At 57.6% G+C, this 57,671-nt stretch carries 52 protein-coding genes (2 of these 52 cut by a window edge); 23 read left to right on the top strand and 29 right to left on the bottom strand.

Annotated elements, in window-relative coordinates; translation table 11 throughout:
- Positions 1-8: the final stretch of a transcription elongation factor GreB gene (gene greB, locus VLA07_RS08615; protein WP_016770885.1), read on the top strand. 490 nt of this gene lie to the left of the window's left edge; 8 of the gene's 498 nt are visible here — the last part of the coding sequence; its start codon lies beyond the left edge, outside the window; the stop codon is at positions 6-8.
- A gap of 5 nt (positions 9-13) precedes the next feature.
- Here greB and VLA07_RS08610 read toward each other — a convergent pair whose 3' ends face one another.
- From VLA07_RS08610 to VLA07_RS08600, 3 genes are all read right to left on the bottom strand, one after another.
- Positions 14-322 (bottom strand): hypothetical protein, encoded by a 309-nt coding sequence (locus tag VLA07_RS08610; protein ID WP_016985510.1) that lies wholly within the window; start codon positions 320-322, stop codon positions 14-16.
- A 248-nt stretch (positions 323-570) separates the two neighbouring features.
- A complete protein-coding gene (locus tag VLA07_RS08605; protein ID WP_007964771.1) occupies positions 571-1,005 on the bottom strand; it encodes a DoxX family protein in 435 nt (144 codons plus the stop codon).
- Positions 1,006-1,113: 108 nt separating this feature from the next.
- Positions 1,114-2,535 (bottom strand): transglycosylase SLT domain-containing protein, encoded by a 1,422-nt coding sequence (locus VLA07_RS08600; protein ID WP_096794951.1) that lies wholly within the window; start codon positions 2,533-2,535, stop codon positions 1,114-1,116.
- A gap of 235 nt (positions 2,536-2,770) precedes the next feature.
- On the opposite strand from VLA07_RS08600, the gene VLA07_RS08595 reads away from it, so the two are divergent.
- The 3 genes from VLA07_RS08595 to VLA07_RS08585 all read left to right on the top strand — a co-directional run bounded on the left by VLA07_RS08595 (position 2,771) and on the right by VLA07_RS08585 (position 5,852).
- Entirely contained in the window at positions 2,771-3,577 is an 807-nt protein-coding gene (locus tag VLA07_RS08595; RefSeq protein WP_333989032.1) for a TatD family hydrolase, read from the top strand.
- A 214-nt stretch (positions 3,578-3,791) separates the two neighbouring features.
- Complete coding sequence (locus VLA07_RS08590; RefSeq protein ID WP_333989031.1) at positions 3,792-5,273, top strand: methyl-accepting chemotaxis protein; 1,482 nt, start codon at positions 3,792-3,794, stop codon at positions 5,271-5,273.
- A gap of 213 nt (positions 5,274-5,486) precedes the next feature.
- Positions 5,487-5,852, top strand: a complete 366-nt coding sequence (locus VLA07_RS08585; RefSeq protein WP_027612458.1) for an Mpo1-like protein — start codon at positions 5,487-5,489, stop codon at positions 5,850-5,852.
- Positions 5,853-5,857: 5 nt separating this feature from the next.
- Here VLA07_RS08585 and VLA07_RS08580 read toward each other — a convergent pair whose 3' ends face one another.
- From VLA07_RS08580 to VLA07_RS08570, 3 genes are all read right to left on the bottom strand, one after another.
- Positions 5,858-6,652, bottom strand: a complete 795-nt coding sequence (locus tag VLA07_RS08580) for an acyl-CoA thioesterase (RefSeq protein WP_333989030.1) — start codon at positions 6,650-6,652, stop codon at positions 5,858-5,860.
- Between the two features lie 226 nt (positions 6,653-6,878).
- Complete coding sequence (locus VLA07_RS08575) at positions 6,879-7,646, bottom strand: CHAD domain-containing protein (RefSeq protein WP_333989029.1); 768 nt, start codon at positions 7,644-7,646, stop codon at positions 6,879-6,881.
- A 79-nt stretch (positions 7,647-7,725) separates the two neighbouring features.
- A complete protein-coding gene (locus VLA07_RS08570) occupies positions 7,726-8,004 on the bottom strand; it encodes a hypothetical protein (protein WP_007963692.1) in 279 nt (92 codons plus the stop codon).
- Between the two features lie 216 nt (positions 8,005-8,220).
- On the opposite strand from VLA07_RS08570, the gene VLA07_RS08565 reads away from it, so the two are divergent.
- Positions 8,221-9,258 carry a patatin-like phospholipase family protein gene (locus VLA07_RS08565; protein WP_333989028.1) on the top strand — a complete coding sequence of 346 codons (1,038 nt, stop codon included), beginning with the start codon at positions 8,221-8,223 and terminating at the stop codon, positions 9,256-9,258.
- A gap of 135 nt (positions 9,259-9,393) precedes the next feature.
- On the opposite strand, the gene VLA07_RS08560 is transcribed toward VLA07_RS08565, so the two are convergent.
- From VLA07_RS08560 to kdpF, 6 genes are all read right to left on the bottom strand, one after another.
- Positions 9,394-10,092 (bottom strand): response regulator, encoded by a 699-nt coding sequence (locus tag VLA07_RS08560; protein ID WP_097088324.1) that lies wholly within the window; start codon positions 10,090-10,092, stop codon positions 9,394-9,396.
- Positions 10,093-10,140: 48 nt separating this feature from the next.
- On the bottom strand, positions 10,141-12,792 hold the full coding sequence (locus VLA07_RS08555; protein WP_333989027.1) for a sensor histidine kinase KdpD: 2,652 nt from the start codon (positions 12,790-12,792) through the stop codon (positions 10,141-10,143).
- 130 nt (positions 12,793-12,922) lie between these two features.
- Positions 12,923-13,468, bottom strand: a complete 546-nt coding sequence (gene kdpC, locus VLA07_RS08550; RefSeq protein WP_097088328.1) for a potassium-transporting ATPase subunit KdpC — start codon at positions 13,466-13,468, stop codon at positions 12,923-12,925.
- Between the two features lie 131 nt (positions 13,469-13,599).
- Positions 13,600-15,663: a potassium-transporting ATPase subunit KdpB gene (kdpB, locus tag VLA07_RS08545; RefSeq protein WP_333989026.1), complete on the bottom strand. Its 2,064-nt coding sequence runs from the start codon at positions 15,661-15,663 to the stop codon at positions 13,600-13,602.
- Positions 15,664-15,673: 10 nt separating this feature from the next.
- Positions 15,674-17,368: a potassium-transporting ATPase subunit KdpA gene (gene kdpA / locus VLA07_RS08540; protein ID WP_333989025.1), complete on the bottom strand. Its 1,695-nt coding sequence runs from the start codon at positions 17,366-17,368 to the stop codon at positions 15,674-15,676.
- A gap of 8 nt (positions 17,369-17,376) precedes the next feature.
- Positions 17,377-17,466 (bottom strand): K(+)-transporting ATPase subunit F, encoded by a 90-nt coding sequence (gene kdpF, locus VLA07_RS08535; protein ID WP_007963673.1) that lies wholly within the window; start codon positions 17,464-17,466, stop codon positions 17,377-17,379.
- A 408-nt stretch (positions 17,467-17,874) separates the two neighbouring features.
- Here kdpF and eat point away from each other — a divergent pair, with 408 nt between their 5' ends.
- The 3 genes from eat (at position 17,875) to VLA07_RS08520 (ending at position 20,251) form a co-directional block, all read left to right on the top strand.
- Positions 17,875-19,239 (top strand): ethanolamine permease, encoded by a 1,365-nt coding sequence (eat, locus tag VLA07_RS08530; protein WP_333989024.1) that lies wholly within the window; start codon positions 17,875-17,877, stop codon positions 19,237-19,239.
- A gap of 127 nt (positions 19,240-19,366) precedes the next feature.
- Complete coding sequence (locus VLA07_RS08525) at positions 19,367-19,534, top strand: DUF2897 family protein (RefSeq protein ID WP_003226857.1); 168 nt, start codon at positions 19,367-19,369, stop codon at positions 19,532-19,534.
- Positions 19,535-19,693: 159 nt separating this feature from the next.
- Positions 19,694-20,251 (top strand): TetR/AcrR family transcriptional regulator, encoded by a 558-nt coding sequence (locus VLA07_RS08520; protein ID WP_333989023.1) that lies wholly within the window; start codon positions 19,694-19,696, stop codon positions 20,249-20,251.
- Here the strand turns inward: VLA07_RS08520 and fabF are convergent.
- From fabF to VLA07_RS08490, 6 genes are all read right to left on the bottom strand, one after another.
- A complete protein-coding gene (fabF, locus tag VLA07_RS08515) occupies positions 20,248-21,522 on the bottom strand; it encodes a beta-ketoacyl-ACP synthase II (RefSeq protein WP_247268206.1) in 1,275 nt (424 codons plus the stop codon). The genes VLA07_RS08520 and fabF overlap by 4 nt on opposite strands.
- Positions 21,523-21,539: 17 nt before the next feature.
- On the bottom strand, positions 21,540-22,337 hold the full coding sequence (locus tag VLA07_RS08510) for an SDR family NAD(P)-dependent oxidoreductase (RefSeq protein ID WP_333989022.1): 798 nt from the start codon (positions 22,335-22,337) through the stop codon (positions 21,540-21,542).
- A 212-nt stretch (positions 22,338-22,549) separates the two neighbouring features.
- Positions 22,550-22,885, bottom strand: coding sequence for a ComEA family DNA-binding protein (locus VLA07_RS08505; protein ID WP_247268204.1), 336 nt, complete (start codon positions 22,883-22,885; stop codon positions 22,550-22,552).
- A 110-nt stretch (positions 22,886-22,995) separates the two neighbouring features.
- The gene (locus VLA07_RS08500) at positions 22,996-24,858 is read right to left on the bottom strand and encodes a polysaccharide biosynthesis protein (RefSeq protein ID WP_431061453.1); all 1,863 of its coding nucleotides are present in this window, start codon (positions 24,856-24,858) and stop codon (positions 22,996-22,998) included.
- A gap of 260 nt (positions 24,859-25,118) precedes the next feature.
- Positions 25,119-26,129: an MraY family glycosyltransferase gene (locus VLA07_RS08495; protein ID WP_333989021.1), complete on the bottom strand. Its 1,011-nt coding sequence runs from the start codon at positions 26,127-26,129 to the stop codon at positions 25,119-25,121.
- The gene (locus VLA07_RS08490; protein WP_333989020.1) at positions 26,126-27,097 is read right to left on the bottom strand and encodes a UDP-glucose 4-epimerase family protein; all 972 of its coding nucleotides are present in this window, start codon (positions 27,095-27,097) and stop codon (positions 26,126-26,128) included. The genes VLA07_RS08495 and VLA07_RS08490 overlap by 4 nt, the downstream gene beginning before the upstream one ends.
- 19 nt (positions 27,098-27,116) lie before the next feature.
- On the opposite strand from VLA07_RS08490, the gene VLA07_RS08485 reads away from it, so the two are divergent.
- The 7 genes from VLA07_RS08485 to VLA07_RS08455 all read left to right on the top strand — a co-directional run bounded on the left by VLA07_RS08485 (position 27,117) and on the right by VLA07_RS08455 (position 35,564).
- The gene (locus VLA07_RS08485; protein WP_333989019.1) at positions 27,117-27,293 is read left to right on the top strand and encodes a hypothetical protein; all 177 of its coding nucleotides are present in this window, start codon (positions 27,117-27,119) and stop codon (positions 27,291-27,293) included.
- A gap of 346 nt (positions 27,294-27,639) precedes the next feature.
- Positions 27,640-28,737, top strand: a complete 1,098-nt coding sequence (locus VLA07_RS08480; RefSeq protein WP_333989018.1) for a DegT/DnrJ/EryC1/StrS family aminotransferase — start codon at positions 27,640-27,642, stop codon at positions 28,735-28,737.
- Positions 28,734-29,678 (top strand): glycosyltransferase family 2 protein, encoded by a 945-nt coding sequence (locus tag VLA07_RS08475; RefSeq protein WP_247268200.1) that lies wholly within the window; start codon positions 28,734-28,736, stop codon positions 29,676-29,678. Before VLA07_RS08480 ends, VLA07_RS08475 begins: the two co-directional genes overlap by 4 nt.
- Positions 29,671-30,627, top strand: a complete 957-nt coding sequence (locus VLA07_RS08470; RefSeq protein WP_274621169.1) for a WxcM-like domain-containing protein — start codon at positions 29,671-29,673, stop codon at positions 30,625-30,627. Before VLA07_RS08475 ends, VLA07_RS08470 begins: the two co-directional genes overlap by 8 nt.
- Complete coding sequence (locus VLA07_RS08465) at positions 30,624-31,025, top strand: GtrA family protein (protein WP_247268199.1); 402 nt, start codon at positions 30,624-30,626, stop codon at positions 31,023-31,025. The genes VLA07_RS08470 and VLA07_RS08465 overlap by 4 nt, the downstream gene beginning before the upstream one ends.
- Positions 31,026-31,044: 19 nt before the next feature.
- The gene (locus VLA07_RS08460) at positions 31,045-33,228 is read left to right on the top strand and encodes a hypothetical protein (RefSeq protein WP_333989017.1); all 2,184 of its coding nucleotides are present in this window, start codon (positions 31,045-31,047) and stop codon (positions 33,226-33,228) included.
- Between the two features lie 131 nt (positions 33,229-33,359).
- Complete coding sequence (locus VLA07_RS08455) at positions 33,360-35,564, top strand: hypothetical protein (RefSeq protein ID WP_333989016.1); 2,205 nt, start codon at positions 33,360-33,362, stop codon at positions 35,562-35,564.
- A 102-nt stretch (positions 35,565-35,666) separates the two neighbouring features.
- Here VLA07_RS08455 and VLA07_RS08450 read toward each other — a convergent pair whose 3' ends face one another.
- From VLA07_RS08450 to gmd, 5 genes are all read right to left on the bottom strand, one after another.
- Positions 35,667-37,697, bottom strand: coding sequence for an acyltransferase family protein (locus VLA07_RS08450; RefSeq protein ID WP_333989015.1), 2,031 nt, complete (start codon positions 37,695-37,697; stop codon positions 35,667-35,669).
- Positions 37,698-37,833: 136 nt separating this feature from the next.
- Positions 37,834-38,952, bottom strand: coding sequence for a glycosyltransferase family 4 protein (locus VLA07_RS08445; protein WP_274621168.1), 1,119 nt, complete (start codon positions 38,950-38,952; stop codon positions 37,834-37,836).
- Positions 38,949-40,094, bottom strand: a complete 1,146-nt coding sequence (locus tag VLA07_RS08440; RefSeq protein ID WP_247268195.1) for a glycosyltransferase family 4 protein — start codon at positions 40,092-40,094, stop codon at positions 38,949-38,951. Before VLA07_RS08440 ends, VLA07_RS08445 begins: the two co-directional genes overlap by 4 nt.
- Entirely contained in the window at positions 40,095-40,991 is an 897-nt protein-coding gene (locus VLA07_RS08435) for a GDP-mannose 4,6-dehydratase (protein WP_247268194.1), read from the bottom strand.
- The gene (gene gmd / locus VLA07_RS08430) at positions 40,991-42,022 is read right to left on the bottom strand and encodes a GDP-mannose 4,6-dehydratase (protein ID WP_330206508.1); all 1,032 of its coding nucleotides are present in this window, start codon (positions 42,020-42,022) and stop codon (positions 40,991-40,993) included. The genes VLA07_RS08435 and gmd overlap by 1 nt, the downstream gene beginning before the upstream one ends.
- A 364-nt stretch (positions 42,023-42,386) precedes the next feature.
- Between gmd and VLA07_RS08425 the strand changes: the two genes are divergently transcribed.
- Genes VLA07_RS08425 through VLA07_RS08390 form a run of 8 tightly spaced genes read left to right on the top strand, consistent with a single transcriptional unit; the run spans position 42,387 to position 50,479 of the window.
- Complete coding sequence (locus tag VLA07_RS08425) at positions 42,387-43,211, top strand: ABC transporter permease (protein WP_333989014.1); 825 nt, start codon at positions 42,387-42,389, stop codon at positions 43,209-43,211.
- 12 nt (positions 43,212-43,223) lie between these two features.
- Positions 43,224-43,967 (top strand): ABC transporter ATP-binding protein, encoded by a 744-nt coding sequence (locus VLA07_RS08420; RefSeq protein WP_085730537.1) that lies wholly within the window; start codon positions 43,224-43,226, stop codon positions 43,965-43,967.
- 5 nt (positions 43,968-43,972) lie between these two features.
- Positions 43,973-45,373 (top strand): FkbM family methyltransferase, encoded by a 1,401-nt coding sequence (locus tag VLA07_RS08415; protein ID WP_247268191.1) that lies wholly within the window; start codon positions 43,973-43,975, stop codon positions 45,371-45,373.
- Entirely contained in the window at positions 45,370-45,999 is a 630-nt protein-coding gene (locus tag VLA07_RS08410) for an acetyltransferase (protein WP_247268190.1), read from the top strand. Before VLA07_RS08415 ends, VLA07_RS08410 begins: the two co-directional genes overlap by 4 nt.
- A gap of 10 nt (positions 46,000-46,009) precedes the next feature.
- Entirely contained in the window at positions 46,010-47,113 is a 1,104-nt protein-coding gene (locus tag VLA07_RS08405) for a DegT/DnrJ/EryC1/StrS family aminotransferase (RefSeq protein ID WP_333989013.1), read from the top strand.
- Positions 47,113-48,150 carry a glycosyltransferase family 4 protein gene (locus VLA07_RS08400; RefSeq protein WP_333989012.1) on the top strand — a complete coding sequence of 346 codons (1,038 nt, stop codon included), beginning with the start codon at positions 47,113-47,115 and terminating at the stop codon, positions 48,148-48,150. Before VLA07_RS08405 ends, VLA07_RS08400 begins: the two co-directional genes overlap by 1 nt.
- A complete protein-coding gene (locus VLA07_RS08395; protein WP_247268187.1) occupies positions 48,147-49,184 on the top strand; it encodes a glycosyltransferase family 4 protein in 1,038 nt (345 codons plus the stop codon). Before VLA07_RS08400 ends, VLA07_RS08395 begins: the two co-directional genes overlap by 4 nt.
- A complete protein-coding gene (locus tag VLA07_RS08390) occupies positions 49,181-50,479 on the top strand; it encodes a glycosyltransferase (protein WP_247268186.1) in 1,299 nt (432 codons plus the stop codon). The genes VLA07_RS08395 and VLA07_RS08390 overlap by 4 nt, the downstream gene beginning before the upstream one ends.
- 58 nt (positions 50,480-50,537) lie before the next feature.
- Here the strand turns inward: VLA07_RS08390 and VLA07_RS08385 are convergent, their stop codons facing one another.
- The 6 genes from VLA07_RS08385 to rfbD form a co-directional block, all read right to left on the bottom strand.
- Complete coding sequence (locus VLA07_RS08385) at positions 50,538-51,923, bottom strand: glycosyltransferase family 4 protein (protein ID WP_333989011.1); 1,386 nt, start codon at positions 51,921-51,923, stop codon at positions 50,538-50,540.
- Positions 51,920-53,143 carry a hypothetical protein gene (locus VLA07_RS08380; RefSeq protein ID WP_333989010.1) on the bottom strand — a complete coding sequence of 408 codons (1,224 nt, stop codon included), beginning with the start codon at positions 53,141-53,143 and terminating at the stop codon, positions 51,920-51,922. The genes VLA07_RS08385 and VLA07_RS08380 overlap by 4 nt, the downstream gene beginning before the upstream one ends.
- A gap of 102 nt (positions 53,144-53,245) precedes the next feature.
- Complete coding sequence (locus VLA07_RS08375; protein WP_330206518.1) at positions 53,246-54,610, bottom strand: phosphomannomutase; 1,365 nt, start codon at positions 54,608-54,610, stop codon at positions 53,246-53,248.
- Between the two features lie 145 nt (positions 54,611-54,755).
- Positions 54,756-56,198: a mannose-1-phosphate guanylyltransferase/mannose-6-phosphate isomerase gene (locus tag VLA07_RS08370; protein WP_333989009.1), complete on the bottom strand. Its 1,443-nt coding sequence runs from the start codon at positions 56,196-56,198 to the stop codon at positions 54,756-54,758.
- Between the two features lie 319 nt (positions 56,199-56,517).
- A complete protein-coding gene (rfbA, locus tag VLA07_RS08365) occupies positions 56,518-57,408 on the bottom strand; it encodes a glucose-1-phosphate thymidylyltransferase RfbA (protein ID WP_247268181.1) in 891 nt (296 codons plus the stop codon).
- Positions 57,405-57,671: the final stretch of a dTDP-4-dehydrorhamnose reductase gene (rfbD, locus tag VLA07_RS08360; RefSeq protein WP_247268180.1), read on the bottom strand. 627 nt of this gene lie beyond the right edge of the window; the window shows 267 of its 894 coding nt (coding positions 628-894); its start codon lies off the right edge, out of view; the stop codon is at positions 57,405-57,407. The genes rfbA and rfbD overlap by 4 nt, the downstream gene beginning before the upstream one ends.

Genomic DNA, 57,671 nt, shown 5'->3' with positions numbered 1-57,671 from the left:
ATCCCTGAGCGTTTCAGCGGCGGGTGATCAAACCCTGCCGCGCAACACGCACCAATTGCTTGATCATTTCCGGGGCGTCTTCAGCGCTCGGCGCCTGAATCACCGCCAGGTCAAAACTGTCACTGGCAAACCGCGCCAGCGACTCGCCATCTTCAACGAACTGGATCAGGAACGCGGCAGGACCGCCGCTGCGACGTGGCCAGCCATCGAGATAACGCAACAGCGTTGGCTGATGTTTGCCGCCAAGCAGGATTTTCGGGTTGCGCTGGGTGATATGTGCCGTGATCGGCGCGGGACGTGCTGGAGGGCGTAGTGCATTCATCGTGTCGTGTCTCTGCCTCAAAAGTCTGCATGGCAGGTGAGAGGCAACACCGAACCAGCGCTTTAGCGGTATTTCGAAGCCCTGTTCCGGCTTCTGACGGCAACTGTCTGAGTCACCTGGCGCCCCGCAAGTAGCTGTTTAAATCGGCGCATGAGCAACATCCTAGATAACGTGACCGATGAGTGTCAAGAATCGGCCGCAACAAAAAAGGCCCGCACAATGCGGGCCTTTTGCTTGAGCCAGAGCGCTCAACCGGCGATGGCGCGATCCACCGACAGCTTGCCGGCGCCTTCGATCATCACCGCGAGGCTGCCACCGAGCAGCGCCAGGGCGAATTCGTAACCGTTGTTGGCCATGAACAGACCGTTGCTGATGTGTACGGTGAAGATCGCCACCAGCGACAGGAAGGTCAGACCCAGCGCCGCCGGGCGCACCAGCAGGCCGATGATCAGCGCCAGACCGGCGAAGAACTCGGTACCGCCGGCCAGCGTGGCCATCAGGTAACCCGGGTGCAGACCGATGCTGTCCATGTATTGCGCGGTGCCCGCCAGACCGTAACCACCGAACAGACCAAACAGTTTTTGCGACCCGTGGGCGGCGAAGATCACGCCGACCGCGATACGCAGAATGGTCAGGCCGTAACCGGCGCGAGTGAACAGAACCTTGTTGATCAGAGAGCTCATGGGGCATTCCTTGTTTTGCGAGAAGTGTGTTGGGATTGGCCGCTATATTAATCAGTTAAATTCATGTTAAAAGCGCAATTATTCCGCCATAACAATCAAATTATTAGATCATTTCCGTGAAGCGACTTTCTGTCCCCGGGGCTCCAGCGACTCCCGCTCCCGGTCGAACGCCAAGTAATACTTGTTCACGCTATTAACATAGCTGACGGGGCCCATGCCCACCTGCTCCATGGCGATGCGCTCGACCTGAAAGAACCACTGGTTCGGATTCAGCCCGCGCCGCCGTGCCTCGGCGCGCATGCCTTGCACCCGCTCCGGGCCGATGTTGTAGGCCGCCAAGGTGAAGGCCATGCGCTCGCGCTCATTGAGTTTCGGACTGTTGAAAAACTTGCGACGGATCATCGCCAGGTACTTGGCCCCGGCCTGCACATTCGCATCGAGATTCTGGATGTTGCTCACACCGACTCGCTGCGCCGCGGACGGGGTAATCTGCATCAACCCGGTCGGACCACTGCCGCTGCGGGCGCTGGGTTGCAGGGCTGACTCCTTGAAGGCCAGCGCCGCCAGATTCAGCCAGTCCATGCTTTGCGCGTCGGCGTGTTTTTGCAGGGTCGGGCGCAGTTTCTCCAGACGCTGGCGGTCAGCCTTGGCCAACGGATAATGCACTTGATAGAGCCGTCGATAGATCCGCAGAAACTCTGCATCCTCGTTCGCCGGCTTCCTGTAGCCGACCAGGAAACGATCGATGCTCGCCCGCAGCATCGAGGCATCACGGCGCACGAACCAGTATTCCTCACCCGGCTCGCTGATCATCAATTGTCGGTCGAAACGCAGCTTGGGCAGGATCTTGCCCCAACGCTCGGCGATCGGTTGCTCGACGACGGTCAGGTGGAAAATCCCGCCCTGCACCATCTCCAGCACGTCTTCAACGGCCAGCGTCGGATCGACCCATTCGATCTTGATCGGCGCCAGTTTGTGCAACGCCAGTTTCTGATTGAGCTGGCTGACCGCCTCCCCCGCCGCGCTGCCGGTGGGCAAGGCCAGGGTTTTGCCGGAAAGCTGCTCGACCTTGGTGTAACGGCGCTCGCCCTTGATGCCGACGAGCACCAGCGGCACGTTGCTGGCGATCGGCTCGCTGCTGGCCACCGCGTGGCCGGGTTGCAGATCAAGCAGCTCGCCGGGCGCGACCAGATCTCCTTCACCACGCTGCAACGCGCCGAGCAGCTGATCCTTGGCTTTGGGAATGATCTTGAGGGTAATTTCCTGACCATCGCGGGCGTGGCCATTGAGGTATTGCTCGAAGGCGCGCAGGCGATGGTATTCGACGCCGATGGCCTGGCCCTGGACTTCACCGGAACTGTTGCGGCTCTGGTTGACCAGCACGCGCAACACGCGACTGCTGCGAATTTCCGCCAGGTCACGAACCTTGGCGGCCGGTACGGCTTGCTGTGGCCCGGGCAAGCGCGCAACCGCCGTTATCGGCAGCAGCAGCGACGCACACAACAGGAGCAAAACCGAGGGACGATGCATCCACTCTCCGGAAAGAATACGGGGCGACTTCACCGCTGAACGGTCGAAATCACCGACGAAAACAGAGCGCCTGGAGCGCTGGCAAAGTGCGAGAGACTGGCACAGTGATGGCTTTGCTGCCAACCCGGGCTACGTCACGGCATCAAAAGACAGCTATAACTCGTTGTAGTTCTTGGCTTTTCTTATAAATCTACAGCTCTGGTATGCTTTCCGGCCTTCGGCCCGAGGTAGAACCATGCAACTCATCGATATCGGCGTCAACCTGACCAACCCCAGTTTCGCCGAAAAACATCAGGCCGTGCTCGACCGCGCCTACGCTGCCGGGGTCTGCCAACTGGTGCTGACCGGCACCAGCGTCGAGGGTAGCGAACAGGCGCTGGAGCTCTGCCGGCAACTGGATCAAAGCGGCCAGCGGCTGTTTGCCACCGCTGGCATTCACCCACATTCGGCCAGTGACTGGAACGCTGACAGCGCGCGCCGTTTGCGCAGTCTGCTGCAAGAGCCAAACGTGGTCGCCGTGGGTGAATGCGGACTGGATTTCAACCGTGATTTCTCGCCGCGCCCGCAACAGGAAAAAGTCCTCGAAGAACATCTGGCGCTGGCGGTAGAACTGCAATTGCCGGTGTTCCTGCATGAGCGGGATGCCAGTCAGCGTCTGCTGGAAATCCTCAGGGACTTCCGCGATCAACTGCCCGCCGCCGTGGTGCACTGCTTTACCGGCGAGCAAAAAGCCCTGTTCAGTTACCTCGATCTGGACCTGCACATCGGCATCACCGGCTGGATCTGCGACGAGCGCCGGGGCACGCACCTGCATCCGCTGGTCAAGGAGATCAAGCGCGGACGACTGATGCTCGAAAGCGACGCGCCGTACCTGCTACCTCGCACCTTGCGCCCAAAGCCGAAGAACGGCCGCAATGAACCGGCGTATCTGACCGAAGTGCTGCGCGAAGTGGCGTTGCATCGGGGCGAGTCCGAGGAAGATCTGGCTGCGCACACGACGGCGTGTGCCCGCGCGTTCTTCAACCTCCCCGCCCTGCCCTGACAAGCCAGAATCCCCCTGTGGGAGCGGGCTTGCTCGCGAAAGCAGTGTGTCAGGCAGAAATGAGCTGAATGACACACCGCATTCGCGAGCAAGCCCGCTCCCACAAAGGGGCTCAGCGTAGAACCTGTTGACCTGTATCAAGATCTTCAGATCTGCATAGCGGCACAATGCTGGCACCTTGCCGAAACTGTTTCCGCTATCAGAGAAGACCTCCATGGGTGCCTGGCTTAGCAATATCTCGCTGAAATACAAATTCTGGGCGGTCAATGCGGTCGCTTTCGTCACCACCCTGCTGCTGGTGCTGTATGCCGTGCAGCTTGAGCAGCAGGCACGCAGCCACGCCTCACAGGCTTCCGCTCAGGCCCAGGCACAATTGCTCAAGGCCTGGCCGGCTGGGCAGGCGCTGCCCAAGGCCGATCAGGTACTGACCTTCAAACGCGGGGAAGCGCCGCGCCTCAACGATCAACCCGTGCTGGAGATCAGCGATAGCAACGGCTGGAACGAGATCAATCATCTGCCGCTGTTCGGCAACAACCCGCTGCTGGGCGCCGAAGTGTTCAATCGTGCCGACGGCCAGCAAGTCGCGGTCATCGCCTATGGCCCGAGCCTGGCGCAAGTGTTCAGTGATCGTTTTGCCAACTACGCGGTGGCGGTGTTCATCCTGATGCTGGCCATGCTCGGCGCTTCGCAACTGCTGATCCGTTGCCTGCTCAGTCAGCTCAACACCTTGAAAGACGTGATGCTGCATGTAGAGAAGAGCGGTGATCTCTCGGCCCGCGTGCCGCTGGCCTGCAAGGACGAAGTCGGGCAAATGGCCAATGCGTTCAACGCGATGCAGGCCGGTTATCAGCGCGTGGTCACCACGGTCGCCAACACCGCGCGGCAACTCGACGTCGGCGCTGCGCGTCTGGCGGCGAGCATGAACGAAGTGCGCCACGGCATGCTCGGTCAACAGAGCGAGACCGATCAGGCCGCCACCGCAATCAATGAAATGACCGCCACGGTTTATCACATCGCCCAGCACGCCGGCGCCACCCGCGATCTGTCGCAGACCGCCGATGGTCTCGCGGGCAGCGGCCAGCAAGTGGTCAGCCGCGTGCAGCAGTCGATTGCCGGACTCTCCAGCGGTGTGCAGCAGACCGCCGAGATGATTCAGCGCCTGGCCGAGGATAGCCAGAAGATCAACGGTGTGGTCAGCGTGATTCACAGCATCGCCGAACAGACCAACCTGCTCGCCCTCAACGCCGCCATCGAAGCAGCCCGCGCCGGTGAGATGGGCCGTGGCTTTGCCGTGGTCGCCGACGAGGTGCGCAACCTCGCCAAGCGCGTGCAGACCTCCACCGATGAAATCACCACCATGGTCTCGGCACTGCAGGCCGGCACCCGCGATGCGGTGGACTTCATGCAGGAGAGTTCGTACAAGGCCGACGACTGCGTGCAGCAGGCGCAGGAGGCCGGCGAAGCACTGGCGGAAATCACTGGCGCCGTGGCGCAGATGCGCGAGAGCAACACGCAGATTGCGGTGGCGGCGGAGCAACAAAGCCAAGTGGCGGAAGAGATGAATCGGGCGGTGGTGAGCATTCGTGATGTGACCGAAAACACCGTGCAACAGACCGTGGATTCGGCGACCACCAGTAATGAACTGGCGACGTTGGCCGGGGAATTGAGCAAGGCCATCGGTCAACTCAAACTTTAAGGGACTCATCGCGAGCAGGCTCACTCCTACAGGGGATTTGTGTGCGCAGCAGATCCTTTGTAGGAGTGAGCCTGCTCGCGATGGCGTCAATTGCAACACCATCGAATCCAGCCATTGCACCTATCACCGCCATAGCCAACCTTGATTCGCCGCCCCACCCGCCCCGGCCTATTCTTCAAGCATGTGTTCAACATGGATCGAGGAGTAGTCAACATGGGCAAACGTCACCCCAATCTTCCAGCGTGGCAATGGCGCGCGTACCCGAACAATCACCAGCATCCGACCAATCTGGTGTTGCACCTGATTGCCGTGCCGCTGTTCATCGTTGCATTTCTGTTGATCGTGTCCGGCGTGTTCAGCTTGAGTCTGGCCAGTATCGCCATCGGTGTGATCGGTATCGTCGCGGCGCTGGGTCTGCAGCGCCACGGCCACAGCCTGGAGGCGCAAGCCTCCGAGCCGTTCAGTGATCGTAAAGATGCCGTGTCGCGCTTGCTGGTCGAGCAGTTTCTGACCTTTCCGCGGTTCTTCCTCAGTGGCGGCTGGTGGCGCGCCTGGCGTGAGCGCCACCGTCGGCACTGAGTGACTCAGGCAAAAATCGTCACGGTCTGCCGACTCATGGCAATCAACTCTCCCTCCGCGCTCCACAGCTTGGCGGCGACATGGCCGTAGCCGTCGGCGGCGTATTCGATGTCTGCCAGATATTTGCACCAGTCCAAGGTGCTCAACTCGCGTAACGGCTGAACGAATTCGATGGTCCAGGTCAGCGTACTGCCCGGTGCCGGTTTCTTCAGGTACGGCAACAAGGCCGGTGGCCACGCATCCACCAGCGCCAGCAGATGCGCCTCATTGACCGGCTCTTCCTTCACATCGCCACGCAAACGCACCCAGCCGCCCATCTGCCGCGAAGTGTTGCCGGTGAACGGCATGCCGCCAACGCTCCAGCGCATCGCCAGATGGCGCATGAACTCCGGGGTCACGCCCTTGATGTAGGGCAACTCCTGGCATTCTTCCCAGTGTTTCATTTCAACTGCCGGATAGGCCTCGACTGCGACTTCCGAAGGCCGCGAAGCGCCGAAGCTGCCCTGCACGATCGTCACTACCTGACCGTTCTGCACAGCCCGGCCCAGCACTTGGCTGACCGCTTTGCCTTCACGCAACACGTCGACTTCGAAGCTCACCGGGACTTCCGGTTCGACCGGGCCGACAAAGGTGATCGCCAACGAACGCACCGGGCGCTCCGCCGGCACTTGCGCGCGCATGGTTTCGTATTGCAGCGCCGCGACCAGGCCACCAAAACTGGCCCGACCCTGACCCCATTCGGCGGGAATGGTCACTTCTGGCTGGCGACGAACCGCCTCGATCAGATCGGAAAAGCGCATGACAACCTCGGCAAGCGAAAAAAGGAATGCAGCGATCTTAACCAGCATGGCAGAGCGCCGCAGCGTCTATTCCGGTCAAATGGACTGACAGAAAGGCCTTAAGGTCAGGAAGATATTCGAATGTGGGAGCGGGCTTGCTCGCGAAAGCGCTGTATCAGTAGACACGTCTGTGACTGACACACCGCTTTCGCGAGCAAGCCCGCTCCCACAGGGGATCTGGGTGGATTCAGGATTTGAAGCAGCTGGAACTGAGTTTTTCCAGCACCCGATCGGCCTTGGCTTCAGCCTTGATCAGGCCCGCCTGCCAGGTCGCGACGCACGGTTGCAGATCGCTTTCCAGTTCGGCCCGCGCCAGCCATTGCCAGCAATCGTGCCAGTCGCCCAGCGCGCCCTGCGCCGACTTCAACCGCGCCAGCGCCGGTTCAGGCAGGCGATCCAGTTCCGGATAGGCTTCGATGCCATAACGCACGCGCTTGATCAGCAGGCGCAGACGATGGCGGTCGTGGTCCGGATCGTGCAGGGCCTCGTCGAGTTTCTTCCATTGTTTGTGCAGGCGTTTTTCGATGCGTTTGCCCAGGCCCTTGAGCAGGCCCTGACGCTCGGAGGCACGCAAGAAACGCGGGAAAGCGTCGAGGATGATCAGCAGCGAAGCGACTTCGGCGCTGGCCGCCAATGCTGGATAGGCTTCGTCCATTTGCGCCATGCGCCGCTGTGCGGCTTGCGGTTGATCATGCTTGAGCAGGTACGCCGCCAGTACCTCGCGATCGCGCCACGGGGTGGTCAACTGACCGACCGCCGAGGCGGCACCTTCCAGTTGCTCGACTCCGGGCAAACCACGCAAGGGTCGCAAAATGCTGCGCAAGCGCCGCACCGTGGTGCGCAAGTCGTGCAGCGCCTCGGGGTCGGTACGCGCGGTCAGGCGCGCCTGACAGGCCAGCAGTCGCACTTCCAGGCTCAGGACATGAGCCACCAACCGGTCAACCAACGCAGACATCGCTTGCTCCTGATTCACATGGCTTGAAGGATGAGTCTGCCGTCAGAAGGCAGGCGCATCCTTGCGTCAAGTCAGCAGCTTAGCGCCCGGCGCGGGATTCGCGAATATAGAAACGGGCTTTCTCGGCCTTGTTGCTGCAACCTTCGAAGCCTTCGAATTGCTGCTGAGTCTTGGCCGCGGTCAGCAGCGACAGCGCCTTGGAGTAGCTGACCGTGCCGGCGAAACCTTCGGCCTTGGCCAGGTCCAGTTCATGCCACGCCGCATCCAGCTGACTGCCGCAGCTGTCACGATAAGCAGTCTTGCCAGCGCAACCGGCCAATGCCAGCGCGATCAACGGCACACAGATCCAGGCTTTCATCACTCACACCTCAAAATAGGTCAACAGTCGTGCAGGTAAGACGTTACGGCGCGGGAAAAGTGCCTTGGCGCCCCATGAATCTGCGGTGACCAAAGCATAGCGCCGAGTGGTCACGAAGTATCGAAAAAACGACGCCCCGGCTGCCCCCAACGACCCTGCCGATTGTCGCCCACCCCCCGAAGGGTGCATTGTGGAGCCTTGTCGGGAGGAAGTTTGATGAAAAAGCGTGTCGCACTGGTGCTGGGCTCCGGAGGCGCCCGGGGCTATGCCCATATCGGAGTCATTGAGGAAATCGAAAGACGCGGTTACGACATTGCCTGCATTGCCGGTTGTTCGATGGGCGCGGTGGTCGGCGGGATCTATGCCGCAGGCAAACTCGACGAGTACCGCACCTGGATCGAAACCCTCGATTATCTGGATGTGCTGCGGCTGGTAGATGTGAGTTTTCGCCTCGGCGCAATTCGTGGCGAAAAGGTCTTCGGGCAGATCCGCAAGATCGTTGGCGAGATCAACATCGAAGACCTGCGCATCCCCTACACCGCGGTCGCTGCCGACCTGACCAACCAACAGGAAATCTGGTTTCAGGAAGGCTGCCTGCATCAGGCGATGCGCGCCTCGGCGGCAATTCCCAGCCTGTTCACCCCTGTGATGCAAGGCAACCGGATGCTGGTGGACGGCGGCATTCTCAACCCGTTGCCGATCGTGCCGGTGGTCTCCAGCCACTGCGACCTGATCATCGCGGTCAACCTCAACGCGACCAACCAGCGGCACTACAAATTGCCGGTAATTCAGCGCCCGCCCGCGTTTCGTTCGCGCTTCGACAGCCTGCTCACTTCCCTCGGTTCGAAGATGCCATTCCGCCGCAAGCAGGCCGAACAGTTGCTGTTGCTCGAACAGGAAGCCTTGCGCGCCGAGGCGGCAGAGATCAATCCGTGGCTGGAAGGCAGCGAGCCGGAAAGTCAGCAACCGGCAGCGGCTCCCGAGCGCGAAGGCGCACCGAAATCCGCCACCGGTTCGTTCATCATCGACAACGTCGGGCCGGCGTCGCTGCTGGACCTGATCAACCAGAGTTTCGAGGTGATGCAGACCTCGCTGGCGCAGTACAAGATCGCCGGCTATCCGCCGGACATCCTGATCAACGTGCCGAAGCGCGTGTGCCGGTTTTTCGAGTTCTACAAGGCGCCGGAACTGATCGCCCTGGGGCGGGAGATTGCGCGGGATACGCTGGATCGGTATGAAAGTGAGCAAGGTTGAGTATCTGAAAGGTCTCCGCTGGATGTAAGGCCCTCATCGCGAGCAGGCTCACTCCTACATTGGATCTGCGCCGTTCACAAAAACCTTGTAGGAGTGAGCCTGCTCGCGATGAGGCCAGACCAGGCGACACAAAACCTACAGATTGTTGTCACTCAACAACCGATACCCCACCCCCGCTTCAGTCACAATAAACCGCGGCCGCGTCGGATCATCCGCCAGCTTCTGACGCAAATGCCCAACGACAATCCGCAAATAATGGCTATCTTCGGTATGCGTCGGCCCCCAGATGTCCTTGAGCAATTGCTGCTGGGTGATCACCCGCCCCGGGTGCCGCGCCAGTTGCGCCAGCACCGCATATTCCTTGCGGGTCAGCGCCACTTCGGCACCGTCGAGCAGCACTCGTCGATAGGCCAGATCCACGGTCAACGGGCCGAACGTCAGCGCCGCTTGCTGGGCCTCGCCAGCCGGTGCCTGACGCAACAACGCGCGGACCCGGGCGAGAAATTCCTGAATGCCGAACGGCTTGGTCACGTAGTCGTTGGCGCCGCCATCCAGCGCCTGGACTTTCTGCCCTTCGCTGGCGCGCACCGAGAGCACCAGCACCGGCGCGGTGGCCCATTCGCGAAACTCGCGCAGCACCTGCTGGCCGTCCATGTCCGGCAGGCCGAGGTCGAGCACCAGCAGGTCGGGTTTGTTCAACGCCGCCTGCGCCAGGCCCTCGGCACCGGTGCCGGCCTCGAGCACTTTGTAGCCTTGTGAGGCGAGGCTGATGCGCAGGAATTTGCGGATTTGCGGTTCGTCATCGATGACCAAAATGGTCGCGGTCTGGCTCATGAATTCACATCGACACAAAAGATTGGCAAGAGAGTAGCGCAGTCGCGATCAGGCTTCATTGTCCATCCCCGGTTGCGTCTGCAACGGCAGGTGCAGGGTGATGCTGGTGCCCCGCCCGTCGATGCCGTCGGCGACGCTGATCCGGCCGCCATGCGCGCCGACCATGCCCTGACAGATCGCCAGGCCCAGACCGGTGCCCTGCCCGCCGCGATCGCCGCGCGCGGCGGTGTAGAACATGTCGAAAATTTTCGCTCGCTCGTCCTCGGGAATTCCCGGGCCTTCGTCGCTGACCGAGAAGAAAATCTCTTCGTCATTGGCGCCGGCGCTCAGTTGCAAACGCCCGTGTGGCGGCGAGAAGCGTGCAGCATTTTCCAGCACATTGACCAGCGCCTGCTCGATCAGCGCCGCATGCACGAACAGCAGCGGCAACTCGGACGGCACATCGGTGCTGACCTGCAACGGCGCGAGCACTGCCCGCAGGCGATTGAGCGAACTGCCGACGATGTCCGCCGGGGCCACCCAGTCCCGCGCCAGTTTCAGTGCGCCGTGGCCGAGGCGGGTCATGTCCAGCAGGTTCTGAATGTAGCGGTCGAGGCGTTCGGCTTCGTCGCGGGTGCCTTCGAGCAACTCGCGGCGATCCTCCAGCGGAATGGCTTCGCCGAGGGCCAGCAGGCTGTCGATGCTGCCGCGCATGGCGGTCAGCGGTGTGCGCAGATCATGCGATACCGAGGCCAGCAGCGCACTGCGCAACTGCTCGGTTTCACCGTGCAGGCGCGCGGCTTCCAGATCGTCCGCCAGTTGCGCCCGCGCCAGTGCCTGCGCCAGTGGCTGACTCAACGCGGTGAGCAGGCGTCGACGCTGGCCGCTCAAGGTCTGGCCCTCTTTGGCGCAGACCCCGAGCAGCGCCAGCGGCCCGTCCTCCACCGACAGCGGCCACCACCACCAGCGACCGAACGGCAGCGTGCCGGTGCCCATGCCGGCCGGTTGATCGTGTTGCCAGGCCCAGTCGGCGGCGGCGCGTTCCGATTCGCTGAATTCCAGTGGCCCGCCGGTCTCGACTTTCCAGCCGCCCTGGCCGTCGCGGTTGAGCAGGCACAATTGCAGATCGCTCCAGCCGTTGAGGTGCTGCGCGGCGGCGCTGACCACGGCCTGACGATCCGTCGCCGCAGTCAGTTTGCGCGACAGATCGAGCAGCTCTGTGGTCTCTTCTTGCGTGTCGCGCAACGCCTGCAACTGCCGCCGCTGACGCGCAGCGAGATTGCCGGTGAGCGCTGCCATCAGCAGGAAGAACAGCAAGGTCAAAACGTCTTCTTCGCGCTGGATGGCGAAGGAAAAATTCGGCGGAATGAACAGGAAGTCGTAGGTCAGAAACGACAGCGCCGCGCAGGCCAGCGCCGGGCCCAGACTGCTGCGCACCGCCACCAGCAACACCGCTGCGAGGAACACCAGCGAGATGTTCGGCAGCGGCAAAATACTCGACACCGCCCACGCCAGGGCGCTGGCCAACAGCGTGGCAACCAGCGCCAACAGATAGTCGAACCAGACCAGCGTCGGCGTCGCCCGCAGACGCGGTTGCGGGTGTTCATGGTCGTTGTCGAGGACGTTGATTTCCAGGCCGTGGGCCTGACGAAGCAAACGCGCGGCGAGCCCGCCACCGAACAGGCGACGGCGCAGACTCGGCCGCGACTGGCCGACCAACAGCAGACTCGCCCGGCGTTCGGCAGCATGCTGAATCAGGGTTTTCGCCACTTCGCCGGCGCGCAGCAATACCACTTCACCGCCGAGGCGTTCGGCCAGTTGCTGGGCATTTTGCAGGCGCAGGCGCGATTGCTCGTCGCGCACTGTGCCGTTGTCGACATGCACCAGACTCCACGGCAAATGCCGGCGCTGGGCCACGCGGCTGGCGTGACGCACCAGGCGTTCGGCATGCGCATCGCCATCGACGCCGACCAGCAAACGTCCGCGCACGGCCGGAGCCGCCTGACCGAGTTGGCGATAGCCTTGAGCGAGATCGTTATCGACCTGCGCGGCCGCCGTTTGCATCGCCAGCTCGCGCAACGCGGTAAGGTTGGTCTGGGTGAAAAACGCATCGATCGCCGCCCGCGCCTGCTCCGGCACGTAGACCTTGCCTTCGCGCAGACGCTCCAGCAATTCACGCGGCGGCAGGTCGATCAGCAGCAGTTCGTAGGCTTCCTGCAGCACCCAGTCCGGCAGGGTTTCGCGCACCTGCACGCCGGTGATGCCACGCACCTGATCGTTGAGGCTTTCCAGGTGCTGGACGTTGACCGTGGTGTAGACGTCGATGCCGGCGGCGAGCAGTTCCTGAATGTCCTGCCAGCGCTTGGCGTGACGACTGCCGGGGGCGTTGGTGTGCGCCAGCTCATCAACCAGCACCAACTTGGGTTGGGCTGCGAGCAGGCCGTCGAGGTCCATTTCTTCGAGCATCACGCCACGGTATTCCGAGCGCACTAGCGGCTGCTGTGGCAGGCCGCCAAGCAGCGCTTCGGTTTCTGCGCGGCCATGGGTTTCGACGACACCGGCAATGATTTTCACACCCTGGCGCAATTGCGTGTGCGCGGCCTGGAGCATCGCGTAGGTCTTGCCGACCCCGGGGGCGGCGCCGAGGAAAATCTTCAGCCGGCCACGGCCGTCGCGGGGCAGGTCTGCTAACAGCGCGTCGGCGCGGCCGGAGTCGCTCATGCTTGATGTTCTCTCTTCCAGATAGTTATGCGGTGTTCTTTCGGCCCTCTTCGCGAGCAGGCTCGCTCCCACATTTGGAACACGTATTCTTGTGGGAGCGAGCTTGCTCGCGAATGGCCGCGCCGCAGAATTACAGCTTTTCCAGCGCCATGTTCAGCTCCAGTACATTCACCACCGGCGGCCCCACCAGCGGCTGTTCGATGTGCGCATCGAGCAGTTGCTGCAAGGTCGCCACCGGCAAGTTGCGCGCTTGCGCGACACGCGCCAGTTGATAGGCAATTGCCGCCGGTGGCAAGTGCGGATCGAGGCCGCTGCCGGAGGTGGTCAGCAGCGCCAAGGGCACCGGCCCTTGGCCGGGCACCTGCAACTTGTTGGCGTCGTCGATCACCCGCGTGGCCAGCGCCGGATTGCTCGGCGCGAGGTTGCTGGCGCTGCTCGATACGGTAGCAAACGCGCCCGCCGAAGGACGCGGATGAAACCACGCATCACCGACGAAATCCTGGGCGATCAACGACGAGCCGCGCACCTTGCCATCGGCATCGTGCACCAGGCTGCCGTTGGCCTGTTCAGGGAAAGCGACCTGCGCAACACCGGTCACCACCAGTGGATAGGCCACGCCGGTGATCAGGGTCATCAGCACCAGCAGGCTCAGGGCCGGACGTATCATTGTGGACATTGCAAAATCCTCGAATTCAGAAAGCGGATACCGCGTTAATTCAGGTGGACCGAGTCGACTTCATCGCCAGCAGGCTGGCTCCCACAGGAGGCCGCATTGCAAATGTGGGAGCGAGCCTGCTCGCGAATGGATCACACCAAATGCAAAGCCGTGAGCAGCATGTCGATCGCCTTGATCCCCACGAACGGCACCAGAATCCCGCCCAGTCCGTAGATCAGCAGATTGCGCCGCAGCAGTGCCGCGGCACTCGCTGCCTGCACGCGCACGCCACGCAGTGCCAGTGGAATCAGCACCACGATGATCAAGGCGTTGAAGATGATCGCCGAGAGGATCGCGCTCTGCGGACTGGTCAGGTGCATGATGTTCAGCACGCCCAGTTGCGGATAGATCGCGGCGAACAGCGCCGGCAGAATCGCGAAGTATTTGGCGACGTCGTTGGCGATGGAAAAGGTTGTCAGCGCACCACGGGTCACCAGCAATTCCTTGCCGATCTGCACCACGTCCAGCAGCTTGGTCGGGTCGCTGTCGAGGTCGACCATGTTGGCGGCTTCGCGTGCGGCTTGCGTGCCGTCGTTCATCGCCATGCCGACGTCAGCCTGGGCCAGCGCCGGGGCGTCGTTGGCGCCGTCGCCGCACATGGCGACCAGACGACCGTCGTTCTGCTCAAGGCGGATACGCGCCAGTTTCTTCTCCGGGGTGGCTTCGGCAAGCACGTCATCGACGCCCGCTTCAGCCGCGATGGCCGCAGCGGTCAACGGGTTGTCGCCGGTGACCATGACTGTGCGAATCCCCAGTTTGCGCAGCTCGGCGAAACGCTCGCGAATGCCTGGCTTGACCACGTCCTTGAGGTGAATCGCACCGAGCAGTTTGCCGTCGGCGCAGACCAGCAACGGCGTGCCGCCGCTCTGCGCGATCTTGTCGATTTCCCGCGACAGCGCCGGGGCCAGATCGGAGCGTTGTTGACCGAGGAAGGCCAGCAGCGAATCCACGGCGCCCTTGCGGTAAACGCGGCCCTGATAGTCGACACCGGACAAGCGGGTTTCCGCACTGAACGGCACGGCAGTCAACGTATCCAGTGCCGGCTCGGTTTGCGGATGCAGACCGCGCAGGTACTCGACGATGGATTTGCCTTCGGCGGTTTCGTCCGCCAGCGAGGCAAACAACGCGCCTTCGGCCAACTCGCGACCATTCACGCCCGGCGCGGCATACACCGCGCTGCAGCGACGGTTGCCGAAGGTGATGGTGCCGGTCTTGTCCAGCAGCAACACGTGCACGTCACCGGCCGCTTCCACGGCGCGCCCGGATTTGGCGATAACGTTCAGGCGTACCAGACGATCCATCCCGGCAATACCGATGGCGGACAACAGGCCACCGATGGTGGTCGGAATCAGTGTGACCAGCAGCGCCACCAGGAACACCAGCGGCAGGCTGCCGTTGGCGAAGTGGGCGAACGGCTGCAGGGTCACCACCACCAGCAGGAAGATCAGGGTCAGGCCGATCAGCAGGATATCCAGCGCGACTTCGTTCGGGGTCTTCTGGCGTTTGGCGCCTTCGACCAGGGCGATCATGCGATCGAGGGTCGACTCACCGGGGTTGGCGGTGATCTTCACCAACAACCAGTCGGACACCAGGCGCGTGTTGCCGGTGACCGCCGAGCGATCGCCGCCGGACTCGCGAATCACCGGCGCAGACTCACCGGTGATCGCCGCTTCGTTGACCGCGGCAATACCTTCGATGACTTCGCCGTCACCGGGGATCATTTCCCCGGCTTCGACGCGCACCACGTCACCTTTGCGCAGGCTGGCGGCAGGCACCACCTGAAAGCTGCCATTGGCCAGTTTGCGCCGCGCGCTGAGGCCTTCGCTGCCGGCCTTGAGGCTGTCGGCGCGGGCCTTGCCGCGACCTTCGGCCAAGGCTTCGGCGAAGTTGGCGAACAGCACGGTGAACCACAGCCACAGGGCAATCTGCGCGGCGACGAAAGTCGGCACGACGTTGTCCGGGATGAAGCACAGCACGGTGGTGAAAATCGCCGTCAGTTCGACCACCAGCATCACCGGCGAACGCACCAGTTGGCGCGGGTCGAGCTTGACGAAGGCTTGCACCAGCGCCGGACGCCACAGGGCCGAGATCGCGGTTTTCGGTGCTTCTGCCGACTTCGTCGGCACCGCAGGTTTTGCAGGAACATGCATATTCATGATCGATTCCTTAGAAGCCCATGCTCAAGTGTTCAGCAATCGGACCGAGCGCCAGAGTCGGCAGGAAGGTCAGGCCGCCCACCAGCAAAATGGTCACGGTCAACAGGGTCACGAACAGCGGGCCGTGGGTCGGAAAGCTGTTCTGGCCGATCGGTGCGGTTTTCTTCATCGCCAGGCTGCCGGCCAGGGCCAGTACCGGCAGGATGTAACCGAAGCGACCGATCAACATGCCCAGACCGAGCATCAGGTTGTGGAACGGGGTGTTGGCGCTCAGTCCACCGAACGCCGAACCGTTGTTCGCGCTGGCCGAGGTGTAGGCATAGAGCAACTGGCTGAAACCGTGCGGGCCGGGGTTGCTGATGGTCGCCGCCGGGCCAGGCAGAGCAGCCGCGATGGCGCCGAGTACCAGCACGCCCACCGGCATCACCAGCAAGGTCACCACCAGCAATTGCACTTCCCGCGCCTGCAGTTTCTTGCCGAGGTATTCCGGTGTGCGGCCAATCATCAGACCGGCGAGGAACACTGCGATCAGCACGTTAAGCAACATGCCGTAGAGCCCGGCACCGACGCCGCCGAAGATCACTTCGCCGACCATCATGTTGACCAGCGCCACCATGCCGCTGAGCGGGTTGAGGCTGTCATGCATGCCGTTGACCGAACCGTTCGACGCCGCAGTCGTGGTCACCGACCACAACACGGTGGCGGTGGTACCGAAGCGTGCTTCCTTGCCTTCCAGCGGCGCGGTCTGTTCGACCGCGACGTTGTTCAGCGCCGGGTTGGGCTGATATTCGGCCCACAGTGAAGTCGCGCCGCCGATCAGGAACAGTGCGAGCATGCAGGCGATGATCGCGCGGCTCTGACGCTGGTCTTTCACGTAATGACCGAAGGTGAACACCAGCGCTACCGGAATCAGAATGATCGAGGCGAGTTCAAACAGGTTGCTCCACGCGGTCGGGTTCTCGAACGGATGCGCCGAGTTCACACCGAAGAAGCCACCGCCGTTGGTGCCCAGTTGCTTGATCGCAATCTGGCTGGCCGCCGGGCCGAGCGGGATCACTTGATCGACGCCCTGCATGGTGACGGCATTGACGTATTGCGCGAAGGTCTGCGGTACGCCCTGCCACACCAGGTACAGCGCCAGCAGCAGGCACAGCGGCAGCAGGCCGTAGAGGGTGGCGCGGGTCATGTCGACCCAGAAGTTGCCCAGAGTCTTGGTCGACTTGCGCCCGATGCCACGGCACAGCGCAACCAGCACCGCCAGGCCGGTGGCGGCACTGACGAAGTTCTGCACGGTGAGACCGACCATCTGACTCAGGTAGCTGAGGGTCGCTTCACCGCTGTAGGACTGCCAGTTGGTGTTGGTCATGAAGCTGACCGCGGTGTTGAACGCCTGGGTCCATTCCTGGCCCGGCAGGTTTTGCGGGTTCAGCGGCAGGTGATCCTGAAACAACAGGATCGCGAACAGCAGCAGAAAACCGGCGAGGTTGAACGCGAGCAAGGCCAGCGTGTACTTCTGCCAGCTCTGCTCAGCCTGCGGATCAACCCCGGCAATCCGATAGCAACCGCGCTCGACCGGGCCGAGAACCGGCGTCAGCCAAGTGCGCTGACCTTCCATCACCTTGTAGTAAAAGCGCCCGAGGAACAGCGCCGGCAGCAAGACCACCGCAAAAAACGCGAGGATCAGCCAATAGTCATAACTGTGCATAGCCGCTCCTAGTTCCGATCCGCGCGCAACAGCGCAACCAACAGATAAATGAACAGCCCGGCTGCCAACAGCAGGGACACCCCGTCCAGAACGCTCATGGAAGATCTCCGTTTTACGGCGTATTGCCGCGTGTGGAGGCATTGTCGGAAAAGAGGCTGTAAAGGAACGAGACCGAGGGAGTTAGCTGGGTATAAAGAAAGCGTAAAGAGTGGGTTTATGCTCGCGTTACAGCGGGGTTTTGCGCCGTATGGGCTGGCCTCTTCGCGAGCAGGCTCGCTCCCACAGGGGATTTGTGAACGCCACAGATCCAATGTGGGAGCGGGCTTGCTCGCGAAGACGGCATAACCGACAACATCGCACCCAACTGGCGCACAAAAAACACTCATCCAGCCGCGAACATCCCCGATACGACAGCTTTCAGCGCTTTACGACCTGACTCCCAGCAATGGCACGCCCACTGCACACGCCCTCCCCCGAGCTTTCCAAACCGTTCCGGGAGCATGCGCATGAACACACAACTCAAACCCACGCTGGGCACCTTGCACCTGTGGGGCATCGCCGTCGGGCTGGTGATTTCCGGCGAGTACTTCGGCTGGAGTTACGGCTGGGGCGTGGCTGGCACGCTGGGTTTTCTAGTGACCTCGTTCATGGTCGCCACGATGTACACCTGTTTCATCTTCAGCTTCACTGAACTGACCACGGCGATTCCCCATGCCGGCGGGCCGTTCGCTTACAGCCGTCGTGCGTTCGGTGAGAAAGGCGGGCTGATCGCCGGGCTGGCCACGCTGATCGAATTCGTTTTCGCACCTCCGGCGATTGCGCTGGCGATCGGCGCCTACCTGAATGTGCAATTTCCAGCGCTCGACCCGAAACACGCGGCAGTCGGCGCCTACATCGTGTTCATGACCTTGAACATCCTCGGGGTGAAACTGGCCGCGATGTTCGAACTGATCGTCTGCGTGCTGGCGGTGATCGAATTGCTGGTGTTCATGGGTGTGGTCGCACCGGCGTTCAGCTTCAGCAGTTTTGCGTTGAACGGCTGGGCCGGCTCCGATGTGTTCGGGCCGCCAGCGATTGCCGGGATGTTCGCCGCGATTCCGTTTGCGATCTGGTTTTTCCTCGCCATCGAAGGCGCGGCGATGGCTGCCGAAGAAGCCAAGGATCCGAAGCGCACGATCCCCAAGGCCTACATCAGCGGGATCCTGACCCTGGTGTTGCTGGCGATGGGCGTGATGTTCTTTGCCGGAGGCGTCGGTGACTGGCGCACCCTGGCGAACATCAACGATCCGCTGCCGCAGGCGATGAAAACCGTGGTCGGCGACAACTCCGGCTGGCTGCACATGCTGGTGTGGATCGGCCTGTTCGGTCTGGTGGCGAGCTTCCACGGGATCATCCTCGGCTACTCGCGGCAGTTCTTCGCCCTCGCCCGCGCCGGTTACCTGCCGGCGTCGCTGGCGAAACTCTCGCGCTTCCAGACCCCGCACCGCGCGATCATTGCCGGCGGCATCATCGGCATCGCCGCGATCTACAGCGATGGCCTGATCAACCTCGGCGGCATGACCCTCACCGCGGCGATGATCACCATGGCCGTGTTCGGCGCGATCGTGATGTACATCATGAGCATGCTCAGCCTGTTCAAATTGCGTAAATCCGAACCCAATCTCGAGCGGACTTTCCGTGCCCCGTGCTATCCGCTGATTCCGCTGATCGCACTGGTGCTGGCGGTGGTGTGTCTGATCGCCATGGCCTGGTTCAATGCACTGATCGGGCTGATTTTCCTAGGCTTCATGGCGGTCGGCTTCGGCTACTTTCTGCTCACCGGGCAACTGCGCGCTGACGCTCCGGCCGATGCGATGCTGACCGGCCGCTGAGGGATTTCGGGTACACCGGGCTTAACCGGCCTAGAATGGAACCACTGCGAACTCACTTCGCTCAAAGTGGTATGCAGCGTCGCTGGCGAAACCCTCGCCCGCCGAGTTGCCATTAAGGAGAGCCGTTATGCCCTGGTATGCCTGGTTGATTCTGGTCGTTGCAATCGGCTCGATCGTTGGCGGATTGATGATGCTGCGCGACACCGCCAACAAGGTTGAACTGACCGATGAAGAACGCAAACGCGTTGCACAGCGCAACGCCGAAGCGGACATCAAAGACGCGCAGGATCGCTGAACGAAGAACCCCGCCTGAATCGGCGGGGTTTGTTTTTTGTGCGGAGTATTAACTCCAAGGATCGTATTGGACTCAGCGGAGCGCTTTTAAGAAGTAGAAGTACAGTCACCATGTCATTTACCTTGGTTAAGATGGTGGTCTTGTTGCGGAGAGTTCCACATGCGTTACTCGCAAGATCATAAAGCTCAAACCCATCAGCGGATCATCAAGGAAGCCTCGGCGCGATTTCGCAAAGACGGCATCGGTGCTACCGGTCTGCAACCCCTGATGAAAGCACTGGGGCTGACCCACGGCGGCTTTTACTCGCACTTCAAATCCAAGGACGAACTGGTCGAGAAAGCCTTGCAGGAGGCAAGCAATCAAGTCGATGGCCTGTGCGCCGAGATCTTTGCCAAGGAACAGCCGCTGCAAGCGTTTATCGACACCTACCTGTCCGAATGGCATCAGACCTCCCCGCACGAAGGCTGCCCGCTGCTGACCATTTCCTCAGAGCTGGGTCTGCGCGGCCAGCCGAGCCCGACCAGTGATGCGGTACTCAATGCCCGGCTGAGTCAAATCGAAGGCACCCTTGAGGGCGACAATGGCGCCGATCGGGCCATTGTCATCATGTCGACGCTGGTCGGCGCGCTCTTGCTGTCACGCAGTGTCGCTGACGTCGAGCTTGCCCAACGCATCCTCGACGTCACGCGCGCTCACCTCAAGCAATCGCAGGACTAAGCCTGCCAGCGCTTGAACAGCACACTGGCATTCACTCCGCCAAAACCGAAACCGTTGGACAGGGCATACTCGATCGGCACAGACCGCGCCTGACCGTGAACGATATCTACACCCGCACTCGCCGGATCGGGATTGTCGAAGTTGAGCGTCGGCGGGACGACCTGATCGCGGATGGCCAACAAGGTGAAGATCGCTTCCAACCCGCCGGCAGCGCCGAGCAAATGCCCGGTGGCGGATTTGGTCGACGTCACGGCGATTTTATTCTCCGTACCGAACAGCGCCTTGATCGCTGCCAACTCACCAAGATCGCCCACCGGCGTCGAGGTCGCATGCGCATTGAGATGCTGCACCTGATCTGGCGCAACACCCGCCTGAGCCAGCGCCAACTGCATCGCCCGTCGTGCACCGCTGCCGTCCTCCGGCCCGGCGGTGAGGTGATAGGCGTCGGCAGTGGTGCCGTAACCGACCAGCTCAGCCAAAGGCTGCGCGCCACGTGCCAGCGCGTGCTCCAGCGATTCGATCACCAGCAGACCGGCGCCCTCGCCCATCACGAAACCATCGCGACCACTATCAAAGGGTCGTGAGGCACGTTCGGGGGTGTCGTTGTAACCGCTGGATAGCGCTCGCGCCGCGGCAAAACCGGCCAGGCTGACCCGATCGATGCAGGCTTCCGCGCCGCCGCAAACCGCGATATCCGCTTCACCGGCACGAATCATCCGCGCAGCATCGCCGATTGCCTGGACCCCGGCAGCACAAGCGGTCACCGGTGCGCCGAGCGGGCCTTTCAAAGCGTGCTGGATCGACACATGTCCGGCCGCCAGATTGACCAGAAACGATGGGATGGTGAACGGCGACAGACGACGCGGGCCACGACTGTCCGTGGTGCGTACGGCGTCGGCTATTGCACCGAACCCGCCAACACCGGAGCCGATGATCGTCGCGGTGCGCTCCTGATCCTTGGCCTCGGACGGCTGCCATCCGGCTTGCGCCAACGCCTGGCGCGCCGCTTCCATGGCGAACAGGATGAAGCGATCCATCTTCTTCTGTTCCTTGGGTGGCGTGGCAAGGTCCGGATCGAAACCGGCCTCGACGTCCTCCGCCGCCGTTGGCACCATCCCGGCGACCCGGGTCGGCAGATCCGCGCTCACCGCGTCCGGCAAATTGCGCAAGCCCGAGCGCCCGGCGAGCAAGCGCTGCCAGACAATCTCGAGATCACTGCCCAAAGGCGAAACCAGGCCCATACCGGTGACAACAATTCGACGCTGACTCATACCGCAGTTACCTCTGATCAATTTTTGTAGCGTTCAGCCGCCGAACTGCGCGACAGATTCGGTGCCATGACATGTCGTGCACGCACAAAGGCCTGCCATTCACCCGCGTCAGGCAGCGACGGGATGGTAATCAACTCGCCCTGATCCAGGCCGGCCAGCGCCGCGTCGACCATCTCGCCGGCTTCCATCACCATCTCCGCCGGTATGCCACTGGCGTCGATGCCCGAGCGTTCCCAGATTTCAGTGCGGGTAACCCCGGGCAGCACCGCTTGCACCTTCACGCCAGTGCCTTCGAGCTCGGCGTTGAGCGACTGGGTCAGGCTCAACACGTAGGCTTTACTGGCGCTGTAGGTCGCGTTGAAGCGTTCAGGAAAAAGCGCCACCACCGAGGCGATGTTGATGATCGTGCCGCGTCCGGCCTTGGCGAAACTGGCGGCGGCTGCCGAGGCCAGCAACGTCACCGCGGTGACGTTCAATTGGATCAGACGCTCCAGTTGCTCGGCGTCGGAATTGGCCAGCAAACCATCGGCTGCGACCCCTGCGTTATTCACCAACAGGCTGATGCTCGAATCACTGCGCAGGCGTTGCTGGAGTTTGAGGACATCGTCCTTTTGCGTCAGGTCGGCCTTGAGCACTTCGACCTCAACACCACAGGTCTCGCGCAACTGCTTCGCAGCGGTTTCCAGACGCTGTTGATCACGTGCCACCAACAGCAAATCAAAACCACGCGCTGCCAGCCGCTGCGCGTAGATGGCACCGATACCGGACGATGCGCCAGTGACGACAGCGGTACCTTGAGACTGGACTGAACTCATGAGAGCGCTCCTGAAACATATTGGGAGATAGGCCTCCAACGCTGACTTGCCTGGAGGTGATGGAAATTATTATAGGCATAATCCAAAGACAATATGATACCCATAATTTTCAGCTCACCGACAAACGCGACGCCACTCCCTCTGTCGCATCTCTACCACCAGAAAGCAGAAAGGCCGGTCAATGACCGGCCCCTTGGCGTTGAATAATCAGCTTAGTTCACTTCCAGCTTGTCGCGGTTGCGATCCAGGATCGCCTTGCCGATGCCCTTCACTTCAAGCAGTTCATCCACCGAGGCAAATGGCCCATTAGCATCACGATACGCAACAATCGCTTTGGCTTTCGCCTCGCCGACTCCGGACAATTGCTTTTGCAGCGTCACGGCATCGGCGCCGTTCAGATCGACCTTTTGATTTTCAGAAGTCGTTGACGCGTCCATCACCACGGGCGGCTTGTTCACTTCGGAAGAAGCGAGAGGCGCAGCAATGGCGGCAATCGAGGCGCTGGTGAGCAAGGCAAAAATCAGGGAGTGGAAATATCCGGTACGCATAAGTGACGCTCCATCATCAATTGAGAAAGCAGCTTTTCCGAAGCTGCTCTCCAAACTTAGGCCATGATGGGAGCCTGTCAAAAACGCGTCCGTTACAGGATGTGAAACAATCAGGGTTCGAGACGGCGTTGCTGATGGATCCAGTCGACGATTTCGCCGTCGGGGGTGTAACCGCTAACGGTTTCACGCAGAAGCTGGCGGACTCGAGAGTAATCATCCGCGTCCACAGCGGCGAGCAGTTCACTCAAGCGTGCTTTCAAGACATCCCAAGGCAAATGATCTTCACTGGCGGTCATGATCATCGGATGCGGTGTCGCGGCAACGTTGTCGCCAATCAACAGCTCCTCATAGAGCTTTTCACCGGGACGCAACCCCGTGAACTCTATGGAGATATCGCCCTGAGGGTTGCGTTCGGAACGAATGCTCAAACCGGACAGATGTATCATTTTCTCGGCAAGTTCAACGATTTTCACCGGCTCGCCCATATCCAGCACAAACACGTCGCCGCCCTGCCCCATGGACCCCGCCTGAATCACCAGTTGAGCGGCTTCCGGGATCGTCATGAAGTAGCGGGTGATTTTCGGGTGGGTGACCGTCAGTGGGCCACCCGACTTGATCTGGCTGTGAAACAGTGGAATGACAGAGCCGGAAGACCCCAGCACATTGCCGAAACGAACCATGGTGAAACGGGTCTTGTTGACCCGGGAGACATTGGACTTGTCGCCAAACAACACCGGAGCTATCTCGCGACTCAAGGCCTGAAGCGTCAACTCGGCAAGGCGCTTGGTGCTACCCATGATGTTGGTTGGACGCACAGCCTTGTCAGTCGAAATCAACACGAAGTCGGACACCCCGGACTGCAACGCAGCCTGAGCCGTATTGAGCGTGCCGATCACATTGTTCAGCACACCTTCGGCGATGTTGTGCTCGACCATCGGCACATGTTTGTAGGCGGCGGCATGATAGACGGTTTCGACCCGCCAGGTCCTCATGACATCGAGCAGTTTGTGTGGGTGGCGGATCGAACCGAGAATTGGCAGCAAGTGCACGGATACGGACTCCCGGCAGCCGCGTCGTTCCAGCTCTGAGAGAATGCTGTACAGATTGAACTCACTGTGGTCGAACAGCAGTAGCGTGGTCGGCCCCAATGCGAAGATCTGGCGACACAACTCCGAACCGATCGAACCTCCAGCCCCCGTCACCATCACCGTCTTGCCCTTGATACAGCGTTCGAGCAGATCCGGCTGCGCAGGTACCGAATCACGCCCTAGCAGGTCGGCAATATCAACCTCCTGGATATCCTCGACCTTGACCCGGCCGCTCGCCAGATCGGTGAAGTTCGGCACGCTTCTTACGTGAAGCGGAAACCCTTCCAGCAGGTTGAGGATCTCTCGGCGGCGCGCCCGGGTAGACGACGGAAGCGCGAGGAGGATTTCCTGAGCTCCCGTGACATCGATCATCTCCTGAATGTGCTTGGGCTTGTAGACATGCAGGCCGGAAATCGAGCGGTCGGCAATGCTCGGATCATCGTCGACGAACGCCACGGGGCGCATGACCTTGCCCATGCGAAGTGCTGCCACCAATTGATTGCCGGCAACGCCGGCGCCGTAGATGGCGACTTTTGTCAAGCCGTTGTCACGGCTCGTGAAAGGTACGTGCAGAGACGCAGTAAACCAGTCGCCCATGAAGTACTGACGCATGCACAGTCGCAATCCGCCGATGATGACCAGACTCAGCCACCAGTAGTTGAAAATGATCGAACGTGGAACAACGACCTCGTGATTGCTGTACCAGTAGACGACAACAGCCAGAATCAACGAAGAAAGACTGACAGCCTTGATGATCGCGACCAACGCGTCATTACCGAAGTAGCGCATGACCGCCCGGTACATGCCGAAGCGGATAAACAGAGGAATGGCAACAATAGGAGCGAAGGCAAACAACCAGAGATGCACTTTGAAGGGATTGTACATGTCGTCTATCCCCAGCCGGACAATGAATGCCAACCAGAGCGCGGCCCAGACCAGAACAACGTCTGTTATCACTTGTATCAGACGCTTGCGCCGCCGGGGCAATCCCAGCAACCGCTCTCTGACTTTGTTCAATGACTCTTCAAACACCTCAGCCCCCTCCTTTCAACTGACGCATCGCCCAGGCAGGCCAGTAGCACATCTCGTCTAGTTTAAACCCAAATGACAATGTCAAAGCCGTTACCGGGATTTTCATCAACCCTCTATTCGCGCTTACCGGCTCCAAACCCGATTGCCAGCACCAGCAGAGGAGCATAGGCCACAATCAGGCCCAGGCAGCCGTCCAATCCAAAACGCGCCACCGCAACAGCAATTGGCAACAGCCAGAACATATTGATTGCCGCAACGGCAATAGTTACCGGCAAATGACGGCCGAACCGACGAGAGGCAAACTGATAGGCATGACTGCGATGGGCTTCATACACTTTGTCACCACGCAGCAGCCGGCGTAGCAAGGTGTACGTCGCATCGACAATGAATACACCAAACAGAATCAGCCACCCCCATAAAAAATCGGCCGAAACCGCTGCGGCCTGCAACGAAAGGCCTCCCAGGACAATCCCCAGGAATCCGCTGCCAGCATCGCCCATGAAAATTTTCGCGGGCGGGAAGTTCCAGAATAGAAAGCCGGCGACACATACGGCCAATAGCAGGGGCGCCCAGATCAACTGCAACGAACCTTCGAGCCAAGCGAGCAGACATGCGCCGAGACAGACACTGATGGCTTCGACACTGGCGATACCGTCGATGCCGTCCATGAAGTTGTAGAGGTTCAACAGCCACACCAGATAAACCACGGCAAGCAGATGCCCCGGCACACCGAGATCGGCCTGCCATCCGAAAATCGTGATCGATGGCAAGCCTCCCATCCAGCAAAGCAACCAGGTGGCGGCCGTAAAATGACCCAGCAGACGCCAGCGGGCAGCGATATGCCCATGGTCATCCATGAAACCGATAAACGCGACCAGGCCGCCCGCCACGGCAATTGCCCAGAACTGAGTCGGAACAATGAGGTCCCGCCATAGCAGGAAAGCCAGCGCAAGCATAAAGGTCAGAACAATCGCGACTCCACCTCCGCGCGGGGTCGGGACCGAGTGTGAACTGCGGGCGTTGGGAATATCCAGCAGGCTGCGCGACAACGCGTAATGTCGCAGAAGCCACGTGAAGCCAAAGGACAGCAGCGCAATGACCGGTATGATCCATCCGAAATTCATGATTGACGAGTATCCAGGAAGTGCTGCGCCGTCAGACTGAGGGCGCTGTCAAAGGCAACCGGTGGGGTCCAGTTCAACAGCTGCCGGTTTTTGCTGATATCAACCTGCAGGGAAGCAAAAATCCGCTGCGCCAGTGCCCGACGCCCCATCAGCGTGGCTACGCCATCCATCAAGCCAACCGGTACCGGCAGCAGCCGCGCTGGACACCCCAAGGCAGCGGCCAGCTTGCGCAACAGTTGAGTCGTCGATAGATCTTCACCATCACTGGCCAGAAAAGTCTGGTTGGCCGCGCCAGGGTGCTCGGCGCATGTCACGATCAAGTCGACCAGATTGTCAATCGCGACCAGGCTACGCCGATTATCCAGAGCACCGAACGGTAACGGCACGCCGCGATACAACCAGCGCATCATGCTGAGAAAATTGGCTTTCACTCCCGGGCCGTACACCAGCACCGGCCGGATGATTACCAGTTCCATACCTGTGGTTGCAGCCAATGCCCGCAAGGCCTGTTCGGCTTCAAGCTTGGAGACGCCATAGGGATCGACCGGGGCGGGCTTATCGTCTGCCGTGAACGGATGACCCGGCGCCGTGACCTCACCGTTGACCTTGATCGAGCTGATGAAAATGAACCGTTTGACGCCGGCAGCAGCAGCCTGACGCGCCAGATTCAAGGTGCCATCGACGTTGACCAGGCGAAATACTGCCAGCGGATCGGCTGCAGCCTCGTTCATGACATGAACGCGTGCTGCCGCGTGAATGACACAATCGACATCCTTTAGCGCCGCACTCCAGTCCTGCGGCGGTTCGAGCCCCGCGCACGGAATCGAGCACACCCCGGATGGAAACGACATCACAGCGCCCCGCACCGGAGCGATGACCGCGAACTCTGGCAATTTCGACAAACGTTCGATCAATGCTCGCCCCACAAAACCGCTGCCTCCGGTTACCAGAAATGTCTTGGAGCTCATGGGCGACCCTTGAGGAAACATGAATGACGGCGAAGAGAACGCGCGCAATCTTCGTGAAATGGCAATCAACCATCCCCTCGATGAAGAGACAGAGAGCATCCGGGGAACAGCTTTGGGCGGCAGTTTATTGAATCGGAGAACGGTTGACCACTTTCGCGAAGATGCCCACTTTTGGATCTTGTTGAAAACCGCCTGAACTAACGCTGAACAATGACTTGAAGCACACGACATCGAGTTACTTGAAGTTGAAACGCCCACTCATTTCGAGATTTTGCGATTCACTACCCAATACAGCTCGCCAGCTGAAAATCATTGAGCCTCCACTTCCTGCCTCGAAAGAGCTTTCACGTCCTCAAGACAAACAAATCGTCTAAATGCGCTTCGCAGGTTGGAGCGGGCTCAGGGTGCGGATAGAATCCGTCCGGAAAGTGGTACGAGCGCATATCCTCATTGGTCACCTGCGTGCTCGCCCTATAAATCTTTCGGCGAACCCCGCCAAAAAACAGATATCGCACGTCTTTTGCTTCGAAATGGAGAGCCCCATGCAGCAGATCAATAACCTTGCAGCGAAGATAGAAAAATTTCAATCGCAAATCAGTTCTTCGGTGCAACGCGTGATTGCCAGCGGCTGGGTAATTTTGGGGCCGGAAGTCAAACGCTTTGAAACAGGCTTTGCTCAATATTTGAATGCCGGTCATTGCATCACGGTTGCCAACGGCACCGATGCCATCGAGCTGGCCCTCAAAGCGCTGGGCGTCGGCAAAGGCGATCAGGTCGCAACCGTGGCCAATGCCGGGATGTACACCACCACTTCGGTACTGGCCATCGGCGCTACACCGATTTTCATGGACGTCGATCTGCAGACTCACGTGGTAACCCTCGAGGGGGTCAAGCAGGCGATTGAAGCCGGCGCCAAAGCCGTAGTCGTCACACACTTGTATGGTCTGGCAGCCCCACAGATCAAGGCCATCGCCGAATACTGCAGTGCTCGCCAGATCCCGTTGCTCGAGGATTGCGCTCAGGCCCATGGCGCCGAGCGTAACGGGCAACGTGTCGGCACTTTCGGTGACGCGGCGAGCTTCAGTTTCTACCCGACCAAAAACCTTGGTGCGCTGGGTGACGGCGGTGCCGTTGTGACCAACTCCGATGCCATTGCCCAGCGCGTAGCGCAACTGCGCCAATACGGATGGTCCTCGAAATACTGCGTCGAGCTGGACGGCGCCCGCAACAGTCGCCTGGATGAAATGCAGGCCGCGATCCTGTCCGAGTTTCTACCGCACCTCGACGAGAGCAACGCACGCCGTCGCGAAATCGCCGCGCGCTACAGAAACGAAATCCGCCACGCGGATGTGAATCACGCTGAAGATCAAGGCACCGCCTCGGTCGCCCACCTCTACGTGATCAAGTCGGCGAAGCGCGATGCGCTGCAAGTGCACTTGCGCGAAGCACAGATTGCGTCCGACGTTCACTACCCGATCCCGGACTACAAGCAACCAGTCTTTGGCGAGCAGTTCGCCGACTACAGCCTGGCCAACACCGAACAACTGGCCTCGCTGATCCTGACCCTGCCTTGCTACCCGGAAATGACCGACGAAGAAGTCAGCACTGTGATCACCGCCGTCAACGGATGGGTGGCATGAGATATTCCGTTATCGTCCCGGTCTACAAGAACGCTGACTCGATACCCCGGCTGATCCAGGCCCTGACAGACATGAACGACGCCCTCGAGAATCAGCTCGAGGTGGTGTTTGTGGTGGACGGCAGTCCCGACGATTCGTTTGCCCTGCTCAAGAATGCACTGAGCACCATGCGCTTTTCCGCGCAATTGTTGGCGCATTCGCGCAATTTCGGCTCGTTCCCAGCTATTCGCACCGGCCTGATGGCTGCCAGGGGCGAGTATTTCGGCGTGATGGCAGCAGACCTTCAGGAGCCGCCAGAGCTTTTGATCAGCTTCTTCAAATCGCTTTCCAATGACGAATGCGACGTCGCCATCGGCACCCGCAATGCCCGTCAGGATCCGCTTTCCAGCCGCATGGCCTCCTCGATCTTCTGGGGTCTGTATCGCCGACTGGTCGTGCATGACATGCCCAAGGGCGGCGTGGATATTTTCGGTTGCAACAAGGCGTTCCGTGAACAACTGCTACAGCTGAACGAGTCCCGCTCGTCGCTCATCGCACTGATCTTCTGGCTGGGCTTCCGTCGCAAGTTCATCGAGTACGAGCGTCAGACCCGCCTCGAAGGCAAATCGGCATGGACCTTCAAGAAAAAGCTCGAATACATGATGGACAGTGTGTTCGCCTTCACCGACTACCCGATCAGACTGCTGACCCGAATGGGCGCGATGGGCTCGCTCATCTCTCTGTTCATTGGCGTAATGGTCATCATCGCGCGACTGTCGGGAGCCATTGAGGTACCGGGTTACGCCGCAACCATGCTGGTGGTGCTGCTGCTGGGGACATTGAATCTGCTCGGGGTCGGCCTCGTGGGAACTTATGCCTGGCGGGCCTACGAAAACAGCAAGCAGCGACCGCTGGCCATTGTCTGCATGAAACTCGACAACAAGGAAATCCCAAATGAGTGAGCCGTTCATCCACGCCAGCGCCGATGTCAAAAGCAAGAACATCGGCAAGAACACGCGCATCTGGCAGTACGTGGTGGTCTTCCAGGATGCGGTGATTGGTGAAGACGTCAATGTCTGCTCACACTCGCTGATCGAAAACGACGTAGTGATCGGCGATCGTACGACCATCAAATCCGGGGTTTATGTCTGGGACGGCCTGCGGATCGGCTCCGATGTATTCATCGGCCCGAACGCCACGTTCACCAACGACAAGTTCCCACGCTCGAAGGTCTATCCGGAGTCGTTTTCGCAGACGGTGATCCAGGACGGCGCCTCCATCGGCGGCGGCGCAGTCATCCTGCCAGGCATCACCATCGGCACGGGTGCGATGGTCGGCGCCGGCGCCGTGGTCACCAAATCCGTACCACCTTATGCCATCGTCACAGGCTCCCCTGCCCGGATCACCGGCTACGTCGAAAACTCCGCCTTCAGCGATGCCGCCAAAAGCCCCGCGGCGAAGCCCGACGAGCAGGCGGACGCGGTGGTTCGAATCGGCGTGGGCGATGTCACCACCCACCGTTTCAAATACATCGCCGACATGCGTGGCGACTTGTCGGTCGGCGAGTTCCACAAGGAAATCCCCTTCACACCAAAACGCTACTTCCTGGTATTCAACGTTCCAAGCCAGAAGACTCGTGGTGAGCATGCCCATCACAAATGCCACCAGTTCCTGATTTGTGTAAAAGGCAGCTGTGCGGTGGTGGTCGATGATGGTACCAATCGGGCAGAAGTCACTCTGGATGCGCCAAATAAAGGTATTTACCTTCCGCCTCTGACCTGGGGTATCCAGTACAAATACTCTGAAGACGCTGTGCTGTTGGTATTCACTTCCGATTATTACGAAGCTGACGACTACATTCGAGACTATTCGGACTTCGTCAAACTCACCTCGAAAAAATCACCATTGTGATAGCACTTAAAGACAATACTCAGGTTCGTCGCTGGATTCAGTTTCTGATCGGCGGTGGGCTCAATACCGGCCTGACCTACTGCCTGTACTTGATGCTGAGTTATTGGATCGCCTACCAGGCTGCTTATGCGATCGCCTATGCGGCCGGGATTGTTTTTGCCTATTTCTTCAACTCAAAAGTTGTCTTCAAGGTTCAGCAGTCATGGATTGGCATGGCGATCTATCCGAGCATTTACCTGCTGCAGTATCTGCTCGGCGCTTTAATCCTCAGCCTCTTGGTCGAACACCTTCAGTTACACAAAGCGATCGCTCCGATACTAGTGATTTTGCTTCTGCTGCCATGCAGCTATCTATTAAATAAATTTGTCCTGAAGGTCACACATAAAACAAAATCATAACAGGATCAACGGGCACCTCATGGCAGCAATTTTTAATCAGGCGCCAACTTTGTCGCCAGCAACACTTCATGAAAAAAAACTGATCTGGCTCGCCCATCTGGGCCCAGCACTGCTTACCGTATTTTTCATCTGGCTTCCGTTTGGCTTCGTCTCGACCGGATTGCTCGAAGAATGGGGAGTTATTGGATTATTCAGCAGAGTCGGAGTGTTTTTTTTAACAGATGCTGCCAGTGCAATGCCGGCGCATGCCCTTCGACCGCTCACTATTCTTCCTCATGCAATTGCATACAGCCTTGACCCCAACTCATTCAACTATTGGCATGTCTTACTGATCATTGCTCTGGTGATCAAGGGATGGGCTGTCAGTGTCATCACCACCCGTATCACAGGCGCAATCAGATGGGGAATGCTGGCGAGCGTGCTGATCATCGTTTTCCCCGCTGACACCATGCAACTGTCGTTCAGATCCATCCACATCAACTGGGCCCTCAGCCTTGTCTTGTTGGCCAGCGTTCTGCAGATACGGGCAATCGACGAAAGAATCAGAGTCAGGTCCTTAATCCTCAGCGCCTTTGCAAGCCTGATACTCGCTACCAGCTGTGCAATGTACGAAGTATCGTTACTGCTGGCGGCTATTCCAGCATTTGTGGTCTTCATACAAGTCGGCGTAAAAGGTGTTGCCGCGCATATCAAGCGATTCTACTGTCAACACCTGATCTGGGCGATCGGCCCGGCCGCGTATATCGCCTATGTAATACACACGCTACCGCTGGTACACAGTTATCAAAGCGCGGTGGTGGGCGATAGTGCACTTGCCTCTGTAAAAATGTTTTTCCCAAAACTGTTCAGTTTGGGTATAAAACGAAGCATTTTTGGCGGCTGGATCGATGCATTCAGAATTACCGGCTCTGAAATCGACAGTTATTTTTATGTAACCGTCACTACCGCGCTACTGCTCGCGTTGATCGCATTTGTCGCCTGGAAATCAAAAGCGCCACTCAGGGTCGGTGCAGGTTCGAACTCACGCTGGACGTTACCTATGCGCATGATCGCAATCGGGCTCGTCCTGATTTGCCTGGGCTATCTGCCGTTCATTTTCAATCCTGCGCACATGGCGGTCAGCCAGAGAACTTTTCTATATGCAGCTCCCGGAGCAACGATGATATTTATCGCGCTGCTTCTGAGCGTTTACCAATATTCGAAAAAAGCCACAACGGCGCTGTCTGCATTGTTGATTTTCACTGGACTATCAGCACAGCTGTTTCAGTTCCAGCACTACATTGAAATTTCCAAAAGGCAACAGTCGATTCTCAAAGACATCGCCCATAACTTTGACGGAAATGCAGTCGGTAAAACGCTGCTGATCCTTGACTACTTCAATCAACTCAATCATGACTGGATGTTTTTGAACCCAGACCTGAGCGCCATCCTTTTCCATATATACGAAAAGCCGGTGGACACCATTGAAGTGTGTTACATGCCTAGCCACGAGTGGCAACAAACCGACCCGTTACAGCGCAAAGGTAAATGCGAGAAAACCGGAGAAGGGTGGACCCTCGACTATCCTGTCCCGTTCGACACTCCTCCACCACCGAGCAAGAAACTTTCCAATGCGGACGTTGTGACTGTCGAAGTTGGAAGGGGCGAAACGCGTGCTGCCAATGTCGAATTGGATGCATGGCGCAAGGAGCTGGAATCCGAGTCATCTCCGGCAGGTGCCCGACTGCGAGGCATTACTGAATCGCGCCCTTGGTTTCAATTCATCCATTTCCGCCAACCGCCCCCTGATGAGTATTACTGGGACTTTGGCAGGTGGTGGAGCATGACTCCGCCAACCGCCGGGTCTGGCTGGAGGAACACGCAATGGCAAACAAGGCGCTTTGTTCATACAGCTTCGGCGTGGAAAAACGCACCGCAGTCATCTCTGGTTTTCGATTTGATACCTGCATCTGCCCCTTATGAGATCAATGGATTTTTCAAAAACTTCGCCAATAAACAGATCCGCGACAAGATGCAGGTAAAAGTCAACGGGATCCATATTCCGCTACGGTGGATTCAGGAAAGCAGATTCAGTGGAAACGTGCCGGCCGACACACTCAAGTCAGGTCGAAACTCCATCGAATTCATTTCAGATGTGGACGCCAGTAATGGCGGCGTTGCCGCCGAACTGGACTGGGTAAACATCACCAGGCAAATCAGATGAAAGCGCGATAGTAACGTTATACACACGTCATACTGCGACTGATCCAGCTTGCAAAATGACAAATATCGCACGTCGCCCGTCAGGCCAGAAGCCTATCAGGCAGCAGAATTTACAAAGCCATGGAAAGATAAATGAGCATCAGGTCATCCACCCCCCCATCCAACACTCTTCCGGACGAAAGTTTAGAGCCAGATGCCACTCCTGTGGCGGTAAAGCGCTGGCTCGCACATATTGTTCCCGCAACCGCTATCATCTTCATACTTTGGCTGCCGTTTGGTTTCGCCCTGACCGGGCTGATCGAAGAATGGGGAATTTTAGGACTTTTCGTCAAACACGGGATATTCTTCATCTCCGATACCTCCAGCCCACTGCCTTTACACGCATTAAGACCGTTGACGATCCTTCCACAGGCCGTCGCTTTCTGGCTTGACAACAACTCGTTCTTTTTTTGGCATGTTCTATTAATTCTTGCATTGCTGATAAAGGGTTCTTCCGTTAGCTACATCATCGAGAAACTGACGAGCAGTTCAAAACTAGGAATTATTGCATGTGCACTGGTCATCATTTATCCAGCGGACACCATGCAGCTCTCCTTCAGAAGCCTGCATATCAACTGGGCGCTTAGCATCACGCTATTGGGCAGTGCTGTTTTCCTGCATGCACTGTCACTTAACCGAAAGTCCCATGCGCTTATGCTAAGCATAGTCGCGAGCGCTCTACTCTCCTCTGCCTGTTTCATGTATGAGGCCTCACTGCTGCTCGCCTGCATCCCAGCACTGTTCTTGTTTATCCGTGACGGCATGCTATCGGCACTGATTCAAATCAAACAGAAACTGCTGGAGCACGCAATCTGGGTTGCCGGAACCATTATTTACGTCGCTTATGCCCTCCACACCGCACCACTTGTGAGCAGCTATCAAACAAGTGTTGTCGGGCCTAATCTGCTGGCATCTCTGAAAATCACCTACACAAAACTCTTTAGCATCGGACTGTTGCGCAGCACCCTTGGCGGCTGGTTCGATGCCATGCGAATTACCAAACAGGAATTCTCCAGCTACGGATATGTAATCGCCGCAAGCATTATTTTCTTTTTTATTATTGCGGCAATACTTAGACTTGACAGCAAACCAAAAAAAGCCGACCTCAAGCAGAGCACCCGCTTTAATTGCAGGCTCGCCATTGCAGGCTTGACACTCATTCTCTTTGGATACTTTCCATTTCTGATTTCCCCTAGTCACCTCTTGATTAGTCAAAGAACATTTTTATTTGCAACACCTGGCGCAGCACTTCTGCTATTGGCATTCATCAGTACCGGATACCGCTTCTCCAAACCGATAACCAATATAGTTTTTGGCTTCTTTTTCATTATCGGAGTTTCATTCCAGCTTTATCAATTCCACCACTACATTGAAATCTCTCGCAAGCAGGCGACGGTACTCAACGAGATCACCGAAAAATTTGATGGCAATATCGAGAACAAGACCCTGTTGATTCTCGACCATGGGAATCAGCTGAACTACATATGGATGTTCATCAATGAAGGCCTGACCGGTTCTTTGTCCTTCTTGTATAACAAACCGATATCAGACATCCAGGTTTGCCATATGCCCAGCAAGTATTGGCAGCACTCGGATTCGCTGGGTCGTAAAGGTCGGTGCGTAGAGAATGCTGAGAACTGGACGTTCGAATACCCGACCCCGGTCAGCGGGCCGGGCTTTCCTGCATCGGAGCAACCCGCAAGTCTTATAATCCCCAAAACCTCAATAGTCACAGTGGAGATTGGCAAAGAGAGCGAAGACACTCAGAGCGGTCGTACAATGCCAAAGAGTCAAGGCGTTGTAGTGGAGCGTCGAGATGCCATTGAAAGTGCACGCAACTCACAGACACGCTTCGTTCGCTTTGAAGACGCTGTTGTGAACGATAAATTCGACTGGACATTTGGCAAATGGTGGAGCATGGAGCTGCCTACTCACGGTACTGGCTGGCGAGAAGCCGAGTGGGATATAGGCAGTTTTTATCACCATCCATCGGCCTGGAAAATTGATAAGCACGCCAACCTTGCTTTCGAATTCAAACCTGGAAGCAACGTGGTTTACGAACTCAAAGGCCGGTTTACTCTATTCGCGGAACCGAACGCTCAAAGCAATATGGTCATCAAACTCAATGGCAAGATCTTACCTATCCAATGGAGTGAAAACGGAGAATTCGAAGCACAGATCGATGATGGCGTACTAAAAAACGGCGGAAACAACCTGGAGTTCGACTCGCCGACCAACGATACCTACTTTGGACTGTCTGCCCGACTCGAAGGCATTCATATAAAGAGGCAACAGTAAACCCCGCGAGACACCGGCTCACTGGGCATGGAAGTATGTCCTGTGAGCCGGTGAAAAAAGATCAAAGTCCTTGGCGGGCTTCAACAATGCGCCAATGATCGGTCAACGATCTGTAACCCCCAACTCTCGAGCGATCGCTCGCGCGACGAAATCCGAGCCGTGACGGGTCAAGTGAACGATGTCGAGATAAAAAGCGTCACCACTCGATGCTGTCTCTCTCATGAGGCAACCCTCCTCATTACACATTTTCTGAGCCACCGAAATGTAAAGGGCGCCTGACTCCTCCGCCAGTATTCTCAAATCCCTTTCCGCTGCGTCGGTTCCAGTGTCTAGCTCACCATTCACCTCCTGCTCCTGACCCATTCCATACTTCTCGTAGTCCAACCGCTCTGGCGGAATACGATGCAAAGGATCACGACTCCACAAGTTGAATGCAATACGAGAAGGCGTGTCTTTCCAGGCAGGCGTAGGCCCCAGGAGAATCACTCTGCGAGTCCCTGCATCCTGAATTTGTTTGACGGTCGCTGACAAAAGCGCCTTGTCATATCGTGGCCACATACCGGCAAGAATTACAGTATCAGGCACCAGCTCGCGAACCTTATCGATGGTCCACTGATTGTTTGATTTGCAGGCAGGATTCTTTCCCTGGAATCCGACTATCGGCGGGCATGACGACGATGTGAATTGCGCCAGCCGGAATTGCCCGGAGCGGTCCGCAAGCCCACGCAACCCCGAATATATGGCGGCGGCATCGGAATCTCCCCACAACACCCACAAAGGCTTGTCGCCCTTGTCTACACATTCAGGAGCGTACTGGGTCGCTTCTTGCCCGACATCCATGAAACAGACGAGATTACGCAGGCCCGCACGGTAGCCGTCGAGATCATATTCGGTCGCACGCTGGATAATCTGCGGGTACCGGGAAGGAAAGCCGCCAGATCTGAAAACGATGCCTGCCAATACACCCACCACGCACATCAATGCACATAGAGCGAGGACGCTGAACCGCTTCCTGGAGCCCGAACGAAATGGACGTTCGATATAAACGTATGTAAGAGTCGCGAGAAAAGCACTGCCCGCCAGAAGACCTAAGCGTACCAGCCAGGGCACACCTTCTGGATAGGCACTCCTGGCAAACGTCAGCAATGGCCAATGCCATAGATAAAGCGGAAAGCTGATCAGCCCGATAAACGTCATAACCCGGTTGCTCAGCAGGACTCGATTCAACCAGGCGCCAGGGCCAGCCACAATAATGAGTGCGGCACCAATAACTGGAAAAAGCGCCCATTTTCCGGGAAAAGGTAATGTGCTATTTATGCGAAAAACTGCATAGACAATGAACAGCATACCTATAACTGAAATTACATTTCGTGCCACCTGCCCATCAAATACCTGTGCAATTTTTTTCATCGACCGGCCGTACCTGTCAACTCTCAAACCCGGGCCCGATCCGAAGCACGCCAACATCGCACCAACGACAAGTTCCCACCCTCGAGTAAGCGGCGAATAGAACGTTGCGGTTGCGTGCTCATGCACGCCAATGATGTTCAGCAAAAAGGATAAGATCCCAATAACGACAACAATTGGCAACAGCGGAATTCGTATACGCCAAACAGCCCAAAACAAGAGCGGCCATATGACATAGAACTGTTCTTCTATCCCCAGTGACCACAAATGAAGCAGAGGCTTCAGCTCTGATGCCTTGTCAAAATAATCGGCCTCTCCCCACAAAATGAAGTTTGAAACAAAAGTGGCACCACCAAGAACATGCTTTGCCAGCAGCGCCAGGTCATCGGCAAGCATCGTGTTCCAGCCGAAAGCCAAACATACGGCCAATACAGTAAACAGCGCGGGGAAAATGCGCCTGATGCGCCGGGAATAAAAGTCAGCAACGCTGAACGTACCCTGCTCCAGCGCCGTGCTGATTACCCTGGATATCAGATAACCGGAGATGACAAAGAATATGTCCACCCCTACAAAACCACCACGCAAAAGTGCAGGGAAGGCGTGGAAAAACAATACAGACAAAACAGCGACAGCCCGAAGCCCATCAATATCGGGCCGGTATCCGATATGGCTGGTTTGATTACGCGCAACGGGAGAGCCTACGGATTGGTTTTGAGTTGCACTCATAGTCATCGCTATCTACCAAAGCAGAGTTACTACCAAAAGGCGGACCTGAAGCCGCCCGAAAGTGCAGAAAGAAGTATCGGCGTTTTTTGGTCAGCAAGAGCGCGTCGCGCCGCAAGTTGGGACGACTCACCAGTCATCAGACTGCCTTGCAAACCTTCCGGTACAAGTCGGCATAGGCCTTGGCCATCTCATCAGCTGAAAACACATCCCTGTAACGACACAAAGCACGTTGCCCCATCTCACGAGCCAACTCATCATTGTTCCACAGTGCATTCATTGCCCCGGCAAGCGCCATGGAATCGCGCGGCGGGACTACAAGGCCGGTTTCATTTGCAATATTGATAAACGTAGTACCGGAACCGATTTCACAGGAAATAAGCGGTTTTCCGTACATCGCCGCCTCAAGCAACGAAATACCAAAAGACTCCGAGCGTAGATGCGACGGGAATACAAATCCGTGGCATAACGTCAGCAACGCGGCCTTGTCGTCATCACCTAAGCCGCCCAGAAAGTGCACATTGGTCAGACCGAGGCGTGAAGCTTGTTCCTTTAGCTCGACCTCCTCGTGCCCTCCTCCCAGAAGAACGACCGGCAACCCGGTAATCCTCGCCGCCTCAAGCAGATAGTTGAGGCCCTTGTAATAACGCAGGGCACCGACAAACAAAAAGAATTTCTCACCAACCCTGGCGCGCCAATCCGCAAGTTTTTGCGATGTTGCTGCTGGATAGGTTGCCGCGTCCAACCCATACGGGATGATTTCGACTTTGTCGCGAAAGCGGGTCAGTACCGGGCTGCTTTGCGCGTAGTTCGGTGAAGAGGCAACGATGCAGTCCACGCTGGACAGAAACCGGCTCATCAACGGCTCATATAGTTTGAGCAGCGTCTTTTGCTTGACGATATCCGAGTGATAGCTGACCACCGAAGGCTTACCATGTCGACTGGCAAAATGAAGCAAATCCATATAGGGCCAAGGGAAGTGGTAGTGCACCACATCCACTTCTTTGGCCAGCTCGGAGAAATCCTTGAATGCGGACAACGAAAAGCCAGTCGAGGCCACATGTAGATCAAGTTTCGAGCGGTGAGTCAGGTGATTGCCTACTGTTTCGTTTCGCGCCGAGCCTCGCTCGCTGAGATAAAGAACCTGCGAAGAGAAACCATGGCTGGCACCACCTTGGGCAATCTGAAAAATAACCTGTTCGATACCCCCCATGGTTTCCGGGTAATAGGTTTTGAAAACGTGCAGGACCTTGATCATGTTCCTTTGATTACCCTCTGGTAGACCTGCAAGGTTTCCACAGCGCAGCGCTCCCACGAGAAGCCCTGCGCATGCTGATGCCCCTTGATGACCGCAGTCTCGCGCCAGGCATCATCGGTCAGCCCTCGTTCGAGCAGACGGGTCAGTTCATCGACATCCATCGGCGCGCACATCAGCGCCGCCTCACCCGCCACTTCCGGAAGCGAAGAACTGTTGGAACACACCACCGGCACCCCTGAACTCATGGCCTCAAGCACCGGTAAACCAAACCCCTCGTAAAGAGAAGGAAAGGCAAACAGACGAGCACCGGCAAAAAGCAGCGGAAGATCTGCGCTCGGCACAAACCCGAGATAATGCGCCCAGCCTTCACGTCGCGCGCTCTCGAGCTTGCGATGAATCATATCGCTACGCCATCCTTGGTAGCCGGTGAGAATCAGCGGCCAGCGCGCTCGCAAGGCCAGCGGCAGTCGCTCATAAGCATCAAGGAGCGTCTCGATGTTCTTGCGCGGCTCGATCGTACCGACAAACAGCGTATAACCACCTTGCTCCAACCCATGCCGATCAAGCGTAGCCCTGAGCTCGTCATGCGACCGTGGGTAAAACTCTGGAGAACTTGCCAGCGGCACGGCATGTATCCGCTCAATTGGCCATGAAAAATAGCTGGCCAGCTCCTGGCGGGTAAACTCCGAATCGGTGATCAGCGCATCGGCTCTTACCAGTGTGGTCTTGAGCTCTTTCTGCAGGTAGCGGACCAGTTGTGGCGCATGACAGTGAGCCCAGGTAAAGGGCGAAAGGTCATGAAACGTGGCGACACTGCGCCCGGCAAAGGGAGGGAGATAATAATTGGGACTGTGATACAGAAAGTCGCTGTGCCCCTTGAGCGCAGCCTTTCGCAGCATCGGCATCAACAATCGATAGGCTTCTACAGCCAGAAAATTCTTCTGTACCGCACGCTTCAAACCATAACCACTACCGGATTCGTTCGCAGCAGTGGGCAATTCGGGCAAGAAACGTCGACCGGCAAAAAACTGCAGGTCTGTAATTTCGGGACTTTGCTGAAGCCTCAGCGCAAGTTCGTAGGTATAGCGACCAATACCGGTCAGCGGAAAGCGGATCGGCTCAACAGAGAGAACTAGCTTCATTTATTCCGCCGAAAGCATCCAACTCAGAGTCTTATCCAATCCCGGGGTATCCCAGCCTGCCACCAACTGGCAGAGACGAGTGTTATCACCACAGAGGATTTTCACTTCATTGGCTCGGACAAATGCCGGATTCACCTCGACCTCCAACTGGTGGCCGGTGTATGCGGAACACATGTCGATCACTTCACGAAGGGTATGACTCTTTCCGGAACTGACGTTTACGGTTTGCCCCAATGGTCTGGCCTCGATCAAGCCACGATACGCCTTGACCACTGCCCGTACATCGCTGAAGTCACGGGAAACATCCAGATTGCCCAGCTCGATCTTGTCGGCACGCCGACGAAAGTGCGTGACGATCTTGGGCAACAGGAAACTGTCGGCCTGACCCACGCCGGTATAGTTGAACGGACGCGTAATCACGATCGGTAACCGGTTGAACCAAAGACTGGCCATGTACTCCATGGCGAGCTTGCTGACCGCATAATCGTTGGCAGGCGCTGGTGAAGTGGTTTCACTCAACAATCCCGCCGACGCATTGCCATAGACATTGGCGCTGCTCGCGAGCAGTACGCAATCCGGCACCTTGCCGCAGGCTTCAACAGCCTCCAGCAAATGGCGGGTACCGATGAGATTGACGCGGTAGAACGCATCTGCGGCACCGTGCCCGACAAAGGCCAGCGCCGCAAGATGCACTACTACATCAGGTTGAATAGTTGCCAGCAACTTGCGCAGAGCAGGACCATCGGCCAGATCCACCTGAAAATAGCCAGGCTCGTCCGAGGGTTGCGTTCCCATTCCTATCACTTCATAGCCACCAGCCTTAAGCTCGGCAGCCATGTATCGACCAGTGAAACCTTGAACCCCTGTAATCAGCGCGCGTTTACCGGCAATACTCATCAGAACGAAAATCCTTTTTCATTTCGGCGCAGGTCAGCTTCGACCATCATGCGGCACAGCTCTTCCAGCGTGGTTTTCGGTTCCCAACCCAATGCCGCCTTGGCCTTGGCCGGGTTACCAATCAGCAGTTCAACTTCCGTAGGGCGGTAGAACTTCGGATTGATGGTGACCAGCACTTTGCCGGTTGCCTTGTCGGTACCCTGCTCGTCTTCCGCAGCGCCGCTCCAGGAAAGGTCGATCCCGGCAGCCTTGAACGCCATGGTGACGAAATCACGCACGGTTTCAGTGCGGTTGGTCGCCAGTACGAAAGTGTCCGGCTCATCGGCCTGCAGCATGCGCCACATGCCCTCGACGTATTCCTTGGCGAAACCCCAGTCGCGCTTGGCGTCCAGGTTGCCGAGTTCCATCTTGTCGAGCAGGCCCAGCTTGATCTTGGCCACGGAGTCGGTGATCTTGCGGGTCACGAATTCACGGCCGCGCAATGGCGATTCGTGGTTGAACAGGATACCGCTGGTGGCGAAGATGCCGTAGGACTCGCGGTAGTTGATGGTCATCCAGTGCGCATACAGCTTGGCAACACCATAAGGACTGCGTGGGTAGAACGGCGTGCTCTCAATCTGAGGAATCGCCTGGACCTTGCCGAACATCTCGGAGGTCGAAGCCTGGTAGAAACGTACCTTCGGATTGACGATACGGATTGCTTCCAGAAGATTCACACAACCCATGCCGGTGATGTCGCCGGTCGTCAGAGGCTGATCGAAAGATACGCCCACGAAGCTCTGGGCCGCGAGGTTGTAGACCTCGGTGGCTTCGGTGGTCTGGAGCAGACGAATGCTGGCCGACAGGTCGGTCAGGTCATACTCGACCAGGTGCAGATTGGGATTATTTTGGATCCCGAGTTCTTCGATACGCCAGAAATTGACAGAACTGGTCCGACGGTAGGTGCCATAAACCGTATAACCCTTTTCCAGCAGCAGTTCCGCCAGGTAGGCGCCGTCTTGCCCAGTAATGCCAGTAACGATAGCTTTCATGCGAATCCTCTAAACTCCATTTGAGCGCCTTTAGCAGGCTCTGTTGTGTCAAACGCGCCATTGGGCTCCACTGGAGAGCCGCAAATTCTTGCAGATCATACAGAATGCAGCCCCGAACGACGATACCCAACCTGCTTTCAACACGTAACCGTATACATTCCAGGAGCATTGACTGTCTGCAATTCCTGCTTGTTGCAGTTCAAACGGAGCAACTGCAACGCAGTGATCCCTGAAACGTCTCCCTTCTGAAATTCAAGGACTTGAAGCCCCACAACACTTCCGGCCCCAATGCTTCAGGAACCATAAAGAAATAATGCAGAAAGAGTGACACTCCTCCGCCCCCGGCCTAAAATGGCGTGTTTTTTTGATCACTAATCTGGTGCTATTAATGCGCAATGGTTCTGTAAGTATCGCGCTGTCGGATATCGTCGCCGCGACAAAACGATACGCTCTGGTAGGGATGCTAGGCTGGCAAGACGTCCGGCAGCGCTATAGAAGGTCGGCACTGGGTCCATTCTGGCTGACGATCAGCATGGGCGTGATGATCGGAACCATCGGGGTAGTGTTCGGCCAGATCTTCAACTCTCCCATGCACGAGTTCCTTCCGTTTCTCGCCATCGGCATGATTTTCTGGAGCTTCATGTCTTCGGTCATCACCGAGGGGTGTACCGGCTTCATCGCCGCCGAAGGCATCATCAAGCAATTGCCGATCCCTTTGTTCGCCCACATTCTTCGCATGATCTGGCGCAATATCCTGATCCTGGGCCACAACATCGTGATCTTCCCGCTGGTACTGCTTGCCGTCAGCAAGCCTCTGACCTGGCTAGCGTTCATCAGCATTCCCGGCCTGCTGCTGGCACTGCTGAACCTGACGTGGATCGCCTTGCTGCTGGGCATCCTGTGCGCACGCTATCGTGATCTGCCTCAGATTGTCGGAAGCTTGTTGCAAGTAGTGTTCTACCTCACACCGATCATGTGGATGCCGAGCTTGCTGCCTCAAAGGGCCGGGCTTTACCTGCTTGACCTGAATCCGGTCTACCACATCATATCGATCGTCCGCTCGCCACTGATCGGTCAGTTGCCAACTGCCACCAACTGGTGGGTTTCCCTGGGCATGGCCGCTGTCGGCTGGGTCGTTGCGCTCGTGGTCTACGGCCGTTACAAGCGCCGCATCGCTTACTGGCTCTAAGAAGAACTCCTAATGTCGCTGATCGAATTCAAAAATGTTTGTGTGGATTTTCCGATCTACAACGCTAACGGCCGTTCCCTGAAGAAACGCCTGATTCAGGTTGCCACCGGTGGACAATTGGGCGCGGACCAACAGGGTCGCGTCATCGTCAGAGCACTCGAAGACCTGACTTTCACCTTGCGTGACGGTGACCGGGTCGGGCTCCTTGGCCATAACGGCGCTGGCAAGAGTACGCTGCTGCGCCTGCTCAGCAGTGTCTATGAGCCATCGTCGGGCACCGCTCGAATCGATGGAGAGATCGGTTCCCTGATCGACATTTCCCTGGGAACGGATCCCGAAGCCACCGGACGGGAGAACATCTACCTGCGCGGCGGCATTCTGGGCATGACCAAGGCACAGATCACCGAAAAGCTCGACGAGATCATTGAGTTTTCCGAACTGGGTGACTTTGTCGACATGCCGATCCGCACCTATTCCTCGGGCATGCACCTGCGCCTGGCCTTCGCCGTCTCGACCACGATCAAACCGGAAATCCTGTTGATGGACGAATGGCTATCGGTGGGTGACGAAGGCTTCAAGCACAAAGCCGAGATCCGCATGAACGAGTTGGTGAAGTCGACCAACATTCTGGTGATTGCCAGCCACTCCCGCGAACTGGTCATGCACACCTGTAATCGGGTGCTGTGGCTGGAGCACGGCAAGATCAAAATGGATGGAGACCCGACAACGGTCACCACAGCCTACTTTGGAGCTTGAAGCTAATGAACAGCATTAAGCGCAATGGTGTGGAAATCGAAGCGGCCTTTTCGATTGCGTCGAAGCGCTTGCTGGCGCGCACAGCTTCCCATCCCGTCATCAGTGCGCCGACCGATGTCGCCAGCGGTGCCAGCGATATCCCTCATGGAACCTCACCTGCCATGAGCCGGATGCTGCGTCATCACGTCAAGCAGACACTTCGGCGGATTGCCCAGAGCGCTTTTCGCGCCACCCGGCCTTTCACACGCCCGGTGCTCTTCCGCTTGCGCAACTATTTGAATGCCACGATCCGTCAGGACATGCTGCAAGAGTTCGCCACCCTCCAGCAAGAGTTCGCCACCCTCCAGCAGGCGCTCGCCAGCCTGCAGGAGCAACAGCGCGAGCAAAACCGGCAAGTCCAGCTGGAGCTTCAGCGACTGACCAACTCGACGAATGTCCAGGCTTCCCTGTCGCGAGAGCTTTTCGCCAGCCAGCTCCCGATGGAAAAAGTCGGCCCGCAACTCGATCGAATCGAGCAAAACGTAGGCCTGCAACTCGATCGAATCGAGCAAAACGTAGGCCCGCAACTTGATCGAATCGAGCAATATGCATTGCTCGATGTCAACCGTATCGCTATCAACTGCGGACCGGATGAAACACTGGTCAAAACTGCAGTCGGCTACATGCTCTGCGATGCCCGGGATCATGCTCTGTTGGCCAATCTGATGGAAGCAGGAGAGCTTGAGCCTGGAACACGGATTCTGATCGAACGCATCATCAAGCCCGGCGATGTCTATATCGATGTCGGCGCCAATATAGGAATGCACTCGATAGCCGCCGCTCGCGCCATGTCGGGACAAGGCAGGATTTTTGCTTTCGAGCCATTCGAACCGACCCGGAAACTGCTGGAAAGAAACCTGTGGCTCAACGGTGCTCTATCCATCAGCGAGATCTCCCATTACGCACTTTCCGATACGGCAGGCAGCCACAAACTGCATCTTGGCGCTACCAGCGGCCATCACTCACTCTATGAACTGGAAACTCCGACGTTTGCCACGACAACATCTGTGGAAATCTCAACCGTTACCCTAGATGAGTTTCTGCCGGAAGATCTGACTGTAAAGCTGCTGAAAATCGACGCGGAAGGCGCCGAAATCGACGTCATGAAAGGTGCACGACGCCTGCTTGCTGCCAACCCGCAAATGCTGCTTATCGTTGAACTGGGCCTCTCCCACCTGAAGAGAAATACGATAAGTCTCGAAAACTGGCTCAAGCATTTCACGGCTACCGGACTGGTGTTCAGCGTTATCAATGAAGGTACCGGCAACCTTGAAAACTGGTCGATCGAACAACTGTCGCGTACCGACTCGGTCAACCTGCTGTTTCACCGCCCGGAATGGACTCACGCTGAAAGGAGTGACGCATGAAGTCTGAAATCATTGTTGTAGGGGCCGGCGGACATGCAAAAGTCTGCATCGAGCTCCTGCAGGCCCAGGGCGAGAAAGTTGCGTGGTGCGTCGGCAACCCGGACAGTCCGGATACCTGTCTGGGCATCCCGGTACTGAAAAGCGACGACCACCTGTCGGCGCTGTACAAGGACGGGTACGAGAGAGCATTCATTGCCATCGGGTCAAATAGCGTCCGCAACAAACTGGCGAAAAAAACCACCGAGACGGGTTTCAAACTGGTGAACGCCATCAGCCCAGCAGCCGTGGTTTCCCCTTCGGCCAGACTGGGCACCGGAATCGCTGTGATGGCTGGAGCCGTGATCAATGCAGAGGCCGTCATATCCGACCTTTGCATCATCAACACCGGTGCAACTATTGACCACGATTGCGTGATCGGGCTGGCGGCTCACATTGCGCCCCAGTGCGCCCTGGCCGGCAATGTGCACGTAGGCAACTTGAGTTTCGTCGGTGTCGGCAGCAAAGTCATTCCGGAAATTCACATCGGTGAGTCCGTCATGGTCGGTGCCGGCAGCGTCGTCATTTCGAATATCGATTCAGCAGTCACGGTTGTGGGTGTGCCTGCCAAAGCCTTGAACAAATTTTGAAGGAAGAGACATGAAACGTATTTCCGTTGCACAACCAAAACTCGCTGGAAACGAACGCAATTACGTGCTCGATTGCCTGGATACAAACTGGATCTCCTCCAACGGCAAGTACATCACTGCCTTTGAAGAAAGCTTTGCCGCGTTCTGTGGCGTCAAGCATGCGATCGCCACCAACAACGGCACCACGGCGCTGCACCTGGCTCTGGTCGTACTTGACCTGCAACCTGGCGACGAAGTGATCATCCCTACCGTGACCTACATCGCAACGGCCAACGCCGTACGCTATTGCGGCGCGACTCCAGTACTGGTGGATGTATGCGCCGATACCATGAACATCGACCCGCAAACGATCGAAAGCAAGATCACCGCCAAGACCAAAGGCATCATCCCGGTGCACCTCTATGGTCATCCGGCACAGATGGACGTCGTCAATGAAATCGCCCGCAGGCACAATCTGTGGGTCGTCGAGGACGCCGCCGAGGCACACGGCGCCGAAGTCAAGGGCAGCAAGGTGGGCAGCCTGGGCACTTGCGCGACCTTCAGCTTTTTCGGCAACAAGATCATCACCACTGGTGAAGGTGGCATGATCACCACCAATGACGACGAACTCGCCGCCAAACTGCGCCTGTTCCGTGGTCAAGGCATGGATCCTAACCGTCGCTACTGGTTTCCGGTAGTCGGTTACAACTATCGCATGACCAACATCCAGGCGGCCATTGGCCTGGCCCAGATGGAAAACATCGATACCGCACTTGCCGATCGCGAGCGCCTGGCCGGCTGGTACAACGAAGCGCTGGCAGACCTAAAGGACAAGATCGTCCTGCCGACCGAGGCGTCGTGGGCCAAGCAGGTCTTCTGGATGTACAACATCTTCCTGGCGGACGGTGATGAGCACAAACGCGACGCCGTCATGCAGAAACTGGATGCAATGGGCATCGAAACCCGTCCGGTTTTCTACCCGATGCATGTTCTGCCGCCTTACAAGGAAGACAACCGCTACCCGGTAGCAGACCTATGGTCCGGCCGCGGCATCAACCTGCCAACGCATCAGGATCTGACCCGGGAAGACATCATCAGAATCGCGGCGAGCTTGCGCGAGGTCCTCGCGGCCTGATGAAAATCGCCCTTTGCTCCTCGTTCATGCCCTTCATCAGGGGCGGTGGAAGAAACATCGTCGACTGGCTGGCCTCGACGCTGACCGAAGCCGGACACCAGGTGGAAGTCGTGTACCTGCCAGAACTCGACTCGCCTCCGGATATCCTGTTTCAGCAGATGATGGCGCTGCGCTGGGTCGATCTTAAGGCCGCAGACCGGATCATTTGCTTCCGGCCGCAGGCCCATCTGATACCGCATCCACACAAGATTCTCTGGTTCATTCACCACATCCGTACCTTCTACGACCTGTGGGACTCGCCTTATCGTGACTTCCCGGACACCGCGCATAACCGCGCCATCCGTGAATCCCTGATTGACGTGGACACCCGGGCAATGGGTGAAGCAAAGACAGTTTTCACCAACTCGAAGGTTGTCTCCGAGCGACTCAAGACCTTCAACGGCGTAGAGAGTGAAGTGCTGTACCCGCCCGTATTCGAACCGGAGCGTTTTTTCAGTGCCGGATACAACGACGAGATCGTATGTATCTGCCGCCTGGAACACTACAAGCGCCAGCATTTGCTCATCGAAGCACTCAGCTACACCAAGGTGCCGGTTCGTTTGCGGATTATGGGAACTGGCGCGAGCCCGGACTATGGCATTGCGCTTCAACAAAAGGCCCAATTATGCAATGTAGCCGATCGGGTGATTGTCGAAGACCGCTGGATCACGGAAGAGGAAAAAGTGGAGCATTTGTCGCAATGCCTGGCCGCCGCTTACTTGCCGATCGACGAAGATTCCTACGGATATCCGAGCCTGGAGGCCAGCCACGCACAGAAAGCTGTCCTGACCACTTCCGATTCCGGTGGCGTGCTTGAATTGATTCAGGACGGTTACAACGGCTACATCGCCGAACCGACTCCCGAATCACTGGCTCGCGCCATGGACAAACTGTACCGGGATAAAAACGTGACAGAAGCAATGGGCAAGAACGCCAGACAGCGATTGGTCGACTTGAAGATTTCATGGTCGCAGGTGCTGGAGCGTCTTTTGGCATGAAAGTATTAATCGTAAACAACATGGCGCCCTTCATTTGGGGTGGCGCTGAAGAGCTGGCTGTCAACCTGCAGAAGAATCTGGTCATCGCCGGCCATGATGCGGAAATTCTGCGGATCCCGTTTCAATGGGAACCTTCAACACGCATTCCCTCGCAAATGCTGTTGGCACGCACCCTGGAAATCGCCAATACCGATCACGTCATTGCCTTGAAGTTTCCCGCGTATCTGGTTCGGCATCACCGCAAATCGCTGTGGCTGCTTCACCAATACCGGCAAGCCTATGACTTGTATGATGCCGGTCAGACCAATCTTCCACCGGGCCAGCATGGCGCGGATATTCGCAAGGCGATTGCGCATGCGGATAATGAAAGCTTCGCTGAGAGCCGACACATCTACACCAATTCCGAAGTCACCCGACAGCGACTTCTCAAATACAACGGTTTTGACTCCAAGGTACTACTTCCTCCGGTCAACGATCCGGAAGTGTTCACCGGTGGCGAGTCTGATGACTACATCTTTGCCGGCGGCCGGGTAAACAGCATGAAACGCCAATTCCTGCTTTTACAGGCACTGGCAAAGGCGGATCGACGAGTCAAGATGATCATCGCCGGACCACCCGAGTCTCCTGCCGATACACAACAGCTGCACGCAATCATTGAACAGTTCGGTCTGCAGGATCGTGTAAAGCTCGATCTGCGCTTCCTGCCCCGGGCTACCTATGTGGACTATGTCAATCGTGCACTTGCCGTCGCTTATATCCCGTTTGATGAAGACTCACTCGGCTACGTGAGCATGGAAGCGGCAACGGCTCGCAAAGCGCTGATAACGACTACCGACAGTGGCGGGATCCTCGGCTTGGTGCAGCCTGGCGAAACCGGCTGGAGAGCGGAACCGACTGCCGAAAGTCTGGCTGAGGCGATGAGCGCTGCCTACGAAAGCAAGGCTCGAACCCGACAGTACGGAGAAGGCGCTCAGGCATTGTGGAACGGCCTGGGCATTAATTGGCCAGAAACTGTCGAGGCGCTCCTGAAATGAAACTAGTCATGTTCACACCCGCGGTCAAAACCTCGGCCATCGGCCGAATGACCAGACTCGTCGTGCGCCAACTCCTGTCCAGCCAACATGAAGTTGTCGTGGTTCGTACCGAAAGCCAGCACGTCTCGGCCACAGAACTTCACGATTTCGGCTGCACAGTACTGCCCTGGGAGGACGACTCGCAAATCACTCGAGAAATCGAGAGCGCCGACTGCTGCGTCTATCAGATTGGCAACAGCTACGAATTTCATGAAGGTGCAATTGCCTGGCTTGCAAAAGCTCCAGGTATCGTTTGCCTGCATGACTTCTTCCTCGGACACCTGTTTTTCGGCTGGTCGCAAGGCAGGCGCGAAGAAGCCAATCGAGTATTGACTCAGTGGTATGGAACAACGATTGCCGAGGAATACTTCCAGATTCATGACGGCTCGGTGTTCATCAGCAAAACGCGAAATGAAGCTCCGCTCACAGAATGGATCAGCTCGATGGCGACCTGTGTGATCACGCACAGCAACTGGGGCTGCGATCGTGTACTGGCGGCTTGCCCGGGGCCGGTTTTCGTTACGCCACTGGCCTACGATGCGCCAGGAGCCAACGACTCGGAGCTACCAGCCACCAACAGCAAACTGAATATCCTGACCATCGGTCACGTTAACCCAAACAAGCGCGTTGAAAGCTGCATCCTGGCAATCGCCAGCAGCCCTTCCCTGCGAGCGAATGTTCGTTACCGTCTGGTTGGTGCGATTCTTCCAGAGACTGAAAAAAGGTTGTCTGAACTGGCAATTGACAACGGCGTGGAGTTGATCATTTCCAATGAAGTCAACGATGCAACGCTGTCCATGGCCATTCGGGAAGCGGACGTCATCAGTTGCCTGCGCTGGCCTAGCCTGGAAGCCGCTTCAGCCTCGGCCATCGAAGCCATGCTCTACGGCAAAGCAACCATCGTTACGGACACCGGCTTCTACAGCGAGCTCCCTGATGAATTGGTGCTGAAGATATCGGTCGAGAACGAAGTCGAAGACTTGAAGAAAATATTTCTGTCTCTTCATAGCGACCAGACCTCGGCCAACGTGCTCGGAAAGCAGGCGCAGGTATGGGCGCAGGCCACCTTCACTGCGCAAAACTATGCACGGAAGCTGGAACAGGCCGTTCCTGCGGCGCTCCGGGCGAATGTCCTCCTCTCGGCAGTCGAGCACTTTTCGTCCATCATCGAAAAATGGTCGGGCAACCCGGAACTGTTGAGCACCCCGGACATGCTGCAACCATTGAGCGTGTTCAACACCAACACTATCGTGTGAATCAATTGCGGTGGATCAGCCCTGCTGTTCCACCGTACTGCCACCGCTGTGCCCGCCCTTATTTCAAACTGTCGAAGATGAACTGCGCCGTGTCCTTCCAGGCCACCGGCTTGTAGTCACGCTTGATCGCCTCTTCCCTGGCAGCCAGCGCTGCCGGATCGAACGCATACTTCTGCAGCTCCGCCACCCACGCCGAGACATCCCACGGCTCCAGGTAATCCAGCAGCTCACCACCCACTTCCGGTATCGACGCGGCACTGGAAGCGAGGCAGTACTTGCCGGCAGCCAGACTCTCTGCAACCGGTAATCCCCAACCTTCATACAGCGACGGAAATGCCGTCATCATGCAATGACGATAGAGGTGCATGAGGTCCGAATCGGAGACATTGTTCAGGATGCGAATGTAGTCCCTGGTTCTCGGATCAAGCTGGATATCCGCCAGCAAGTCACCAACACCCCAGCCCGACATTCCAACAAACACCAGTTTCGGCAGATCCTGAACGCCACTATCAATCAGACGTGTATAGGCGCGGTAAAGAACCTCGTGATTCTTGCGGCGCTCGATCGTTGAAACGAACAGTACAAAACGCTCATTCAACAACGCTTTCACATCAGCACTGATGTCATCGCTCAGTTCATGCGAGAGCTGGCATCCCAGCTTGACCACCGCCGTTTGCGGGACCGGTGCACCCAACTCTTCGAGCAGTGCGATCAGGTCCTTGCGCGTGCATTCCGAGATACAAAGGATCTTGTCCGCACACCAGGCGACGTCCGTGAAATAGTTGGCGAACCTGGCCGCCACATCACCCACGCACAAATGGGGAAGCCTTACCGGGATCACGTCGTAGCAGAAGAGAATGACGCGCAGACCGACCTTCTTCTTGAGCTCATAAAGATGCGGAAGATCCTTGTTGTCCCAGTCCAGACCCACGGAAATGTAGCTATCACCCTTCGAGAACGGATGACCGGCCGTCGCTGCCTTGACGGACGACGGCGTAAAGACATGAGTCCGGTTGGCTGGCTTCAGGAACCCCTTGATAGCCGACCGCATGTGCCGAAGAGCAATCACGGCCTCGACCATTGACACACGGCGCAACTGGAAGAACTGATAAATGCGCCCACTGACTTTTGGCGGCAAGCGGTTGAGCACCTTTATCGCTTTCTCTTTCAGTCGGGCCTCGATCGAACTCTTGTTCGCGCTACTCGCAGCAACCTTGCCCGGCACAGCAGCGTGCGCACCGGAGATTCGCTTGAGCGTCGCGGCCACCTCAGCGGTGTCGACGGCGCTGTAGCCCGTGGCACGGTTGTAGAAGCAAAACTTCACGCTCTCACCGGCAGCAATCAACTCAAGCGCATGAGCGGCCGCTTCCGCCTCGGTACGAATAATGCCTACCGCCGGCCGCCGCCAGCCAAGGATGGTCGTTACGTCAAACCAGGTAGTCATGCTTGCGCCTTCTTTTCAATGACTTGTATTGCTGCATGCGGAATCGATTCCAGGCTCCGGGCCCAGGTCAATGATTCCCGGGACTCTCTATCCGGACCGTTGCCATCGATCGTTGCCGGCCCGGTCAGGCGCTTGCGGATCGCCGCGTGAAACTCGTTCGGCGTACGGGCAACACTGATTTCCGGCAGATCCAGATGCTGTTCGAAGCCGCGAAACGCAGACTCCGTTCCGACCACGTATTTGCCCGAATAAATGGCTTCCGCCGTCTTGATGTTCGAGCCGCCGCCATGGGGAATCGGTAACAGAAACGCATGAGCGAGGGTTTTCACCGCATCCAGGTCATCGTCAGGCAGCATGTACAAAAGTTTCAGGCGCGACAGGTTCAATTGCCCCCAGCGACTGTCCCGAAGCGTCGACTCCAGGTGCTCGCAAACACTGCCGACCACCACCAGCTTGCTGTCAGGCGGAATGCACGCCAGAGAACTCCCCAGACACTCATTGAAGCCCTTGAAATTAGGTGGATGAGCACTGGCGACATAGAGAATCCACGGTGATGCTGGCAGGCGCGCCTTCCAGCTCTCGAGCACTTCGGCCTTGGCCGTCCAGGGCGCAATGCCGTTAGGGGCCAACAGCGGCATTTTCGCCCCCCAAGCCTTGAGGATGTCGTAATCCGCTTGCGTTACCGCTACGGCAATATCAGCCTCCAGCGCAGCCTTGCGCTCAAGGGCTTCAATATCGGCAATGACCGGCTCGGCACCCTTGATCCCGTAACTGTCGAGAATTTCCAGCTTCAGCGGGGCCTCGATGTTCTGGGACCCGTAAATCAGGCAAGCATTACTGTATTGCGGCAGCTGTTTGATCTTCAGGACCAGCGGCCATAGCCATGGCTGCTCGACATGAATGACGTCAATCACTGCAGGCAGCTTTTTGAGGATTTCGGCAAACCCGCCCTGCTCCGAGGCGGCGAACTCCCCCGACAGCAAATCGTTGATCAACGGCACATAGGTGCCCTTGTATTTGCGAAAGCTGCTGCCAGCGGGAAAGCTGACATCATTGGAACCCAATGTCGACGGCGGGTAACCCTCAGGCTCATAAACGGCCAGATGAGTAACGCTCCAGCCATTTTCCTCGAAGGTTTTCGCGATGTTGGCAACCCGGACCTGGCCGCCGTGGCGGGGGCTGATGATCGGATAGGTGCTTAGCAATAAAACCGTTTTCAAAATATGAACCTATAAAATTGATATTTCACAACCCGCGACCGCACCGCGATGTTTCGCTCACCGAAGCACGGGCGCTGTTGAATACCAAAGAGACCAAAGGTCTCATGCACCCTTGATCAGCGTTTCAAGCTCTTTCAGTCGAGCCCACATCAACGCTTGATCGCCCCTGGACTCGACGTTCAGCCGCAACAGTGGCTCTGTGTTGGAACCACGCAGGTTAAAACGCCAGTTGTCAAAGGAAACGCTGATGCCATCCGTTCTGTCGAGGACCGGACTCTGGGGCAAATAGTGCTCAAGAACCTTCTGCAACATCGCCGGCACATCGTCGACCCGATAGTTGATTTCGCCGGTGCACGGATATGCCGCAATACGCTCGTCAACCAGTTGCGCAAGGGTCTTTCCGGTGGTGGACATCAGCGCTGTCACCAACAACCACGGAATCATCCCGCTGTCGCAGTAGGCGAAGTCGCGGAAATAGTGGTGGGCGCTCATTTCGCCGCCGTAGATCGCATCCTCAAGGCGCATGCGCTCCTTGATGAAGGCATGCCCGGTTTTGCACAGGACCGGTACGCCGCCTGCCTGCTCAACCTGATCGATGGTGTTCCAGGTCAGGCGCGGGTCGTGAATGATCTTGCTGCCCGGGTGCTGTTTGAGCAGCATTTCCGCCAGCAGGCCAACCAGATAGTAGCCCTCGATGAAGCGACCGGTTTCGTCGAAAAAGAAGCAGCGGTCAAAGTCGCCGTCCCAGGCCAGTCCCACGTCACAGCCCTTGTCCAACAGCGCCTGGCGCGTCAGTTCGCGATTTTCCGGCAGCAGAGGATTGGGCACGCCATTGGGAAAGTTACCGTCCGGTTCGGCATTGATCAGCACCCACTCGAAGGGCAGCTTGTCGATCAGTTCCTGCAGTACCGGACCGGCGGCGCCGTTGCCTGGGTCGGCGAGTACCTTCAGCGGTTTCAGATCCGCAACGTCGATATACGTCAACAGATGGGCGATGTAGCGTCCCTTGTCCAGCTCGTGACGAACACCACCAGGCTCGTCTGCCAGGGGACCGAGATCGCCACTTTCCACGCGGTCTCGAATCGCATTGAGCCCTGTATCGCCACTGATCGGTCGCGACTGCGACTTGACCAGCTTCATGCCGTTGTACCCTTTGGGGTTGTGACTTGCAGTGATCATCACACCGCCATCGGCACCGAATGCGCTGGTGGCGAAGTAGACTTCTTCGGTGCCACACAAGCCGATATCAATGACCTGCGCCCCGGCCTCGCGCAGACCGCGGGTCATTGCTTCGGCCAGCATCGGGCTTTCCAGCCGCATATCCCGCCCCAGCACGATGCTCTTGCCTTGCAGCTCGGTGACCATGGCGCGGCCAATCCGATAAGCCACATCTTCGTTGAGGTCGGAGGGCACCTGGCCACGGATGTCATAAGCCTTGAAGCAGCGGGTTTTGATAGGGGTATGCATTCTGGTCTCTTGCCGGGAAACGGGGACGACACATTTCGAACGGGTCGTGCGTCATCGATAGGAATTAAAGTCGAGGGTGGACACATGCAAATAAGCCTGACCGGTTGAACAATCACCCGTCAGGCTTATGACTGCCAGCACGCTGTTACTTGTCAACGCGGCCGTAGATGTCTTCAAAACGAACGATATCGTCCTCACCCAGATACTCGCCGCTCTGCACTTCGATGAGCACCAAGTCGATCATGCCCGGGTTCTCCAGGCGGTGCCGGTGACCCGCACGGATGAACGTCGACTCGTTGGTGTCGAGCATCAACTCCTGCTGATCATTGACCACCTTTGCCATGCCGCTGACGACAATCCAGTGTTCGCTGCGATGGTGATGCATCTGCAGGGACAGAGAGGCTTTCGGCTTGACGACAATGCGTTTGATCTTGAAGCGCTCGCCGTTTTCCAGGGTAGTGTACGTGCCCCATGGACGATGCACCGTGCGATGCAGCAAATGCACGGTATGGCTGCAGGCCTTGAGCTGGTTGACGATATGCTTGACGTCTTGAGCATGATCCTTGTGGGCGATCATCACCGCGTCGGGCGTATCGATGACCAGCAGATCTTCCACACCGACCAGGGCTGTCAGGCGCCCTTCACTGTTCACATAGTTGTTGCGTGAGCCATGGGACAGAACCTCACCTTCGAAACGGTTGCCGTTTTCGTCAGCCGGGGTCAGCTCGCTCACGGCATTCCAGGAACCGATGTCGCTCCAGCCAATATCGCAAGGAATGGTAGCGACTTTCGTCGAGCGCTCCATCAGGGCGTAGTCGATGGAGATATCCGGAACCTCGGCAAAACGCTCAGCATCCAGCGCCAGGCAGCGATATTTGCTCGAAGAAGTCAGGCGCGAGGCTTCGATTGTTTTAGCAACGGCATCGACGACATCAGGCGCGTGCTGGCGAAGTTCTTCCAGTACCGTGCCCACCCGGAAGCAGAACATGCCGGAATTCCAGAAATAATTGCCGGCACTCACGTACCCCTGGGCTGTCTCCAGGTTGGGCTTCTCGACAAAACGCGCGACCTTCAAGCCGCCCTCGAGTGGAGCATCCTTCTGCGCCTCGATGTAGCCAAATCCGGTTTCCGGATAGGTCGGCTGGATACCGAACGTGACCAGCCAGCCCGTGCTGGCCAGCGCAACGGCCTTGCCGACCGCCGCCGCAAAAGCTTGTTCGTCCTTGATCAGGTGATCGGCTGCCAGTACCAGCATGTGCGCGTCAGGACCATGGGTCGCCTCAAGTTGCAGCGCCGCCGCAGCTACGGCCGCTGCAGTATTGCGCCCGAAGGGCTCGAGGATGAAACCCTGAGCGTGCTTGGCCGTATTGACTACACCGTACTCGTCTTCAGTCTTGAACAGCAGTTCACGATTGGTGACCGTGAGGACCTCAACGACACCTTCAAGGCGCGAAGCACGCAAGAACGTCTTCTGGATCAGATTCTGACCATCCGGCAGATCCATGAAAGGTTTGGGATGAGCCTCGCGAGAAACAGGCCACAGGCGGCTGCCAACTCCACCAGACAAAATTACGGGAATCAGTTCCATGCTCTAAATCCTTAATCCCCCTTCCTGCCGATTGTTATCAGGAAAGCGGGCTCAGTTATGTTACTAGTCGTTCCTGCACTGAGATCAGCGCAAATTTTTACCCCTGCCGTTCGCATGCAAGCAGCAGATACACTGACACTTTCCACCCGAAGGTACCGCCCCCCCCCCTTCAAAAGTACATAAGGGGGCAGACAGACTGATTCGACCAGCGAAACTTCAAATACACCGTCAGGTTCTGGCTGCCATTCTAGCGCGACAGCCATGAATTAATAACTCGGTAATTAACCTGCCAACCTGTGGACCGACGGAAAGAACACATTCAATTCGAAGGATGATCCAGCAGCTTCTGCAGGTACTGTCCGTAACCGGTTTTTTTCAGGCGATCAGCCTGTGCCGCGACGTGTTCAGCGCTGATCCAGCCGTTGCTGTAGGCAATTTCTTCGAGACAGGCGACTTTCAACCCCTGGCGATGCTCGATGGTATGCACGAAGTGCCCCGCTTCGAGCAACGAATCATGGGTACCGGTATCCAGCCAGGCGAAGCCTCGGCCCAACATTTCGACATTGAGCGTCTTCTGCTCCAGATAGGCACGGTTGATGTCGGTGATTTCCAGCTCGCCACGCTCCGAAGGCTGAATGTTCTTTGCAATCTCCACGACTTGGTTGTCGTAGAAATACAAACCGGTAACCGCATAGTTGGACTTCGGCTTGAGAGGCTTCTCTTCAATGCTCAACGCACAACCGTTTGCATCGAATTCCACCACCCCGAAACGCTCCGGATCGGAAACGTGGTAACCGAACACTGTAGCACCTGAGGTCTGGGCATTGGCCGAGCGCAGGTTCTCGGTAAAATACTGCCCGTAGAAAATGTTGTCGCCGAGGATCAGACAGCAAGGATCATCACCAATGAATTCTTCACCAATGATAAACGCCTGGGCCAGACCGTCAGGGCTAGGCTGCTCGGCATAACTCAGCTCGACTCCGTACAGGCTGCCGTCACCCAGCAGCTTGCGGAAGTTCGGCAGATCCTCGGGCGTGGAGATGATCAGAATTTCACGCATGCCCGCCAGCATAAGTACCGACAGCGGATAGAAAATCATCGGCTTGTCATAGATCGGCAGCAATTGCTTGGATACACCAAGAGTGACCGGGTGCAAGCGTGTGCCTGAACCACCGGCCAGAATGATGCCTTTACGGTTGGTCTTGATCATTTATCGAGAATTTCCCTGAGCATTCGGGTTACACCACTTTGCCAATCCGGCAAGTGTAAAGAAAAGGCCCGGCACAGCTTGTGAGTATTCAAACGAGAGTTCAAAGGTCGGCGTGCAGGGGTTGGGTAGGCACTGGTTTCAATCGTATTGATCGCTGTCACCGCGAACGCCTCACCCTGGCGGCGGGCAAAGTCGATCACGAATGACGCATAACCATGCCATGAGACTTCGCCGCCAGCCGCCAGGTGGTAAACCCCGGCAAG

The organism is Pseudomonas sp. S3(2024), assembly GCF_036861315.1.
In the GTDB taxonomy this organism is placed as follows: domain Bacteria; phylum Pseudomonadota; class Gammaproteobacteria; order Pseudomonadales; family Pseudomonadaceae; genus Aquipseudomonas; species Aquipseudomonas putida_A.
This window is presented reverse-complemented; position numbering and strand designations above follow the sequence as displayed.

Coding starts and splice junctions, on each gene's coding strand:
- VLA07_RS08610 (WP_016985510.1), bottom strand. CDS start 322: ATGAATGCACTACGCCCTCCAGCACGTCCCGCGCCGATCACGGCACAT.
- VLA07_RS08605 (WP_007964771.1), bottom strand. CDS start 1,005: ATGAGCTCTCTGATCAACAAGGTTCTGTTCACTCGCGCCGGTTACGGC.
- VLA07_RS08600 (WP_096794951.1), bottom strand. CDS start 2,535: ATGCATCGTCCCTCGGTTTTGCTCCTGTTGTGTGCGTCGCTGCTGCTG.
- VLA07_RS08595 (WP_333989032.1), top strand. CDS start 2,771: ATGCAACTCATCGATATCGGCGTCAACCTGACCAACCCCAGTTTCGCC.
- VLA07_RS08590 (WP_333989031.1), top strand. CDS start 3,792: ATGGGTGCCTGGCTTAGCAATATCTCGCTGAAATACAAATTCTGGGCG.
- VLA07_RS08585 (WP_027612458.1), top strand. CDS start 5,487: ATGGGCAAACGTCACCCCAATCTTCCAGCGTGGCAATGGCGCGCGTAC.
- VLA07_RS08580 (WP_333989030.1), bottom strand. CDS start 6,652: ATGCGCTTTTCCGATCTGATCGAGGCGGTTCGTCGCCAGCCAGAAGTG.
- VLA07_RS08575 (WP_333989029.1), bottom strand. CDS start 7,646: ATGTCTGCGTTGGTTGACCGGTTGGTGGCTCATGTCCTGAGCCTGGAA.
- VLA07_RS08570 (WP_007963692.1), bottom strand. CDS start 8,004: ATGAAAGCCTGGATCTGTGTGCCGTTGATCGCGCTGGCATTGGCCGGT.
- VLA07_RS08565 (WP_333989028.1), top strand. CDS start 8,221: ATGAAAAAGCGTGTCGCACTGGTGCTGGGCTCCGGAGGCGCCCGGGGC.
- VLA07_RS08560 (WP_097088324.1), bottom strand. CDS start 10,092: ATGAGCCAGACCGCGACCATTTTGGTCATCGATGACGAACCGCAAATC.
- VLA07_RS08555 (WP_333989027.1), bottom strand. CDS start 12,792: ATGAGCGACTCCGGCCGCGCCGACGCGCTGTTAGCAGACCTGCCCCGC.
- kdpC (WP_097088328.1), bottom strand. CDS start 13,468: ATGTCCACAATGATACGTCCGGCCCTGAGCCTGCTGGTGCTGATGACC.
- kdpB (WP_333989026.1), bottom strand. CDS start 15,663: ATGAATATGCATGTTCCTGCAAAACCTGCGGTGCCGACGAAGTCGGCA.
- kdpA (WP_333989025.1), bottom strand. CDS start 17,368: ATGCACAGTTATGACTATTGGCTGATCCTCGCGTTTTTTGCGGTGGTC.
- kdpF (WP_007963673.1), bottom strand. CDS start 17,466: ATGAGCGTTCTGGACGGGGTGTCCCTGCTGTTGGCAGCCGGGCTGTTC.
- eat (WP_333989024.1), top strand. CDS start 17,875: ATGAACACACAACTCAAACCCACGCTGGGCACCTTGCACCTGTGGGGC.
- VLA07_RS08525 (WP_003226857.1), top strand. CDS start 19,367: ATGCCCTGGTATGCCTGGTTGATTCTGGTCGTTGCAATCGGCTCGATC.
- VLA07_RS08520 (WP_333989023.1), top strand. CDS start 19,694: ATGCGTTACTCGCAAGATCATAAAGCTCAAACCCATCAGCGGATCATC.
- fabF (WP_247268206.1), bottom strand. CDS start 21,522: ATGAGTCAGCGTCGAATTGTTGTCACCGGTATGGGCCTGGTTTCGCCT.
- VLA07_RS08510 (WP_333989022.1), bottom strand. CDS start 22,337: ATGAGTTCAGTCCAGTCTCAAGGTACCGCTGTCGTCACTGGCGCATCG.
- VLA07_RS08505 (WP_247268204.1), bottom strand. CDS start 22,885: ATGCGTACCGGATATTTCCACTCCCTGATTTTTGCCTTGCTCACCAGC.
- VLA07_RS08500 (WP_431061453.1), bottom strand. CDS start 24,858: ATGTACAATCCCTTCAAAGTGCATCTCTGGTTGTTTGCCTTCGCTCCT.
- VLA07_RS08495 (WP_333989021.1), bottom strand. CDS start 26,129: ATGAATTTCGGATGGATCATACCGGTCATTGCGCTGCTGTCCTTTGGC.
- VLA07_RS08490 (WP_333989020.1), bottom strand. CDS start 27,097: ATGAGCTCCAAGACATTTCTGGTAACCGGAGGCAGCGGTTTTGTGGGG.
- VLA07_RS08485 (WP_333989019.1), top strand. CDS start 27,117: ATGAATGACGGCGAAGAGAACGCGCGCAATCTTCGTGAAATGGCAATC.
- VLA07_RS08480 (WP_333989018.1), top strand. CDS start 27,640: ATGCAGCAGATCAATAACCTTGCAGCGAAGATAGAAAAATTTCAATCG.
- VLA07_RS08475 (WP_247268200.1), top strand. CDS start 28,734: ATGAGATATTCCGTTATCGTCCCGGTCTACAAGAACGCTGACTCGATA.
- VLA07_RS08470 (WP_274621169.1), top strand. CDS start 29,671: ATGAGTGAGCCGTTCATCCACGCCAGCGCCGATGTCAAAAGCAAGAAC.
- VLA07_RS08460 (WP_333989017.1), top strand. CDS start 31,045: ATGGCAGCAATTTTTAATCAGGCGCCAACTTTGTCGCCAGCAACACTT.
- VLA07_RS08455 (WP_333989016.1), top strand. CDS start 33,360: ATGAGCATCAGGTCATCCACCCCCCCATCCAACACTCTTCCGGACGAA.
- VLA07_RS08450 (WP_333989015.1), bottom strand. CDS start 37,697: ATGAGTGCAACTCAAAACCAATCCGTAGGCTCTCCCGTTGCGCGTAAT.
- VLA07_RS08445 (WP_274621168.1), bottom strand. CDS start 38,952: ATGATCAAGGTCCTGCACGTTTTCAAAACCTATTACCCGGAAACCATG.
- VLA07_RS08440 (WP_247268195.1), bottom strand. CDS start 40,094: ATGAAGCTAGTTCTCTCTGTTGAGCCGATCCGCTTTCCGCTGACCGGT.
- VLA07_RS08435 (WP_247268194.1), bottom strand. CDS start 40,991: ATGAGTATTGCCGGTAAACGCGCGCTGATTACAGGGGTTCAAGGTTTC.
- gmd (WP_330206508.1), bottom strand. CDS start 42,022: ATGAAAGCTATCGTTACTGGCATTACTGGGCAAGACGGCGCCTACCTG.
- VLA07_RS08420 (WP_085730537.1), top strand. CDS start 43,224: ATGTCGCTGATCGAATTCAAAAATGTTTGTGTGGATTTTCCGATCTAC.
- VLA07_RS08415 (WP_247268191.1), top strand. CDS start 43,973: ATGAACAGCATTAAGCGCAATGGTGTGGAAATCGAAGCGGCCTTTTCG.
- VLA07_RS08410 (WP_247268190.1), top strand. CDS start 45,370: ATGAAGTCTGAAATCATTGTTGTAGGGGCCGGCGGACATGCAAAAGTC.
- VLA07_RS08405 (WP_333989013.1), top strand. CDS start 46,010: ATGAAACGTATTTCCGTTGCACAACCAAAACTCGCTGGAAACGAACGC.
- VLA07_RS08400 (WP_333989012.1), top strand. CDS start 47,113: ATGAAAATCGCCCTTTGCTCCTCGTTCATGCCCTTCATCAGGGGCGGT.
- VLA07_RS08395 (WP_247268187.1), top strand. CDS start 48,147: ATGAAAGTATTAATCGTAAACAACATGGCGCCCTTCATTTGGGGTGGC.
- VLA07_RS08390 (WP_247268186.1), top strand. CDS start 49,181: ATGAAACTAGTCATGTTCACACCCGCGGTCAAAACCTCGGCCATCGGC.
- VLA07_RS08385 (WP_333989011.1), bottom strand. CDS start 51,923: ATGACTACCTGGTTTGACGTAACGACCATCCTTGGCTGGCGGCGGCCG.
- VLA07_RS08375 (WP_330206518.1), bottom strand. CDS start 54,610: ATGCATACCCCTATCAAAACCCGCTGCTTCAAGGCTTATGACATCCGT.
- VLA07_RS08370 (WP_333989009.1), bottom strand. CDS start 56,198: ATGGAACTGATTCCCGTAATTTTGTCTGGTGGAGTTGGCAGCCGCCTG.
- rfbA (WP_247268181.1), bottom strand. CDS start 57,408: ATGATCAAGACCAACCGTAAAGGCATCATTCTGGCCGGTGGTTCAGGC.